47 protein-coding genes (1 of these 47 running past the window's edge) are annotated in these 57,671 nt (G+C 55.2%); 15 read left to right on the top strand and 32 right to left on the bottom strand.

Annotated elements, in window-relative coordinates; translation table 11 throughout:
- Positions 1–600, top strand: the 3' portion of a protein-coding gene (rcsB, locus tag BN2591_RS00330; protein WP_017458563.1) for a response regulator transcription factor RcsB. The gene continues 51 nt to the left of window position 1, outside the view; 600 of the gene's 651 nt are visible here — the last part of the coding sequence; its start codon lies beyond the left edge, outside the window; its stop codon occupies positions 598–600.
- A 32-nt stretch (positions 601–632) separates the two neighbouring features.
- Here rcsB and rcsC read toward each other — a convergent pair whose 3' ends face one another.
- Both rcsC and gyrA read right to left on the bottom strand, forming a co-directional pair.
- A complete protein-coding gene (gene rcsC / locus BN2591_RS00325; RefSeq protein WP_086868104.1) occupies positions 633–3,479 on the bottom strand; it encodes a two-component system sensor histidine kinase RcsC in 2,847 nt (948 codons plus the stop codon).
- Between the two features lie 114 nt (positions 3,480–3,593).
- Positions 3,594–6,236 carry a DNA topoisomerase (ATP-hydrolyzing) subunit A gene (gyrA, locus tag BN2591_RS00320; protein WP_086868102.1) on the bottom strand — a complete coding sequence of 881 codons (2,643 nt, stop codon included), beginning with the start codon at positions 6,234–6,236 and terminating at the stop codon, positions 3,594–3,596.
- 158 nt (positions 6,237–6,394) lie between these two features.
- On the opposite strand from gyrA, the gene ubiG reads away from it, so the two are divergent.
- The 4 genes from ubiG (at position 6,395) to yfaE (ending at position 11,191) form a co-directional block, all read left to right on the top strand.
- Positions 6,395–7,123: a bifunctional 2-polyprenyl-6-hydroxyphenol methylase/3-demethylubiquinol 3-O-methyltransferase UbiG gene (gene ubiG, locus BN2591_RS00315; protein ID WP_086868100.1), complete on the top strand. Its 729-nt coding sequence runs from the start codon at positions 6,395–6,397 to the stop codon at positions 7,121–7,123.
- Between the two features lie 345 nt (positions 7,124–7,468).
- Positions 7,469–9,754 carry a class 1a ribonucleoside-diphosphate reductase subunit alpha gene (gene nrdA, locus BN2591_RS00305; RefSeq protein WP_086868098.1) on the top strand — a complete coding sequence of 762 codons (2,286 nt, stop codon included), beginning with the start codon at positions 7,469–7,471 and terminating at the stop codon, positions 9,752–9,754.
- 52 nt (positions 9,755–9,806) lie between these two features.
- The gene (gene nrdB, locus BN2591_RS00300; RefSeq protein WP_017458568.1) at positions 9,807–10,937 is read left to right on the top strand and encodes a class Ia ribonucleoside-diphosphate reductase subunit beta; all 1,131 of its coding nucleotides are present in this window, start codon (positions 9,807–9,809) and stop codon (positions 10,935–10,937) included.
- The gene (gene yfaE, locus BN2591_RS00295) at positions 10,937–11,191 is read left to right on the top strand and encodes a class I ribonucleotide reductase maintenance protein YfaE (RefSeq protein WP_017458569.1); all 255 of its coding nucleotides are present in this window, start codon (positions 10,937–10,939) and stop codon (positions 11,189–11,191) included. The genes nrdB and yfaE overlap by 1 nt, the downstream gene beginning before the upstream one ends.
- Positions 11,192–11,219: 28 nt before the next feature.
- Here the strand turns inward: yfaE and glpQ are convergent, their stop codons facing one another.
- Together glpQ and glpT are read right to left on the bottom strand one after the other, a co-directional pair.
- A complete protein-coding gene (gene glpQ / locus BN2591_RS00290) occupies positions 11,220–12,284 on the bottom strand; it encodes a glycerophosphodiester phosphodiesterase (RefSeq protein ID WP_086868095.1) in 1,065 nt (354 codons plus the stop codon).
- A 12-nt stretch (positions 12,285–12,296) separates the two neighbouring features.
- Entirely contained in the window at positions 12,297–13,649 is a 1,353-nt protein-coding gene (glpT, locus tag BN2591_RS00285) for a glycerol-3-phosphate transporter (protein WP_086868093.1), read from the bottom strand.
- A 273-nt stretch (positions 13,650–13,922) separates the two neighbouring features.
- Between glpT and glpA the strand changes: the two genes are divergently transcribed.
- Genes glpA through glpC form a run of 3 tightly spaced genes read left to right on the top strand, consistent with a single transcriptional unit; the run spans position 13,923 to position 17,978 of the window.
- The gene (gene glpA, locus BN2591_RS00280) at positions 13,923–15,545 is read left to right on the top strand and encodes an anaerobic glycerol-3-phosphate dehydrogenase subunit A (RefSeq protein ID WP_086868091.1); all 1,623 of its coding nucleotides are present in this window, start codon (positions 13,923–13,925) and stop codon (positions 15,543–15,545) included.
- Entirely contained in the window at positions 15,535–16,791 is a 1,257-nt protein-coding gene (gene glpB / locus BN2591_RS00275) for a glycerol-3-phosphate dehydrogenase subunit GlpB (RefSeq protein WP_086868089.1), read from the top strand. The genes glpA and glpB overlap by 11 nt, the downstream gene beginning before the upstream one ends.
- On the top strand, positions 16,788–17,978 hold the full coding sequence (gene glpC / locus BN2591_RS00270; protein WP_086868087.1) for an anaerobic glycerol-3-phosphate dehydrogenase subunit GlpC: 1,191 nt from the start codon (positions 16,788–16,790) through the stop codon (positions 17,976–17,978). The genes glpB and glpC overlap by 4 nt, the downstream gene beginning before the upstream one ends.
- Before the next feature lie 23 nt (positions 17,979–18,001).
- On the opposite strand, the gene BN2591_RS00265 is transcribed toward glpC, so the two are convergent.
- Together BN2591_RS00265 and BN2591_RS00260 are read right to left on the bottom strand one after the other, a co-directional pair.
- Positions 18,002–19,201 (bottom strand): nicotinamide mononucleotide deamidase-related protein YfaY, encoded by a 1,200-nt coding sequence (locus tag BN2591_RS00265; RefSeq protein ID WP_086868085.1) that lies wholly within the window; start codon positions 19,199–19,201, stop codon positions 18,002–18,004.
- Positions 19,202–19,294: 93 nt separating this feature from the next.
- Entirely contained in the window at positions 19,295–19,837 is a 543-nt protein-coding gene (locus BN2591_RS00260) for a YfaZ family outer membrane protein (RefSeq protein ID WP_086868083.1), read from the bottom strand.
- A gap of 172 nt (positions 19,838–20,009) precedes the next feature.
- Between BN2591_RS00260 and nudI the strand changes: the two genes are divergently transcribed.
- The gene (gene nudI / locus BN2591_RS00255) at positions 20,010–20,435 is read left to right on the top strand and encodes a nucleoside triphosphatase NudI (RefSeq protein WP_086868081.1); all 426 of its coding nucleotides are present in this window, start codon (positions 20,010–20,012) and stop codon (positions 20,433–20,435) included.
- On the opposite strand, the gene menE is transcribed toward nudI, so the two are convergent.
- The 8 genes from menE to BN2591_RS00215 all read right to left on the bottom strand — a co-directional run bounded on the left by menE (position 20,432) and on the right by BN2591_RS00215 (position 28,327).
- The gene (menE, locus tag BN2591_RS00250) at positions 20,432–21,793 is read right to left on the bottom strand and encodes an o-succinylbenzoate--CoA ligase (protein ID WP_086868080.1); all 1,362 of its coding nucleotides are present in this window, start codon (positions 21,791–21,793) and stop codon (positions 20,432–20,434) included. The genes nudI and menE overlap by 4 nt on opposite strands.
- Positions 21,790–22,755 carry an o-succinylbenzoate synthase gene (gene menC / locus BN2591_RS00245; protein ID WP_086868078.1) on the bottom strand — a complete coding sequence of 322 codons (966 nt, stop codon included), beginning with the start codon at positions 22,753–22,755 and terminating at the stop codon, positions 21,790–21,792. Before menC ends, menE begins: the two co-directional genes overlap by 4 nt.
- Positions 22,755–23,612: a 1,4-dihydroxy-2-naphthoyl-CoA synthase gene (menB, locus tag BN2591_RS00240; RefSeq protein ID WP_086868076.1), complete on the bottom strand. Its 858-nt coding sequence runs from the start codon at positions 23,610–23,612 to the stop codon at positions 22,755–22,757. The genes menC and menB overlap by 1 nt, the downstream gene beginning before the upstream one ends.
- Positions 23,609–24,385 carry a 2-succinyl-6-hydroxy-2,4-cyclohexadiene-1-carboxylate synthase gene (gene menH / locus BN2591_RS00235; RefSeq protein WP_086868074.1) on the bottom strand — a complete coding sequence of 259 codons (777 nt, stop codon included), beginning with the start codon at positions 24,383–24,385 and terminating at the stop codon, positions 23,609–23,611. The genes menB and menH overlap by 4 nt, the downstream gene beginning before the upstream one ends.
- Complete coding sequence (gene menD / locus BN2591_RS00230) at positions 24,382–26,052, bottom strand: 2-succinyl-5-enolpyruvyl-6-hydroxy-3-cyclohexene-1-carboxylic-acid synthase (protein WP_086868072.1); 1,671 nt, start codon at positions 26,050–26,052, stop codon at positions 24,382–24,384. The genes menH and menD overlap by 4 nt, the downstream gene beginning before the upstream one ends.
- Positions 26,053–26,123: 71 nt before the next feature.
- Positions 26,124–27,419 (bottom strand): isochorismate synthase MenF, encoded by a 1,296-nt coding sequence (gene menF, locus BN2591_RS00225; RefSeq protein ID WP_086868069.1) that lies wholly within the window; start codon positions 27,417–27,419, stop codon positions 26,124–26,126.
- Between the two features lie 87 nt (positions 27,420–27,506).
- Entirely contained in the window at positions 27,507–27,812 is a 306-nt protein-coding gene (gene elaB / locus BN2591_RS00220; RefSeq protein WP_017458585.1) for a stress response protein ElaB, read from the bottom strand.
- A 53-nt stretch (positions 27,813–27,865) separates the two neighbouring features.
- Positions 27,866–28,327 (bottom strand): GNAT family N-acetyltransferase, encoded by a 462-nt coding sequence (locus BN2591_RS00215; protein WP_086868067.1) that lies wholly within the window; start codon positions 28,325–28,327, stop codon positions 27,866–27,868.
- Between the two features lie 62 nt (positions 28,328–28,389).
- On the opposite strand from BN2591_RS00215, the gene rbn reads away from it, so the two are divergent.
- On the top strand, positions 28,390–29,307 hold the full coding sequence (rbn, locus tag BN2591_RS00210; protein WP_086868065.1) for a ribonuclease BN: 918 nt from the start codon (positions 28,390–28,392) through the stop codon (positions 29,305–29,307).
- A gap of 77 nt (positions 29,308–29,384) precedes the next feature.
- Positions 29,385–30,410 (top strand): chemotaxis protein, encoded by a 1,026-nt coding sequence (locus BN2591_RS00205; protein WP_086868397.1) that lies wholly within the window; start codon positions 29,385–29,387, stop codon positions 30,408–30,410.
- Between the two features lie 75 nt (positions 30,411–30,485).
- Here BN2591_RS00205 and nuoN read toward each other — a convergent pair whose 3' ends face one another.
- From nuoN to lrhA, 14 genes are all read right to left on the bottom strand, one after another.
- Positions 30,486–31,943 carry an NADH-quinone oxidoreductase subunit NuoN gene (nuoN, locus tag BN2591_RS00200; protein ID WP_020454521.1) on the bottom strand — a complete coding sequence of 486 codons (1,458 nt, stop codon included), beginning with the start codon at positions 31,941–31,943 and terminating at the stop codon, positions 30,486–30,488.
- A 6-nt stretch (positions 31,944–31,949) separates the two neighbouring features.
- Positions 31,950–33,479, bottom strand: coding sequence for an NADH-quinone oxidoreductase subunit M (gene nuoM, locus BN2591_RS00195; protein WP_086868063.1), 1,530 nt, complete (start codon positions 33,477–33,479; stop codon positions 31,950–31,952).
- Positions 33,480–33,713: 234 nt separating this feature from the next.
- Entirely contained in the window at positions 33,714–35,555 is a 1,842-nt protein-coding gene (gene nuoL, locus BN2591_RS00190) for an NADH-quinone oxidoreductase subunit L (protein WP_086868061.1), read from the bottom strand.
- On the bottom strand, positions 35,552–35,854 hold the full coding sequence (gene nuoK, locus BN2591_RS00185; RefSeq protein WP_002463445.1) for an NADH-quinone oxidoreductase subunit NuoK: 303 nt from the start codon (positions 35,852–35,854) through the stop codon (positions 35,552–35,554). Before nuoK ends, nuoL begins: the two co-directional genes overlap by 4 nt.
- Positions 35,851–36,405 carry an NADH-quinone oxidoreductase subunit J gene (nuoJ, locus tag BN2591_RS00180; protein WP_017458592.1) on the bottom strand — a complete coding sequence of 185 codons (555 nt, stop codon included), beginning with the start codon at positions 36,403–36,405 and terminating at the stop codon, positions 35,851–35,853. The genes nuoK and nuoJ overlap by 4 nt, the downstream gene beginning before the upstream one ends.
- 11 nt (positions 36,406–36,416) lie before the next feature.
- Positions 36,417–36,959 (bottom strand): NADH-quinone oxidoreductase subunit NuoI, encoded by a 543-nt coding sequence (gene nuoI, locus BN2591_RS00175; protein ID WP_017458593.1) that lies wholly within the window; start codon positions 36,957–36,959, stop codon positions 36,417–36,419.
- 14 nt (positions 36,960–36,973) lie between these two features.
- Complete coding sequence (nuoH, locus tag BN2591_RS00170; protein ID WP_017458594.1) at positions 36,974–37,951, bottom strand: NADH-quinone oxidoreductase subunit NuoH; 978 nt, start codon at positions 37,949–37,951, stop codon at positions 36,974–36,976.
- Entirely contained in the window at positions 37,948–40,674 is a 2,727-nt protein-coding gene (gene nuoG, locus BN2591_RS00165; protein ID WP_141399341.1) for an NADH-quinone oxidoreductase subunit NuoG, read from the bottom strand. Before nuoG ends, nuoH begins: the two co-directional genes overlap by 4 nt.
- A gap of 90 nt (positions 40,675–40,764) precedes the next feature.
- Complete coding sequence (gene nuoF, locus BN2591_RS00160) at positions 40,765–42,102, bottom strand: NADH-quinone oxidoreductase subunit NuoF (RefSeq protein WP_086868056.1); 1,338 nt, start codon at positions 42,100–42,102, stop codon at positions 40,765–40,767.
- Positions 42,099–42,599 carry an NADH-quinone oxidoreductase subunit NuoE gene (gene nuoE / locus BN2591_RS00155; RefSeq protein WP_086868054.1) on the bottom strand — a complete coding sequence of 167 codons (501 nt, stop codon included), beginning with the start codon at positions 42,597–42,599 and terminating at the stop codon, positions 42,099–42,101. Before nuoE ends, nuoF begins: the two co-directional genes overlap by 4 nt.
- 2 nt (positions 42,600–42,601) lie before the next feature.
- Positions 42,602–44,404 (bottom strand): NADH-quinone oxidoreductase subunit C/D, encoded by a 1,803-nt coding sequence (gene nuoC / locus BN2591_RS00150; RefSeq protein ID WP_086868052.1) that lies wholly within the window; start codon positions 44,402–44,404, stop codon positions 42,602–42,604.
- Positions 44,405–44,493: 89 nt separating this feature from the next.
- Positions 44,494–45,168, bottom strand: a complete 675-nt coding sequence (gene nuoB / locus BN2591_RS00145; protein WP_007371088.1) for an NADH-quinone oxidoreductase subunit NuoB — start codon at positions 45,166–45,168, stop codon at positions 44,494–44,496.
- 15 nt (positions 45,169–45,183) lie between these two features.
- Entirely contained in the window at positions 45,184–45,627 is a 444-nt protein-coding gene (nuoA, locus tag BN2591_RS00140; RefSeq protein WP_017458599.1) for an NADH-quinone oxidoreductase subunit NuoA, read from the bottom strand.
- Positions 45,628–46,252: 625 nt separating this feature from the next.
- Positions 46,253–47,191, bottom strand: coding sequence for a transcriptional regulator LrhA (gene lrhA / locus BN2591_RS00135; protein ID WP_086868050.1), 939 nt, complete (start codon positions 47,189–47,191; stop codon positions 46,253–46,255).
- A 945-nt stretch (positions 47,192–48,136) separates the two neighbouring features.
- On the opposite strand from lrhA, the gene BN2591_RS00130 reads away from it, so the two are divergent.
- Both BN2591_RS00130 and yfbR read left to right on the top strand, forming a co-directional pair.
- The gene (locus BN2591_RS00130; protein ID WP_086868048.1) at positions 48,137–49,351 is read left to right on the top strand and encodes a pyridoxal phosphate-dependent aminotransferase; all 1,215 of its coding nucleotides are present in this window, start codon (positions 48,137–48,139) and stop codon (positions 49,349–49,351) included.
- 79 nt (positions 49,352–49,430) lie between these two features.
- Positions 49,431–50,030 (top strand): 5'-deoxynucleotidase, encoded by a 600-nt coding sequence (gene yfbR, locus BN2591_RS00125; RefSeq protein ID WP_086868046.1) that lies wholly within the window; start codon positions 49,431–49,433, stop codon positions 50,028–50,030.
- A gap of 32 nt (positions 50,031–50,062) precedes the next feature.
- On the opposite strand, the gene BN2591_RS00120 is transcribed toward yfbR, so the two are convergent.
- The 4 genes from BN2591_RS00120 to yfbV all read right to left on the bottom strand — a co-directional run bounded on the left by BN2591_RS00120 (position 50,063) and on the right by yfbV (position 53,764).
- Positions 50,063–51,895 (bottom strand): SLC13 family permease, encoded by a 1,833-nt coding sequence (locus BN2591_RS00120; protein WP_086868044.1) that lies wholly within the window; start codon positions 51,893–51,895, stop codon positions 50,063–50,065.
- A gap of 76 nt (positions 51,896–51,971) precedes the next feature.
- On the bottom strand, positions 51,972–52,631 hold the full coding sequence (locus BN2591_RS00115; RefSeq protein ID WP_086868042.1) for a sugar phosphatase: 660 nt from the start codon (positions 52,629–52,631) through the stop codon (positions 51,972–51,974).
- Positions 52,632–52,641: 10 nt separating this feature from the next.
- The gene (locus BN2591_RS00110; RefSeq protein ID WP_086868039.1) at positions 52,642–53,136 is read right to left on the bottom strand and encodes a YfbU family protein; all 495 of its coding nucleotides are present in this window, start codon (positions 53,134–53,136) and stop codon (positions 52,642–52,644) included.
- A gap of 172 nt (positions 53,137–53,308) precedes the next feature.
- Entirely contained in the window at positions 53,309–53,764 is a 456-nt protein-coding gene (yfbV, locus tag BN2591_RS00105; protein ID WP_086868037.1) for a terminus macrodomain insulation protein YfbV, read from the bottom strand.
- Positions 53,765–54,100: 336 nt separating this feature from the next.
- Here yfbV and ackA point away from each other — a divergent pair, with 336 nt between their 5' ends.
- Positions 54,101–55,303 carry an acetate kinase gene (gene ackA, locus BN2591_RS00100; protein WP_017458607.1) on the top strand — a complete coding sequence of 401 codons (1,203 nt, stop codon included), beginning with the start codon at positions 54,101–54,103 and terminating at the stop codon, positions 55,301–55,303.
- Between the two features lie 78 nt (positions 55,304–55,381).
- Positions 55,382–57,520, top strand: coding sequence for a phosphate acetyltransferase (gene pta / locus BN2591_RS00095; protein WP_086868035.1), 2,139 nt, complete (start codon positions 55,382–55,384; stop codon positions 57,518–57,520).
- The last annotated feature ends 151 nt before the right edge of the window (positions 57,521–57,671 follow it).

The following is a 57,671-nucleotide window of genomic DNA, read 5'->3' as shown; positions in this document are numbered from 1 at the left end:
GGTATTCGCAAGTCACTCGAACAAATCGAATGGGTAAACGTTGTCGGTGAATTTGAAGACTCTACAGCGCTGATTAACAACCTGCCGAAACTTGAGGCAAACGTATTGATAACCGACCTGTCAATGCCGGGCGATAAATACGGCGATGGCATCACGCTTATCAAATACATTAAACGTCACTTCCCGACGCTGTCGATTATTGTGCTTACCATGAACAATAACCCGGCAATCCTGAGCGCAGTGCTGGATCTGGATATTGAAGGTATCGTGCTGAAACAGGGCGCGCCGACAGACCTGCCAAAAGCGCTGGCGGCATTGCAAAAAGGGAAGAAATTCACCCCGGAAAGCGTCTCCCGCCTGCTGGAAAAAATCAGCGCTGGCGGTTACGGCGACAAACGTCTGTCACCAAAAGAGAGCGAAGTGCTGCGCCTGTTTGCCGAAGGTTTCCTGGTAACGGAAATCGCCAAAAAGCTGAACCGCAGTATCAAAACCATCAGTAGCCAGAAGAAATCAGCAATGATGAAACTGGGTGTCGATAACGATATCGCGCTGCTGAACTATCTCTCCTCCGTCACCCTGACGCAGACAGAAAAAGAGTAATCCTGTAACCCCGGCACTCGCCGGGGTTCTTTTTATACTCTGCTGTTTCGTACCCGCGCGGCATACGCCGCCAGCGTTTGCTTGAGAATATCCAGCGTTACCGGCTTCGACAGGCAGCTATCCATACCCGATTCCAGACAGCGTTGCTTCTCTTCCGCCAGCGCGTTAGCCGTCACACCAATCACCGGCAGCGTTAGCCCTAACTGACGAATACGTTGTGTCAGGCGATAACCGTCCATATTCGGCATGTTGACGTCGCTAAGCACAATATCGATAGAGTTTTTACTCAGAACATTCAGCGCATCCACACCGTCATTGGCCGTTTTACACTGATATCCCAGCGATCCCAGCTGATCGGCCAGCAGGCGGCGGTTAATCGGATGATCGTCCACCACCAGGATCATCATGTCATCGTTACGCGCCGCTTCCCGGGTCTCAGCCGGTAGCGCATTGCTCGCCTGCGGCTCGATAACCTGAACCCGGTAAATGCGCCCCAGCAGCGCCAGCAGATCGTGTGGTGACGCAACGCTGTGCAACCATTCGCCCGGCGCGCGCTCGACCGGAATACCGATATGGCGGCGGCAGAAAATAATGGCCGCGCGTCCGGTCCACGACGCGGAGAGTTCATCATCGGTGATCAACGTATCCTGGTTGCCCAGCGTGCGCCCGTCGTACTGCTTAACCTGAATACCGTTCCATTGCAGTAATGTCTGCAAATAACCCGACAGCCAGGCATTACGCACCGCCAGCCAACAGCAGGTTTCCGCCAGGCCATCCACATCTGCGCGCACCGGCGGTACGGCGCCGTACAGGGGAATACGGATGGTAAACTGACTACCCATGCCCGGTTCGGTATCAACGGAAATATCGCCATCCATCATGCTGATCAATTTTTCGCAAATCGCCAGCCCCAGTCCGGTTCCCTGGAAGTTACGCTGCACGCCCGTTCCCACCTGGAAGAAGGGATCGAACAGACGCACCACTTCTTTACCGGGGATCCCCACACCGGTATCACGTACGCGGATGCTGAGATAATCGGCGTCGCGATGCACATGCAGCACGATACAACCCATATCAGTGAACTTAATCGCGTTGCTGAGCAGGTTGGAAATCACCTGCTGTAAACGCATCGGGTCACCGTTGAGCGCCATCGGCACATCCGGTTCAATAAAGCAGTACAGCCCCAGTTGTTTACGCACCACCAGCGGTAAATAGTTGGCGGTGATATGGCTCATCACTTCGCGTGGGGAGAACTCACGCGGCTCGATTTTCAACTGTTCCGATTCAATTTTCGAGAAATCAAGGATATCGCTGATAATTTTCAGCAGCAGGCTCGACGAGTTATTCATTGCGGTGACCAGCCTGTCGACCCCTTTCGGAAGCTCTTTCGTTTGCAACAGATCGAGGTTGCCGATAATACCGTACAGCGGTGTGCGCAACTCATGGCTGACTGTCGCAAGGAACATCGATTTCGACTGGCTCGCCTGCTCCGCCGCTTGCGCCATCTCCTGCAACGACTCTTCCATCTTCACGCGGGCGGAAACATCCACCAGCACGCAAATCGCCACGTTTTCATTGCGATAACGTGAATGAACAAAGCTAATTTGCAGATTGGTATTATTGCTGGTCAGCACATCAACGAAATTGACCTGCTGACCACAGATAATTTGCGTAAGCCGCTGCCTGTCTTCATGCGTCAACATATTCAGATAGTTGTGCGCCAGCTCGTTACTGAGGATGTTTGTGCCGTCCTGAGTACGTAAAATGCAGATCCCCACCGGCGCGGAGGCGACAATTTTACGGTTGAACTGCTCATGTTCTTCCAGCCGCTGGGCATCATTTTCCGCCGGAATAAAAATCCGCCGCTCATACATGCGCGCAAGGGTAAAGAGCGCCACACCGACCAGCACATTCAGCAATACCGCGTTAAGGATCAGCATACGAATGCGTTCCAGCACCATGTCTACCGGTACGGAGTAGACCACGCTCAGCGATGACGGCGGCAGGCTCTTTTTCAGGATCAGTTCGCGAAAACCCGAGGTATAACCAAACCACGAACGTTCTTGCATCCAGCGCGGATCGACAACAATGCCGCTATCCTGGCCGGTAAGTGAAATCAGCGCATGCCCGTTGTCGTCCAGAATGGTCACACCCATTGGCAAGCTGCCCGGCGTAAAGAAGTTTTCCATGCGAATGGACTGTTCTGTACCCAGCAGCGCTTGCAGGCGGTTACCGAGGTAAACCGGCGTCAGCGCATAGAAGTAACCGATCCCCGGACGCGGCCCCTGGCTCATCCAGTAGACATTGTTGCTGCGCTCATCCTGCGGGGCATTGCGATATTTAACGATGCGTTCATGCAGACTTTTCAGCGTGTCATCGCGTTCAACGGGGAGATCGCGCAGGCCAAAATCGGCCATACAGAGATTGTCGCTACCGATCAAAAACACGCGGTTGAGATCGTAAGCGGCGGAGAAATTATCGCGCCAGTAGCGCATAAACCACGCCAGCGACTCCAGCGAGCCGCGCCAGGAGTTGCCCATGGCGGAGCAGTCAGAGTCCGGGAACAGCGGTAAAAATGTCGGGACATCGGTTTTGTCGTCGCGGTTGCGCGAAGTCAGAATACCGTTTTCCGCCGTCAGGCGGTTTTCGGCGATGTACTTCAGCTCTTTCATTACGTCAGACGTGCGCTGAATGTAACGCTGCGCCTGATCGGAACTGAGGTTAAATTCCTGACGAATTTCCGACTCTTTGTCATGCAAGGCGTTAACAATATAAAAGACAGAAAAAAAGGCAATCAACAGCCAAAGCAATAGCGCCAGCGCCCTGAAGAGATAGCGGGAAACTTTCAGGGTACTGCGAAAAGAGACGAGGTATTTCAACCTGGGGAAACTCCGCCACAAGGAAGTTAAAAAAGAGTGTGTTTAAGGTAGCGATAAATCGCAAAGGCCGCAACGGCAATGAAAAAGGGCCGGAAACCGGCCCCTTATAACGCATTACTCGGCGTCGTCGTCCGCCGCGTCGTCGTCGGTATCGGTATCAACTTCCGGCGCGATATCATCATCGCCTTCCGCCACGCTACCGTCGATGGAATCTAACTCTTCATCATCTACCGGCTCAGCAACACGCTGCAGACCCACTACGTTTTCATCTTCCGCGGTGCGGATCAGAATAACGCCTTGGGTGTTACGCCCTACTACGCTGATTTCCGAGACGCGTGTACGCACCAGCGTACCGGCATCGGTGATCATCATGATCTGGTCGCAATCATCAACCTGAACCGCGCCGACCACTGCGCCGTTACGCTCGGTGACTTTGATAGAGATAACGCCCTGGGTACCGCGTGATTTGGTTGGGTACTCGGTTTCCGCCGTACGTTTACCGTAACCGTTCTGCGTGACCGTCAGGATTGCGCCTTCGCCGCGCGGTACGATCAGCGAGACAACGCTGTCTTTTTCCGCAAGCTTGATGCCACGAACACCGGTCGCAGTACGACCCATTGCACGCACGGCACCTTCTTTAAAGCGCACCACTTTACCCGCCGCGGAGAAGAGCATCACTTCGTCGGTACCTGACGTCAGATCGACGCCAATCAATTCATCGCCTTCGTTCAGGTTGACGGCAATGATACCGGCAGAACGCGGACGGCTGAATTCGGTAAGCGCAGTTTTCTTCACGGTACCACTGGCGGTCGCCATAAAGACGTTCACGCCCTCTTCGTATTCACGCACCGGCAGGATAGCGGTGATACGCTCGTTCGGCTCCAGCGGCAGCAGGTTGACGATCGGGCGACCACGCGCGCCACGGCTTGCTTCCGGCAACTGATAAACCTTCATCCAGTACAAACGTCCACGGCTGGAGAAGCAGAGGATGGTGTCATGGGTGTTGGCCACCAGCAGGCGATCGATAAAGTCTTCTTCTTTAATACGCGCAGCCGATTTGCCTTTACCGCCACGGCGCTGGGCTTCGTAGTCGGTCAGCGGCTGATACTTCACATAGCCCTGGTGCGACAACGTAACCACCACATCTTCCTGATTGATCAGGTCTTCGATGTTGATATCGGCAGTATTCGCGGTAATTTCGGTACGACGCTCGTCGCCAAACTGTTCGCGAACCAGCTCAAGCTCTTCGCGGATCACTTCCATCAGGCGTTCAGCGCTGCCAAGGATATGCAGCAGCTCAGCAATCTGCTCCAGCAGCTCTTTGTACTCATCGAGCAGTTTTTCATGCTCAAGGCCGGTCAGTTTCTGCAAACGCAGATCCAGAATCGCCTGTGCCTGCTGTTCGGTCAGATAGTATTTGCCATCACGAATCCCAAACTCCGGCTCCAGCCACTCCGGACGCGCCGCGTCATCGCCCGCACGTTCCAGCATGGCAGAGACATTGCCCAGATCCCACGGCTGCGCGATCAGCCCTGCTTTCGCTTCAGCAGGCGTCGGCGCGCGGCGGATCAGCTCAATGATCGGGTCGATGTTCGCCAGCGCCACGGCCAGCGCTTCGAGGATATGTGCGCGGTCGCGAGCTTTACGCAGTTCGAAAATGGTACGACGCGTCACCACTTCACGGCGGTGGCGCACAAACGCGGCGAGAATTTCTTTCAGCGCCATGATCTTCGGCTGGCCATGGTGCAGAGCCACCATGTTGATACCGAAGGAAACCTGCAATTGCGTCTGGGAGTAGAGGTTGTTCAGAACCACTTCACCCACGGCGTCGCGTTTGATTTCGATAACGATGCGCATACCGTCTTTATCGGACTCGTCGCGCAGCGCGCTGATACCTTCAACGCGTTTATCTTTCACCAGCTCGGCAATCTTCTCGATCAGGCGCGCTTTGTTCACCTGATACGGAATTTCGTGCACGATAATAGTTTCGCGACCGCTTTTCGCGTCGGTTTCTACTTCCGCGCGTGCGCGAATGTAGATCTTGCCGCGACCGGTGCGATAGGCCTCTTCGATGCCACGGCGACCGTTGATGATCGCCGCAGTCGGAAAATCCGGCCCCGGAATATGCACCATCAGCTCTTCAATGCTGATGTCTTCGTTATCAATGTAGGCCAGGCAACCATTGATCACTTCCGTCAGGTTATGTGGCGGAATGTTGGTAGCCATACCGACGGCGATACCCGACGAACCGTTCACCAGCAGGTTCGGGATCTTGGTGGGCATCACATCAGGGATTTTTTCGGTGCCGTCGTAGTTATCGACGTAATCAACCGTCTCTTTTTCCAGATCGGCCATCAATTCATGGGCGATCTTCGCCAGGCGGATTTCCGTATAACGCATCGCCGCCGCAGAGTCGCCATCGATGGAACCGAAGTTCCCCTGACCATCGACCAGCATGTAACGCAGCGAAAACGGCTGCGCCATACGGACAATGGTGTCGTACACTGCGGAATCGCCATGGGGATGGTACTTACCGATTACGTCACCAACGACACGGGCAGATTTTTTGTAGGCTTTATTCCAGTCATTGCCCAATACGTTCATGGCGTAAAGTACGCGACGGTGAACCGGTTTCAGGCCATCTCGGACATCCGGAAGCGCACGGCCAACAATGACCGACATCGCATAGTCCAGATAGGAGCTCTTCAGCTCTTCCTCGATGTTAACCGGTGTAATTTCTCTCGCAAGGTCGCTCATCTAACCGCTATCCCTCTACTGTATCCCGGATTCAAAGGTCGCAAATTATAACACAACCGCTTTGATACAGGTAAACCTATAACACCCGTGCAAAGGTTTATTCATCCCGTTGGCCTGATATACTCACGGGTCTTATTGATAGAGGAGTTATTGCGCCCATGAATGCCGAAAAAACGCCGGCCGCTCAGAACGTTGATCATGCTGAAATCGCCAAATTTGAGGCAGTCGCCTCGCGCTGGTGGGATAAAGAAGGTGAGTTTAAACCCCTGCACCGCATCAACCCGCTGCGTCTGGGCTATATTGGCGAACATGCTGCCGGTCTGTTCGGTAAGAAAGTGCTCGATGTCGGTTGCGGCGGCGGGATTCTGGCGGAAAGCATGGCGCAAGAAGGCGCGGAGGTCACCGGGCTCGATATGGGCTTTGAACCACTCCAGGTAGCGCGTTTGCATGCGCTGGAATCTGGCGTTCAGGTCAATTACGTGCAGGAAACTGTGGAAGAGCATGCGGCAAAACACGCGCAGCAGTATGACGTCGTCACCTGCATGGAGATGCTGGAGCATGTTCCGGATCCGCAATCGGTGGTCAAAGCCTGCGCGCAGTTGGTCAAACCCGGCGGTCATGTCTTCTTCTCTACCATTAACCGCAACGGCAAAGCCTGGTTGATGGCGGTCGTCGGCGCGGAATATGTGCTGCGCATGGTGCCGAAAGGGACGCACGACGTGAAGAAATTTATTAAGCCAGCGGAGCTCTTAAACTGGGTTGACGGCACTGTGTTACAGGAGCGTCACATCACCGGGTTACATTACAACCCGTTGTTAAACCAGTTTACGTTAGGGCCGGGGGTAGATGTGAACTATATGTTACATACAATGGCAAAAAATGACTAAGGTCATCAGATAAAGTGATAGAAGATTGCGCAGCATCAAGTTGCGCAATTGCCTTTCTCGATGAAGAAATCAGCACTCGATCAAAAATTCATTTTTTTTTGCGGAATATTGACATCGCCGCCAGGCCTTACGATACGAGGACTTAGCGATTATCACCCTTTCGCAACCTCAATTTAACCTCAAAATCAACTCTTGTACTGAAAAGAATCCTTACTAGAATACTCACCATATAGCGTTTCTCTTATCGCAAACCCCCTATATGTAGTATTTATCCACAGAGTTAATCACAGCAACGAATTGTGGATAAATGGGGGGATATTTTCTATTTCACGGACAGGTAATCACATGAATCAGAGTCTGCTGGTGACAAAGCGTGATGGTGGCACTGAGCGCATCAATCTCGACAAAATTCATCGAGTACTGGATTGGGCGGCAGAGGGGCTAAGTAACGTATCGATCTCCCAGGTTGAGCTGCGCTCACATATTCAGTTCTACGATGGCATCAAAACGTCCGATATCCACGAGACCATCATTAAAGCCGCCGCGGATCTGATTTCCCGCGACGCGCCGGACTACCAGTACCTGGCCGCACGCCTGGCGATTTTCCACCTGCGTAAAAAAGCCTACGGCCAGTTCGAGCCGCCTGCGCTGTTTGACCACGTGAAGAAAATGATTGAGCTTGGCAAATACGATCATCATCTGCTGGAAGACTACACGGAAGAAGAGTTCAAGCAGATGGACGGTTTTATCGACCACTGGCGCGATATGAACTTCTCCTATGCGGCGGTGAAGCAACTGGAAGGCAAATACCTGGTGCAGAACCGCGTGACCGGCGAGATCTACGAGAGCGCGCAGTTCCTCTATATCCTGGTTGCCGCGTGCCTGTTCTCCAACTATCCGCGTGAAACCCGTCTGGATTACGTCAAGCGCTTCTACGACGCCGTTTCCACATTCAAAATTTCGCTGCCGACGCCGATCATGTCCGGCGTGCGTACGCCGACCCGTCAGTTCAGCTCCTGCGTACTGATCGAGTGTGGCGACAGCCTGGACTCCATCAACGCCACCTCCAGCGCGATTGTGAAGTACGTTTCCCAGCGCGCCGGTATCGGTATCAACGCCGGTCGCATTCGTGCGCTGGGTAGCCCGATCCGCGGCGGTGAAGCGTTCCACACCGGCTGTATCCCGTTCTATAAACACTTCCAGACGGCAGTGAAATCCTGCTCGCAGGGCGGTGTACGCGGCGGCGCGGCAACCCTGTTCTACCCGATGTGGCATCTGGAAGTTGAAAGCCTGCTGGTACTGAAAAACAACCGTGGCGTGGAAGGCAACCGCGTGCGTCACATGGACTACGGCGTACAGATCAACAAACTGATGTACACCCGTCTGCTGAAAGGGGAAGAGATCACCCTGTTCAGCCCGTCCGACGTGCCGGGGCTGTACGATGCGTTCTTCGCCGATCAGGATGAGTTCGAACGCCTGTACACCCAATATGAAAAAGACGACAGCATCCGTAAACAGCGCATCAAAGCGGTGGAGCTGTTCTCGTTGATGATGCAGGAACGCGCTTCTACTGGCCGTATCTACATTCAGAACGTCGATCACTGCAACACCCACAGCCCGTTTGACCCGATGGTGGCGCCGGTACGTCAGTCTAACCTGTGTCTGGAGATCGCCCTGCCGACCAAGCCGCTGGATGATGTCAACGACGAAAACGGTGAAATCGCGCTCTGTACGCTGTCTGCGTTTAACCTCGGCGCGATTAAAAACCTCGACGAGCTGGAAGAGCTGGCAACGCTTGCGGTACGTGCACTTGACGCGCTGCTGGATTACCAGGATTACCCGATTCTGGCCGCAAAACGTGGCGCGATGGGGCGCCGTACGCTGGGTATTGGCGTCATCAACTTTGCTTACTGGCTGGCGAAGAACGGCAAACGTTACTCTGATGGCAGCGCAAACAACCTGACGCACCAGACTTTCGAAGCGATTCAGTACTGGTTGCTGAAAGCCTCTAACGAGCTGGCGAAAGAGCAAGGCGCGTGCCCGTGGTTCAACGAAACCACCTACTCGCAGGGTATTTTGCCGATCGATACCTACAAGAAAGATCTCGACGGTATTACCAACGAGCCGCTGCATTACGACTGGGAAGCGTTGCGTGAATCGATCAAAACGCACGGCCTGCGTAACTCCACGCTCTCCGCGCTGATGCCGTCTGAAACCTCGTCGCAGATCTCCAACGCCACTAACGGTATTGAACCGCCGCGCGGCCATGTGAGCATCAAAGCGTCGAAAGATGGCATCCTGCGTCAGGTGGTGCCGGATTACGAAAAACTGAGTAATGCTTACGAGCTGCTGTGGGAAATGCCGAATAACGATGGCTATCTGCAACTGGTGGGCATCATGCAGAAATTTATCGATCAGTCGATTTCGGCTAACACCAACTATGACCCGTCACGCTTCCCGTCGGGCAAAGTGCCGATGCAACAGTTGTTGAAAGACTTGCTGACCGCCTACAAATTTGGTGTGAAAACGCTGTACTATCAAAACACCCGCGATGGCGCGGAAGATGCGCAGGATGACCTGGCACCTTCCATCCAGGACGATGGCTGCGAAAGCGGCGCATGTAAGATCTAACTAAGGGGCGGGGAAACCCGCCCTTTTTTTTCGCAAACAGGACTCACATTTCATGGCATACACCACTTTTTCACAGACGAAAAACGATCAGTTGCTGGAGCCGATGTTCTTCGGCCAGCCGGTTAACGTGGCGCGCTACGATCAGCAAAAATATGACATTTTCGAAAAGCTGATAGAGAAACAACTCTCCTTCTTCTGGCGTCCGGAAGAAGTTGACGTTTCCCGCGACCGTATCGATTTCCAGGCGCTGCCGGAACACGAAAAGCACATCTTCATCAGCAACCTGAAATACCAGACGCTGCTGGATTCGATTCAGGGTCGTAGCCCGAACGTTGCGTTGCTGCCGCTGATCTCCATCCCGGAACTGGAAACCTGGGTAGAAACCTGGGCGTTTTCAGAAACGATCCATTCACGCTCCTATACCCACATCATCCGCAACATCGTTAACGATCCGGCGGTGGTGTTTGACGATATCGTCACCAACGAGCAGATCCTCAAGCGCGCGGAAGGCATCTCGCACTTCTACGACGAGCTGATCGAAATGACCAGTTACTGGCATCTGCTGGGTGAAGGCACGCACAACGTCAACGGCAAAACCGTGACCGTCAGCCTGCGCGAGTTGAAAAAGAAACTTTACCTGTGTCTGATGAGCGTGAACGCGCTGGAAGCGATTCGCTTCTATGTCAGTTTCGCTTGCTCCTTCGCGTTCGCCGAGCGTGAACTGATGGAAGGCAACGCCAAAATCATTCGTCTGATTGCCCGTGACGAAGCGCTGCACCTGACCGGCACCCAGCATATGCTGAACCTGCTGCGTTCCGGCGCGGACGATCCGGAAATGGCCGAGATCGCCGAAGAGTGCAAACAAGAGTGCTATGACCTGTTCGTACAGGCGGCATTGCAGGAAAAAGAGTGGGCGGAATACCTGTTCCAGGGCGGTTCGATGATTGGCCTGAACAAAGACATTCTCTGCCAGTACGTTGAGTACATCACTAACATCCGCATGCAGGCAGTCGGTCTCGACTTACCGTTCCAGACCCGTTCGAACCCGATTCCGTGGATCAACACCTGGCTGGTTTCCGATAACGTCCAGGTCGCTCCGCAGGAAGTGGAAGTGAGTTCTTACCTGGTCGGCCAGATCGACTCTGAAGTCGACACCGACGATCTGAGTAGCTTCCAGCTCTGATGAGCCGTGTGACGCTTAGCCTTTCCGGCACGCACGTCCAGTGCCAGGATGAGCACCCTTCCCTGCTGGTGGCGCTCGAATCGCACCAGGTGGAAGTTGAGTACCAGTGCCGCGAAGGCTACTGCGGCTCCTGCCGCTGTCGCCTGGTGGCGGGCCAGGTTGACTGGATTGCCGAGCCGCTGGCCTTTATCAACGAAGGGGAAATTTTGCCCTGCTGCTGCCGGGCGAAAGGCGATATCGAAATCGAGATGTAAAAAAGGGCCTTCCCAGGCCCTTTTATTTTTACTTTTTATGCAGAAACTGCACCGCTTTATCCGGGAAGTCGGTAAACAACCCATCGACGCCCGCCTGCTGATACAACACCTTATAGAGCTGGTTCACATCGCTGGCGTACGGCGGAAGCTGATCCGCGCGTACGGTAAAAGGATGGACCTGCAATTGGCTGGCATGCGCCTCTTTCACCATTGCCGTAAGCTTGACATTACCCGGTTTTGAACCATCCGCCACAAGCATGTGGTAGTCCGGGCCGATACCGTCGGCATACCGGGCGATCTGCTTCATCGCGCCGGGTTTGAACATCCAGTCGTAACTGTAATTCACCCATTTGCCGTCCGGCTGCTGCTCCTGCGTTTCATTCCATTTGGTATAGGCAATCAGCTGCACCAGCCTGAGATCCATCCCCATCTTCGGTTCCAGCTCATTCTTAATGCGTTTGAGCTCATTGACGTCAAAACATTGCAGATACACATTGTCCTGCTTGCTGGTGTAACCGTACTTTTTCAGCACTTCCAGCGTCTTTGCGGCAATGTCTTTCCCTTCCTGATGGTGGAACCAGGGCGCTTTGATCTCCGGATAAATACCGATGTTTTTGCCAGTGGAGTGGTTCAACCCCTGCACAAACTCGATCTCCTCTTCAAACGTGTGAATGCGGAAATCGGATTTACCCATCGGGAAACGGCCCGGATAGACCTGCACTTTCTTGCCCTTTTCCAGCTCGAACCCTTCGGTAAACTTCAGCGAGCGGATCTCGTCGAGCGTAAAGTCGATGGCATAGTAGCGCCCGTCTTTACGCGCGCGCTGCGGGAAGCGCTCCGCGACATCCGTTACGCGGTCGAGATAGTGATCGTGCAAGACGACCAGCTGGTCGTCTTTGGTCATCACCAGATCTTGTTCAAGGAAATCCGCGCCCTGTGCATAGGCCATCGCTTTCGCCGGTAAGGTATGTTCCGGCAAATAACCGCTGGCGCCACGATGGGCGATAACGATTTTATCGGTGGCCAGCGCCTGGCTGGTTAACGCGCCTGCCAGCAGCAGGCTTGAGGTTATACGGGTGAAAGTGGTTTTCATCAGTGCTCCCTGTTAGCTGCGACGCGCCAGCACGTCGGCATGGTGACGTTTCTCGCCAATCATCACGATAACCAGCAGTAACACCGCCAGAATGCTGCCGCCAATCATCACCATAAAGCCACCATCCCAGCCGAAGAAATCAACGGTATAACCGACAATGGCGCTGGCGGCGACAGAACCACCAAGATAGCCAAACAAGCCGGTAAAACCCGCCGCCGTACCCGCCGCTTTTTTCGGTGCCAGCTCCAGCGCATGCAGACCAATCAACATCACCGGGCCATAAATCAGGAAGCCGATGACGATCATGCAGGCCATATCCACGCTCGGGTTACCCGCCGGATTCAGCCAGTAAACGATAGTCGCAATGGTCACCAGTGTCATAAAGAACACGCCCGTTGCGCCACGATTGCCGCGAAAGACTTTATCCGACATCCAGCCGCACAGCAGCGTGCCAGGGATGCCCGCATATTCATAGAAGAAATAGGCCCACGAGGATTTATCCAGCGCGAAGTGTTTCACCTCTTTCAGGTAGGTCGGCGACCAGTCGAGAATGCCGTAGCGCAGCAGGTAAACAAAAACGTTCGCTACCGCGATATACCACAGCAGTTTGTTCGGCAGGATGTACTGCATGAAAATCTGCTTTGCGGACAACTCTTCTTCGTGTTTGTCACTGTAATCATCCGGGTAGTCGTTTTTGTACTCTTCAATCGGCGGCAGACCGCAGGATTGAGGCGTATCGCGCATCAGTGCGAAGGCAAGAATCGCCACCAGAATCGCGCCAAACGCGGGCATATACAACGCCGCGTGCCAGTCGTTAAACCACGCCATCCCCAACAGGAACAGCAGCGGAGGGATGCCACCACCAACGTTATGCGCGCAGTTCCATACCGACACAATGCCGCCGCGTTCTTTTTGCGACCACCAGTGCACCATGGTGCGCCCACACGGCGGCCAGCCCATCCCCTGGAACCAGCCACACAGGAACAGCAGCACAAACATGATCATGATGCTTGAGGTTGCCCACGGCACGAAACCCATGACCAACATCACCGCCGCCGCCAGAATTAACCCGGCGGGCAGGAAAACGCGCGGATTCGAGCGATCAGACACCGAACCCATAATAAATTTCGAAAAGCCATAGGCAATGGAGATACCGGACAGCGCAAACCCCAGATCGCCACGGGAAAAGCCCTGTTCGACTAAATACGGCATTGCCAGCGCAAAGTTCTTACGCACCAGATAGTAGGCGGCATAACCGAAGAAGATCCCGAGGAAAATCTGCCAGCGCAACCGCCGGTACAACGGATCGATTTGCGCATCGGGCAGACGCGATTGATGGGGGGCAGGTCTAAAAATACTCAACATAGCGGCCTCCGTGGCGCGGTAAGACTCATATCTTTCATTAATGAGTGAAAACGAACATAACCAGAGTTATTCGCGGCGGATTGTAGTGAAAGTTTTAACCAGAGAGAATGAGTTGTCGCAGATGTTGTTACAGAAATATGACAAACATCTAACTTCACGCATGAAAGCGCGTTTCACTTTCGTTTTTTGCTCGAATATGCGCGATATCAAACAAACCACAATCATAGTATGGCTAAATGGTTGCTAAGGAACGTCGACCAGAAGGACGCGAACATGCGCAACTCCAGTGACTACGATGTGATTATTATCGGCGGCGGTGCGACCGGCGCAGGCATTGCTCGTGACTGCGCCCTGCGCGGCTTGCGCGTGGTGCTGCTTGAACGCCACGATATCGCCACCGGCGCGACCGGCCGTAACCATGGCCTGCTGCACAGCGGCGCGCGTTACGCGGTGACCGATAACGAATCAGCGCGTGAATGTATTGCCGAAAATCAGATCCTCAAACGTATCGCCCGCCACTGTATCGAACCGACAGACGGCCTGTTTATTACCCTGCCGGAAGATGACATGGTGTATCAAAGCCAGTTTATTGACGCCTGCCTGCAAGCGGGGATCCCGGCGCAGGCTATATCACCGCAGGAAGCGCTGCGCATGGAGCCCAGCGTCAACCCGGCGCTGATCGGCGCGGTACGCGTGCCGGACGGCACGGTGGACCCTTTCCGGCTCACCGCCAGCAATATGCTGGACGCCCGCGAGCACGGCGCAAAAATCCTCACCGGGCACGAAGTGTGCGGCCTGATCCGCCATGGCGACACGGTGAGCGGTGTGCGCCTTTATCACCCTGCCAGCGGTGAAACACAGGAGTTACATGCGCCTGTGGTAGTCAACGCCGCCGGGATTTGGGGCCAGCGTATCGCTGAATATGCCGATCTGAGCATCCGCATGTTCCCGGCGAAAGGCGCGTTGCTGATCCTCGATCACCGCATTAACCAGCACGTCATCAACCGCTGCCGCAAACCCGCCGATGCCGATATTCTGGTGCCAGGCGACACGATTTCCCTGATTGGCACCACCTCGACGCATATTGATTACGCCGATATCGATAACCTGCGCGTCACGCATGACGAAGTGGATATTCTGCTGCGTGAAGGGGAAAAACTGGCGCCGGTGATGGCGAAAACGCGCATCCTGCGTGCTTACGCCGGTGTGCGACCACTGGTCGCCAGCGATAATGACCCGAGTGGACGCAATGTTAGCCGGGGAATTGTGTTGCTGGACCACGCGCAGCGAGACGGGTTGGAAGGCTTTATCACTATAACTGGCGGCAAGCTGATGACTTATCGGTTAATGGCCGAATGGGCAACGGATGCCGTGTGTCGCAAGCTCAATCATCATGCTCCCTGTACCACCGCTACCGCGCCGCTGCCTGGCTCCCGCGAGCCGACTGAACAGGCGCTCAAAAAAATCATCTCTCTGCCGACGCCACTACGCGGTTCGGCGGTCTATCGCCACGGTGATCGCACGCCAGCCTGGCTTGGTAGCGACAGACATAACCGCAGTCTGGTTTGCGAATGTGAAGCCGTCACAGCCGGAGAAGTGCAGTACGCGGTCGAAAACCTCAATGTCCATTCGCTCCTTGATTTACGCCGCCGCACACGCGTCGGAATGGGCACTTGCCAGGGTGAACTTTGCGCCTGCCGTGCAGCCGGATTGCTTAACCGTCTGCATGTCACGACCGAAAGTGAATCTCTGCACCAACTGGCCGATTTTCTTAATGAGCGCTGGAAAGGCGTTAAACCCGTCGCCTGGGGCGATGCGCTACGGGAAAGTGAATTCACACGCTGGGTTTATCAGGGATTGTGTGGTCTGGAAAAGGAGGCGGAAGATGAGATTTGATACGGTTATTATCGGGGGCGGGCTGGCCGGTTTGGTGTGCGGGATACGTCTTGTGCAGAGCGGCCAGCGTTGCGCGATTGTCAGCCGTGGGCAGAGTGCTCTGAGCTTCTCCTCCGGCTCACTGGATTTACTTTCACATTTACCCGATGGTCAGCCCAGCGATACGTTTGATGGTGCCATCGCACACCTTCAACAGCACCATGCCTGTCACCCTTATGCCCGGCTCGGCGCAGACCGGGTTCGCCATTACGCACAACAGGCGCAGACGCTGCTGGCAGATTGCGGGCTGGCGTTGCAGGGCGATGTTGATACGCCGCACCAGCGCGTGACGCCGCTTGGCACATTCCGCACCGCCTGGCTTAGCCCACTGGAAGTGCCTGTTAAAACAGAAACTCACCAGCACACTGGCGTCGTTGGTATCAGCGGTTTTCTTGATTTCCAGCCGCAGCTTGCGGCAGGTGCGCTGCGTAAACGCGGGATTGACGCGCATGCAGAAGAGATAGATCTGCCGCTGCTGGATCGGCTGCGTGATAACCCCAGCGAATTTCGCGCGGTGAATATCGCCCGCCTGCTGGACGCGCCCGAGCACTACAACGCGCTATACGAAGCGCTGCTGCCGCTAAGCCAGCACTACGCGATGCTCTATCTGCCCGCCAGCTTTGGTCTGACGGACAACAGCGTCTTTACGCGCCTTAATCAGCAACTGGCCTGCCCGCTGCGTCTGTTGCCTACGCTGCCGCCTTCCGTACCGGGCATGCGCATGCAACAACTCCTGCAACAGGCGTTTATACGCAGCGGCGGTAACTGGATGCCCGGTGACGATGTACTGCGTGCCGATATCGCCGATCAGCGCGTAACGCAAGTGTGGACGCGTAAACATGAAGATATCCCGCTGCGGGCGCGCAATGTGGTGCTCGCCAGCGGCAGCTTTTTCAGTAACGGGCTGGTGGCCGGGCGCGATGGCGTGCGGGAAACGGTATTTGATCTCGATGTGCTGCAAAGTGCGCAGCGCCAGGAGTGGTATCGCGATGATGTGTTTGACAGCCAGCCCTGGCAGCAGTTTGGTGTGCAGACCGACGCGCAACTACATGGCCTGCGCCGGGGCAACGCCGTGAACAATCTCTATGTGATTGGTTCCGTGCTGGGCGGTTTTGATGCCATTGCCCAGGGGTGTGGCGGCGGCGTTTGCGTCGTTACCGCGCTGCATGCCGCACAGCAAATTAGCGCACAGGGAGGCGAACAATGAACAATACGCAATTTGAAAGCTGCATTAAATGCACCGTTTGCACCACCGCCTGCCCGGTCAGCCGCGTCAACCCCGCTTACCCTGGTCCGAAACAGGCAGGCCCTGATGGCGAGCGCCTGCGGTTAAAAGACGCCGCGCTGTATGATGATGCGCTGAAGTACTGCACCAACTGTAAACGCTGCGAAACCGCCTGCCCGTCCGGGGTGAAAATTGGCGATATTATTCAGCGCGCCCGTGCCCAGTACGCACCGAAAAAACTCTCCATACGCAACGCCATTCTCAGCCATACCGACCTGATGGGGACGCTATCGACACCGATGGCACCGCTGGTGAATGCGGCAACCTCCTTAAAACCCGTGCGCCAGTTACTGGATACCGCGTTAAAAATCGATCACCACCGCACGCTGCCAAAATATTCCAGCGGCACATTTCGCCGCTGGTATCGCAGCATTGCCGCACAGCAACAGGCGTTTGCGCAGCAGGTGGCGTTTTTCCACGGTTGCTATGTGAATTACAACCATCCGCAGTTGGGTAAAGATCTGATCCGCGTGCTGAACCATATGGGCGTCGGCGTACAGTTGTTGCAGCGGGAAAAGTGCTGCGGCGTACCGCTGATTGCGAATGGGTTTTTCGATAAAGCGAAAAAACAGGCGCAGTTTAACGTGCGCTCGCTGGAGCAGGCTATTGGCACGGAGGGTTTGCCGGTTATCGCCACCTCTTCCACCTGCGCGTTTACGTTGCGCGACGAATATCCTCACCTGCTGGATGTGGATAACAGCCATTTGCGCTCGCATATCGATTTAGCCACGCGCTGGATCTGGCGCATGCTCGACGAAGGACGCGCGTTGCCGTTGCAAGAAACGCCGCTGAAGGTGGTCTACCACACGCCGTGTCATATGGAAAAAATGGGCTGGACGCACTACACGCTGGAGCTGCTGCGGCGCATTCCTGGGCTTGAGTTGACGGTGCTGGATTCGCGCTGCTGCGGGATTGCCGGAACCTACGGCTTTAAAAGCGAAAACTACCCAACATCACAGGCGATTGGCGCGCCGTTGTTCGAGCAGATTGAAGCCAGCGGCGCGGATCTGGTGGTGACAGATTGTGAAACCTGCAAATGGCAAATTGAGATGTCCACCAGCAAACGCTGTGAACATCCCATTACGCTACTGGCAAACGCATTGGGGTAACGGCATGCCGTTACCCTGCACGATTATTCCACGGTCAGCGTTTCCACCACATTGATCCAGCCGTGATCGCTGGCAATGTCTTTGCCCGCCAGCCAGCGGCGCAGGATGTTCAGCGCCATCATGGCACACACCTCCTGGCGCACCACCAGCCCGTGGCGGTTGGTGTTGAATTTCACCCGCAGCGCGCGGGTGCCTTCCGGCGTCGCCAGCGCGAAGTTGAGATGATCCTCTTCAAGGCCGGTCACTGTCAGCGCCAGCCCGGCGAGATGGCGATTGCGCAGCTCGGTGGTCCAGCGGGCGCTTTGCGCCAGCGCTTCCGCCTGCGACGGCAGCACTTCACTGGCCAGCAGCGGCGCGCCGGCGCGGGAAAGCTGCAATGCCACCAGACCGCCGGTGAACTGCTCGCTCAGCGTCAGGCTGAGCTGGCGTTCCCGCAGGGTAGCGGCAAGCGCGGCTGGCAAACCTTCCGTGCCTTCAAAAATCAAACTCTCACCGGCAACACGTTTCACTTCCGGCCACAGGGCTTCCATCGCCGCGCGATGTTCTGCCGGGCCAGTCAGTTTTAATTCGATAATTGGCATGGAAGAGCGGTAGCCCATCACCACGCCTGGCGGCAGTTCGAGGTGTTGCAGGCTCTGCGCCAGATCGCTTTCGGAGCGACCAAAGGTGGTTAAGCGCAGGCAAACCGGCGGCTCCGGCAAGGTAAAGCGTTCGCGCAAACGCGGCAGAATTTCGCGCTCTACCATTACTTTAAATTCCGACGGTACGCCCGGCGTGAAGAACATCAGGCAACGGTTGAGCTGCAGGGCAAAACCACAGGCGGTACCGACCGGGTTATCCACCAGTTCGGCGCTGGCCGGGATCTCGGCCTGTTTGCGGTTACTCGGCGCCATCACGCGGCCACGTTCGGTAAAGAAACGTTCCATTTGTGCCAGCCACGCTTCGTGTAGCACCAGCGCTTCGCCTTTGGCGGTCGCCGCTGCCAGCGCGCTGAGATCGTCACTGGTCGGCCCCAGACCGCCATTCACAATCAGCACATCCGCGTGCTCGCTACGTTCACGCAGGATAGCGACCAAATCATCAAGGTTATCGCCCACGGTGTTACGACGCGTGAGGGGCAACCCCTGGTTAAAGAAAAAGTCAGCCAGCCAGGCCGCATTGGTATCTACAATCTGGCCATGCAGCACTTCATCGCCGGTCGATAACATCTCCACATTTAACATTGTTAGCTCCTGCAATCGAGGTTGAAACACTATAGCGCATGCGCAGAGGAAAAACGGAGACAAACAGGCGCGGACAGAGGCCGCGCCGGAGGATTAGAAACTGGCGCTGACGCCGACATACGGGCCATCGGCAACCGCGTTGTCACGACGGCCTTCTTTACCGGTCATGTCGATATAACGGTAACCGGCTTCCACCGTCAGCGGACGCATAATGGTGTAACGCGCACCAGCATTTGCTTCCTGGTACTCTTTCACGCCGCTGGAGAGTGAATCGGGCGAATAATAATACTCACCGAAGAGGCTAAAGCTGCTGGCAATTTTCCACTGTAACCCGCCACCGACAGCAACGGCATAACCTTCACTGCCCACATCCGGATTCAGATAAATACCTTTCCCGCCAACAGTCGCCAGGAACGGCCCCAACGGAATGTTGTAACCCAGCCCCAGACCAGCGATGTCGCCATCATCTTCGCTGTGCGCCCAGTTACCGCTTACCGCGATCCCGCTGGTTTCCGTTCCCAAACCGAAACCAAAGTTGGTGTAATCTTTCCCAATCTGGCCGTTCAGACTCACGGCCTGCGCCCCGGCAGAGACCAGCAACACGCTGGCTAAACCTAATAAAGCAACGTTCTTCATTTTTGATTTCCGCACATAACGGGCCTGATGCCCAAAAGCCTCTGATTATACGCCTATTTTTCTGTCAGCAGAATGAATAAAAAGAGGTGCAAACATAGATGGGGTCAATTTTTCCACGTAAGCGCTTACGTTAATATGGCGCGTTGTGTTTATCACTCTAAAGGAATTAACCATGCGACAACGGACGATTGTGTGCCCATTAATTCAAAATGACGGCGCGTATTTACTCTGCAAAATGGCTGACGATCGCGGTGTTTTCCCCGGTCAATGGGCATTGTCCGGTGGCGGTGTGGAGCCTGGCGAGCGGATTGAAGAGGCGCTGCGCCGGGAGATCCGCGAAGAGTTGGGCGACAAGCTGGAGCTGAGCGAAATCACGCCGTGGACGTTTCGCGATGATATCCGCGTGAAAACCTACGCCGACGGCAGCAAAGAGCAAATCTATATGATTTACCTGATTTTTGATTGCGTCAGCGCCAATCGCGAAGTCAGCATCAATGACGAATTCCAGGATTACGCGTGGGTAAACCCCGCCGATCTGCACCGCTACGATCTGAACGAGGCGACCCGCAACACGCTCACGCTAAAAGGGCTACTCTAACCTTGCCCGGCAACCCATTCCGCTACTGCTTTGCGTGAGATCTTAATGCCACCTGTTTTCAGCGCTGCGGGCAGCATCAGCCAGCGTACCGGCTGCTGGAAACGGGCCAGCTTATCAGCAGCCCACTGGCCCAGCGCATCGGCATTAACGTCACCGGCGCACTCCACCACCGCCACCGGGCGTTGACCAAACTCCGCGTCATCCACCGGGACCACCAGCACCTGCTGCACCTGTGGGTGGCGGGCAATAACGCGTTCAATTTCTTCTGGCTGAATGCCTTCCCCGCCGCTGAAAAAAAGATTGTCCAGACGACCGTGAATAGTCAGGCAGCCACCGTTCAGCTCACCGCGATCGCGCGTGGCAAACCAGCCTTCACTGTTTACCAGCGGGAGAAGTGCTCCGTTGCACCAGTAGCCCGACGCCATGCTGGCGGCACGCAGCCAAACCTCTTCACCAACAATTTTCACTTCACGCCCCGGCAGCGCGTAGCCGACATCGGGTTTGCCATCAGCCTCTTTCGCGCACACCGTCGACGCAAATTCGGTTAAGCCATACCCGCACCAGCTGCGGATCCCGCGCTCGCGAGCCTGCTGCGTGAGTTCAACGGGGATCGCCGCGCCACCCAGTAACACGGCTTTCAGCGAGACCGGTACATTATCATTCAACAAGCGCCAGAGCTGTGTCGGAACCAGCGAGGCGTGGCTGCACCCGGCCAGCGCCTGCTCCAGCGGCGCTTTTTGCCGCACGGTGATCCGCGCCCCGGCCAGCAGCCAGCGCCATAAAATCCCCTGCCCGGAAACATGAAACAGCGGCAACGAGAGCAGCCAGTCGTCTTTCGCGCTAAACGGGATCAGCGCCAGCACGCCCTGCGCACTGGCAAGATGCGCCGCGCAGGTATGCACGGCGGCTTTCGGCAGGCCGGTAGAACCGGAAGTCAGGGTCATTGACGCCAGCCGAAGTGGCTGCCAGTCAACGGCATAATCGCTGTCAGACTCGCTTAACGACAGCGATGTTAAACCGGCGTACGCTGCGTGCGACGCCAGGTCGAGCGCAAAACGCAGCGTCAACGGCGGTAACAGCGCCGCCAGTAGCGTGGCGGGCAACTGCGGGTTCAGGGGTAAAATCCGTGCGCCGCATTGCAACAGCGCCAGCCACGCCAGTAGCGTCTCCGGCTGGTTGCGCGCGCGTAACATAACGCCGTCACCCTCCTGCACGCCCTGGCGGGCAAAACCGCTGGCCAGCCTGTCAATACGCGCACAGAGCTCACGCCAGTTAAGGCTTTGTTGCTCAAGACGAATTGCCGCCTGCTCACCGCGGATCCCGCGCCAGTGACGCCAGGGCCAGTCGGGAAAAATCATAGCAATGGTTCCAGCGCATCAACCTGCAAGCAGGGTAAATCACTCTGTGGCCAGCGGCGCAGCAGCTGCGTTTGCATCAATTGCAGCGTATCAAGACCCGGCACCGTTCCCGGCGTCAGCCAGGCGGCGATACGCGCCAGTTGCGTTAGCCCGAGGCTCGATTCGATTGACGAACTGATAACGGTCGTCAGCCCCAGCGCTTTCGCCGCCGCAACCTGCTGTTGGACTTTCTGCAAACTGCCGGTCAGCATCGGTTTAATCACCACGGCACCGACGCCGGGCTGCCGCTCAAAACGAAAGTCTGCGTCACGCAGACTCTCATCCCAGGCAAGAGTAATGCCGGTCTCACGGGCAAACGCCAGCGAATCTTCGCGCGTTTTGCAGGGCTCTTCGAGAAACGCAATGCGCGAGCGATAAGCCGGATTGACATACCTGGCAAACTGTTGCGCTTTCAGCGGCGTCCAGGCGCGGTTGGCATCCAGGCGCAGATGGAGATCGGGGATCGACTCCAGCAGCAAGTTGACCACCATACCGTCGCGCACCGCTTCATACAGCCCCACTTTCACTTTCGCCAGCTTTTCTCCCGGCAGCGCAGCAAGCGCGGCGAACAACTCGTCCGGATCGCCGCTACACAGCATCGCGGCGCGGTAATCCGCCTCCTGCGGCAGTTCATCGCTCAGCTCTGCCAGCGCGCAACTCAAACCAAATGCCGCAGAAGGCTCGTCTGGCAGCGGTGGCTGTTCACCATCGCGCCAGCTACGCGCCCACGCCATCACAACAGGTTGAACGTCCTCCAGCGTTTCCAGGCTAAACCCCGGCAGAGGGGAAATCTCCCCCCAGCCTTCGCCCTCGCCCTCGGTGAGATGCACCAACAACCCGTCACGTGTTTTCAGGCGCCGCTCACGCAGCACCACACCCGCATCCAACGGGATTTGCCAGCGGTAAACCTGCGCCTGTCGCATTATGGATTCCGTTTGAATTTGCTGAAATCAGGCTGGCGTTTTTCGTTAAACGCGTTGCGGCCTTCCTGCCCTTCTTCGGTCATGTAGAACAGCATGGTAGCGTTACCCGCCAGCTCCTGCAGCCCCGCCTGACCATCACAGTCGGCGTTCAGCGCCGCTTTCAGGCAGCGCAGCGCCATCGGGCTGTTTTGCAGCATTTCGCGACACCAGCGCACGGTCTCTTTTTCAAGATCGGCAATCGGTACAACCGTGTTGACAAGCCCCATATCAAGCGCCTGTCTGGCATCGTACTGGCGACAGAGGAACCAGATTTCGCGCGCTTTTTTCTGACCCACGATGCGCGCCATGTAAGACGCCCCCCAGCCACCATCGAAGGAGCCGACTTTCGGGCCGGTCTGGCCGAAAATGGCGTTGTCCGCCGCAATGGTCAGATCGCACATCATGTGCAGCACGTGGCCGCCGCCGATGGAGTAACCCGCCACCATCGCCACCACCGGTTTCGGGCAGGTGCGGATCTGGCGCTGAAAATCCAGCACGTTGAGATGGTGCACGCCGGAGTCATCCTGGTAACCGCCGTAATCGCCGCGCACTTTTTGATCGCCGCCGGAACAGAAGGCTTTATCCCCTTCGCCGGTCAGAATGATCACGCCCACGCTGTCGTCATAACGGGCGTCAGCCATGGCCTGAATCATCTCTTTCACCGTCAGCGGACGGAACGCATTGCGCACCTGCGGGCGATTAATGGTGATTTTGGCAATACCATCGGCCGATTTCTGATAACGGATGTCGGTGTAACCTTCAGAACAGTCACGCCACTCAACCGGCGCATAAAGCATGTTTTCATCTGGGTGGATCATAGTGTGTCCTTTGTCTCAAGACGCAGAATACGCGCCAGGGCGGCAATAACGGCAGCGGGATTGTCCCGGTGCGCGTTGTGCCCGGCGGCAGGAATGGCGTGACAGTGGCGCGAGACTTGCGTCGCCAGCGCCTGAAACTTGCTGTCATGTTCACCGTATAAATAATGTACTGGCACAGAAAGTGCCCGTAGTGCGGCACGCAAATCGGGCTGGCAGGCAAGCGATGTCGCCTCCAGCATCGCCGCTAATGTTAACCCGTTGTTCTGGCTGCGAAGCGCCACCAGTTCGGCACGCGCGGTGTCGCTGAGCGTGGCAAAAACAGGTTGCCGATACCAGGCGTCAAATACCTCACTTAATGGCTGCTGGCGAAAACGCGTTGCCCATTGCTGATCATTATGCAGCCGCTGTGCGCGATCGTCAGCGGATGTCAGCCCCGGGTGGCCACCTTCAACCACCAGGCCGCACAACCCGGCAGGATGCTGGCAGGCGTGATACATCGCCACGCGACCACCGAGCGAATACCCCACCAGCCAGTAGCGGCGTATGTTGTAGCGCTCAAGGGTGGTGCGCAGCAGCGCGTCCAGTTCATCAAAGGAAGCCACGCCAATATGGGCTGAACCGCCATGTCCGGGCAGATCGAGGTACACGCGCGGGAAATCACTCAGCGCGTCGCCAACGTGCTGCCATTCGCGGTTATCGCCGGAAAAACCGTGCAGAAACACCAGCCGCGGTTGCGGCTGGTGTTCGCCAAAGGCAAGACCGTGCAGGATCACAGATGGCTTACCTGCGCCAGCAGCGTTTGTAACGTCTGCGCGCCGTCGGTTGCGTTCACCACCAGTTCAATCACCGTCGCGCCAGGCTTGCACCAGGCGCCTTCCAGCGCCTGCTCAAGCTCAGCCCAATTCTCCGGTTGATGGTAAGCCAGGCTAAACATCGCCGCCGCATGCGCAAAATGGACATTCTGCGGCATCAAATAAAACTGTTCGCGCTCGGCGGGCGGCGTGGGCAGTAACGAAAAAATTTGCCCGCCGTTGTTATTCACCACCAGCAGGACGAATGGCGCAGAAACCTGCCGCAGTAGCGCCAGCGCATTGAGATCGTACAACGCAGAGAGATCGCCAACAATCGCCAGCGTAGGCCGCGCGGTGGCGCGCTGAACGCCCGCCGCTGTTGAAAGCAAGCCGTCGATACCACTGGCGCCGCGATTGCTGTAAACCGGGTATCCCGCCGGGAGCTGCCCCAGCGCATCGACCAGCCGCACAACCAGGCTGTTGCCAAGAAAAAGCTGCCCCTGGGCTGGCAAATAATCCGCGATGCGGTGCGCCAGCTGCGCCTCGCCAAAAATATCACGCTTCGCATGAACGGTTTTCCAGGCCTGCGCCGACAGGCGTGGGATCGCCTCGCACCACGGCGCACGCGGCTCAGCCGGATGCTGCTCCAGCCAGTCGGCAACGCTGGAAACCAGCCGACGCCCGCGATGATGAGCCGGATCGAGCCGCCCTTGCAGGCGATCAATCAGCCAGTACTCTTCCGGTTCGCAGGTCGCCTGCCATTGCAACAGACGTTTGCCGGTCAGACTGCTACCAAACTGCAACACAATCTGCGCCTGATTCAGCTCCGCCACTGCCTGACCATTGCCGAGCCAGAGATCGGCACACGGCAGCGGTTGCCCGGTCTGCGAAAGCGCATCGCCAATCAGCGGCCAGCCGAGCGTTTTCGCCCATTCAGCAAGCAAACGGCCTTCATCCGCGCTCATGCGGCCTGCCACTATCACACCGCGTTTTTGTCGCCAGAAAAACCAGTCGCGCTGCGTTTCGCTTTTGACAATATTCGCTGCGCGCAGCCATGGTGTGTCCGCCTGCCACCAGTCACCCAGCGCCTGCTGCCAGGCAAGACCGGTATCATCCATTTCGCCGTACAGCGGCTCGGCAAACGGGCAGTTAATGTGTACCGCGCCGCCCTGTAACGACCCCAGCAGGTTATCAAGAGTGGAAACCAGCCAACGCGCCGGAATGTCCTGCGAAGGTCGCGGCAGCGCGAGAGATTCAGCAGGATGCGTGGCAAACATGCCCGGCTGGCGTATGGCCTGGTTGGCACCGCAGTCAATCAACTCTGGCGGTCGATCTGCCGTCAGCAGCACCAGTTTTTCACCGGTCAGCCCTGCTTCAATCAGCGCGGGATAAAGGTTCGCCACCGCCGTGCCGGATGTCACGATCACCGCCACCGGCTCATTGCTGGCCTTTGCCAGCCCCAGCGCAAGGTGGCCCAGGCCACGCTCATCAAAATGGGTGTGGTGGATAAAGGCGTGATTTTCCGCTGCGGCCAGCGTTAATGGGGTGGAACGGGATCCCGGGGCAATACACACATGCCTGACGCCGTGACGGGTAAGGGCTTCGAGGATCACCGCCGCCCAGCGTCGGTTAAATGAGCTTATCGACATGAATTTGTCCGGTATCAATATTACGGCGTAGTATAAATAATCAGGAACTATGTATTTTTGATATGAGTCGGTTATGCGTGACTAAGTTGTAATAATGATCGCAATCCCGCCGCTTTGTTCTCAATTTCCTGCCACTCTTGATCCGCGTCTGAACCGGAAACAATACCCGCCCCGGCGTAAAGACGTACGGTAGTGCCATCAATTTTTGCCGAACGCAAAGCAACGCAGAACTCGCTCTGTTGCCGCGAAAGATACCCCGCCGAACCGGCATACCACTCGCGCTGAAAAGGCTCATGACGCGTAATAAATGCCCGCGCTTCACGACGTGGCAATCCCGCAACTGCCGCTGTCGGCTGGAGCATTTGCAGGCAGAGCGCGTCATCCGGCGATTGCAGGTCAGTCCAGATACAGCGGCGAAGATGCTGCACTTTACGCAGCCGGACCACCTTCGGCGGCAGCACTTCCAGCGCACCGGTTTGCTGCTGTAAACGCTGGCAGATATCTTCCACCACCAGCATATTTTCACGCTGGTTTTTATCATCCGCCATTAACCAGTCGGCAAGCTGTTGCGCCTGCTGGTCATCGTCATGATTTGCAACCGTTCCGGCCAGCGCTTCCGTGCGTAAGGCACTGCCACGCCGACGCCACAACCGCTCCGGCGTTGAGCCTAAAAAGGCCGTCTGCGCATTAAACGCCATCATGAAATGAAAACAGTGATGATTGAGGCGACGGCTGGCAGCCATCAGCGCGGCGGCGTCCACCGCGCGGGCAAAATGGTAATCCGTTGCGCGGGCGAGCACGACTTTATCCAGCTCACCGCTTTCAAGCGTTTGCAAGGCCTGCGCAATCAGCGCGCGCCAGCCATCGCGCTCGGGGATGTGATGCTGCTCAAGGCACGTCTGCTGCATATTTTGCAGCGGTGTCGATTCAACCAGCGCGGAAAGCAACGCGAGCGCGCGCTGCGCGTCATCACGCAGGGAAGTCTCGCTGAAAAGGTACACGCGCAGAAAGGCGTGACCGGCTTCCCGTCGCCACTCCAGACGCGGTAAAAACAGTTCGCCCTGCGTGGGATCAAAGGCGTTAAGCCCCCAGACGCGGACATCTTCCGCGCATTGCTGTAAGAACTGTTGCGCCAGGGGTAAAGAAGAGAAACGGCGCAATGCGCCAAGCGCGGCGGCTTCGTCATCGCCGCTACGTTGCTGCCAGTAAAATTGCGGCCACATGCGCTGGCTGGCAAGCCAGGTCAGGGGATCAAAAGCGTCGTTTAACGGGAAAGGTGCATCAAAAAAGCAGAATCCTGACGAGCGGGGAATGTCGTCAGTCAGGCAGCGGTGTAAGTGTGAAAGCGCCGAGGAAATGGAGTACACGCGAGCCCCTCCCTGTTAAAAACCACATAGTATACGGGGTACTTAGCGTAATAACAGTACCCCCTTCCAGGGAGGGGAAGCGAAACGTTAGCGGCGGGCTAACAGCAGACCAAGCACCAGGCCAACTGCGGCACCGGCACCAATGCCCTGCCACGGTTTTTCATGCACATAGTCGTCTGCGCGGTAGACGGCTTTTTTGGCACGGTAGTAGTAGGTATCCGATGCGCTGCTGACGCGGTTTTTCACTTCATGCAGCGCCTGTTCGGCACGGGCCTTCAACTCAATGTACTTTTGATCTGCGGGGTCGCCCGATGAGCGGAGAATTTCTTCCAGCGTTTCGCTCAGCAGGGTCAGGTCGTCATCAATATGTGATTCATAAGAATGATATGCCATCTGTTATCTCCATGTTATGCACCTGTCCGCTAACTATAGACAACGCTCGCCGGTTACGCCTGGCGGATCTCGCGCGCCATCCCGATATGCGCGATACCATCTTCGTCATACACATCGGTAACGGGTTGAAAACCAAAATGCGCATAGAAGGATTGCAGATGCGCCTGCGCACCCAGGTAGAGCGCGTGCTGCGGCCAGTGTTGCTCGCAGGAAAGCACTGCGCGCTCCATCAACTGATAGCCCAGTTTTTCGCCGCGAACCTGCGCGCTGACAATCACCCGACCGATAGCAACGGGTGAGAAATCATCATCACTTTTCAGAATCCTCGCATACGCCACCAGTTCGTCGCCTTTCCAGCCGAGAATATGGCGGTTCTCGCCCACCAGGTCATCACCATCCACATCCAGATACGCGCAAGCCTGCTCAACCACAAACACTTCGCAGCGCAATTTCAGTAACGCATACAGCTCAGGAACGGTCAGTTCACCATGGTGCACATCCTGCCAGCGGATCATGTTGTTCTCCTCATTTATAGTGACCTCGTTATACTAGATTCTTTTTCATTCGGGCAAAGATTGTGGAACTGATTTTCTTAGGCACCTCTGCGGGCGTACCTACACGGGCGCGTAATGTCACGGCGATGCTGCTCAATTTACAACACCCAACCCGCGCCGGGCTTTGGCTGTTTGATTGCGGCGAAGGAACCCAGCACCAGATGCTGCGCACCGTCTTTCACCCTGGCAAACTCGATAAAATTTTTATTACTCATCTGCATGGCGATCATCTTTTCGGTCTGCCTGGGTTGCTATGCAGTCGCTCCATGGCCGGCAATGTTCAGCCGCTGCAGATTTACGGCCCGAAAGGGATCCGCGAGTTTGTGGAAACCACGCTGCGGCTTAGCGGTTCATGGACCGATTACCCGCTGACGATTGAGGAAGTGACGCCGGGGCTGGTAGTTGATGATGGTTTGCGCAAGGTGACCGCTTACCCTCTGTCGCACCCGGTGGAGTGCTACGGCTACCGTATTGAAGAACATGATAAACCCGGCGCGCTGAATGCGGCGGCGTTAAAAGCACAAGGCATCCCGGCAGGGCCGCTGTTCCAGCAATTAAAAGAGGGGAAAACCGTCACGTTGCCTGACGGGCGCATCATTAATGGCGCGGATTATCTTGCCCCGGCAGAAAGTGGGAAAAAAGTGGCGATTTTTGGCGACACCGCGCCCTGCCAGGCCGCACTGGAACTGGCGCAAGGCGTTGATTTGCTGGTGCATGAAGCCACGCTTGAGCAGGCAATGGAGGAAAAAGCGAACAGCCGGGGGCACAGCTCAACCCGCCAGGCGGCACAGCTCGCCGCCGATGCCGGTGCAAAAAAACTGGTGATTACCCATCTCAGTTCACGTTATGACGAACAGGGCGGCCAGGCGATGCTCGCCGAGTGTAAAACGTACTTTTCGCAAACGACATTGGCTGAGGATTTTGCGGTAGTTCACATTTGATTTTAATTTAGGCACTCTATTTTTTCTCCACCATGCCGATAATAGATATACGCAGGCATTTCCTATTTGAGGGCATGATGGACAATTTCCAGAAAGACATCGATGACAGGGCGAATCTTACTCTGTCGAACCGGTTTGAGCTGTTGCTGTTTCGCCTTGGCACATCGTTAGATGCCACCAAATCCGAGTTATTTGGCATCAACGTGTTTAAGCTACGCGAAATCGTACCGATGCCCACCTTTACCCGTCCCGCAGGGATGAAAGCTCCGCTGATGGGGATGGTCAACATTCGCGATCAGGTGATCCCGGTGATTGATCTCGCCGCCGTAGCGGGTTGTAAGCCTGCAAGCGGCCTGAACATCCTACTGATTACGGAATATGCCCGTAGCGTGCAGGCGTTTGCCGTTGAGTCCGTGGAAAATATTATTCGCCTGGACTGGAAACAGGTGCACACGGCCGAAAAAGCGATCAATGGTCGCTATATCACCAGTATTGCCTGCCTGGATGACGACAAGGATACCAACAACCTGGCAATGGTGCTGGATGTTGAGCAGATCCTGTATGACATCGTGCCTGCGGATCATGACGTTCACGGTGAGCATGTACCGGACAAGAAATTCAATCTGAAGCCGGGTTCTGTTGCCATTGTGGCGGAAGATTCCAAAGTGGCGCGCGCCATGCTGGAAAAAGGGCTTAACGCCATGCAGATCCCCAGTGATATGCATATCACCGGTAAAGATGCGTGGGAGAAAATCCAGAAACTGGCGCAACAGGCCGATGCGGAAGGCATTCCAATCAGCGATAAGATCTCAATGGTGTTGACCGACCTTGAGATGCCGGAGATGGACGGGTTTACCTTAACGCGTCTGATCAAAACCGATCCGCGTCTGAAAAACATCCCGGTGGTGATCCACTCGTCGCTTTCCGGTAGCGCCAACGAAGATCACGTACGTAAGGTGCAGGCAGACGGTTACGTGGCGAAGTTCGAGATTAACGAACTCTCGTCCGTGATTCAGGAAGTGCTGGATCGCGCGGCGAATAATATTCGCGGCCCGCTGATTAGCCACCATCAGATAACATCTACCCCGCTGCTGGCGAAGTAATCGTTCCACGCTTATTTAAGTTAGCCCATAAAAAAACCGCCGATACCGGCGGTTTTTCTTTACCTGTTTCCAGGCTTACATCATCGGCATCGCCAGTTGAACGATGCTGATCAGCGGCTGCGGATAGATACCTAACAGCAGCACCAGCAACGCGGAGATAAGTACCACAATCCCGCCTGCGCTATAAGCCCAGTTAGACGGTGCATCGCGGTTCAACTGTTGCGGCGCGTTCAGGTAGAGACTCACCGCTACGCGCAGGTAGTAGTACAAACCAATCGCCGAGCCAAGCACCACCGCGGCCGTCAGCCACCACAGATGCGCTTCAACACCGACCGCCAGAATGTAGAACTTACCGATAAAGCCCAGCGTCATCGGGATCCCCGCCAGCGACAGCATCATCACCGTCATTACCGCAGACAGGATTGGACGGTGCCAGAACAGGCCACGATAAGAGTAAAGCGATTCGGCATCCGGGCCACGATACGGGCTGGACATCAGGCTGACCACACCGAACGCGCCAAGGCTGCTGAACAGATAACCGGCCAGGTAAACACCGACGGTTTCCATCGACATCTGGCCGCCCTGCAGCGCAATCAGCGCCACCAGCAGATAACCCAGGTGCGAAATAGAAGAGAAGCCCAGCAGACGTTTAATGTTGGTCTGGCTCAGCGCCATCAGGTTACCGAAGATGATGGAAACGAAGGCGATGATACCCAGAACCACGCGAACCGCTTCACTTTCACCCACCGGGGCGTAGAGGAACAGACGCATCACCACGCCAAAAATGGCGATTTTGCTGGCGGTAGCCAGGAAAGTGGATACCGGTGCAGGCGCCCCCTGGTAAACGTCCGGCGTCCACAGATGGAACGGCACCAGCGAGAGTTTAAAGCCAAGCCCGACAATCATCATGCCCAGCCCCGCCAGCAGCAGCGGTTCATGCAGCATGCCTTCGCCCAGGCTTTTACCGATCGCGACAAACGACAGGTTACCGGTTTGCGCATAAACCAGCGCAATACCGAACAGCAGGAACGAGGAGGCGGCAGCGGACAAAATGGTGTATTTGATACTGGCTTCCAGCGAGCGTTTCTGGCGGAAGGCGTAGCCCACCAGCCCGAACAGCGGCAGAGAGATCAGCTCAATACCGAGGAACAGCGCCGCCATGTGATTCGCGTTCGCCAGCAAAATGCCGCCGAGTGCGGCAATCAGTACCAGCAGATAAAACTCTTCTTTGTTATCGCTGTACCCTTCCAGCCACGGATAGGCAAAGGTGCAGGTGGCGAGGCTCGCCAGCAGTACCAGCCCGGTGTAAAGCATGGCGTAGCCATCGACACGCATCAGCGGGGTGACATCCATCGCCCCCGCCTGGCCGACGAACCACAAAGAGAGCAGCGCGACGTTCAGGCCAATGACCGACAGCGTGGCATTGAGAAAATGGTTGCGTCGCCACGCAATGGAGAGCATCACAACCACCACCGTCAATCCGACGATTAGCAGCGGCAGCAGCGCAATCAGGTGTTGTGGAGTTATCGTCATGGCGATTTACGGCCTTGTAGTAGTAACAGAATTAACAAACCACTGCTGGATATTGCCCATCGCGGCGTGCGATGTATCCAGAATCGGCTGCGGATAGAAGCCAAGCAGTACCAGAAGCACAACCAGGATCAGAATCATAAACAGCTCGCGCAGCGACAGACCGCGCAGTTCCTGATTAGCGAGTTCGCTTTTCGCCTTGCCGAAGTAAGCACGATGCAGCATCGCCAGCGAGTAGACCGACGCGAACACCAGGCCGAAGGTAGAAATCACCGTGATCGCCGGCACAACCTGATAGCTGCCGAACAGGATCATGAATTCACCCACGAAGTTACCGGTACCCGGCATCCCAAGCGTAGCGACGGCAAAGAACATTGACAGCGCTGGCAGCCACTTAATTTTGCTCCACAAGCCGCCCATCATACGCATATCGCGCGTATGCAGACGTTCGTATAGCTGGCCGCACAGAATAAACAGACCCGCAGCGGAAAGACCGTGGGCAATCATCTGAATCACCGCGCCCTGGTAAGCAAGCTGGCTGCCGGTGTAGATAGCAATCAGTACAAAGCCCATGTGAGACACAGAGGTGTACGCGATCAGACGTTTGATATCGGTCTGGGTGAAGGCCATCCACGCGCCGTAGAAAATACCGATCACGCCAAGCCACATGGCGATAGGTGCAAACTCTGCCGACGCGTTCGGGAACAGCGGCAGCGAGAAGCGCAGCAGACCGTACGCAGCGGTTTTCAGCAAGATCCCCGCGAGGTCAACAGAACCGGCGGTCGGTGCCTGCGAGTGCGCGTCTGGCAGCCAGCCGTGCAGCGGCACCACCGGCATTTTTACCGCAAAGGCGATGAAGAAGCCGAGCATCAGCAGATATTCGACATTGCCGGACATTGGCGTCTTCAGCAGATCTTCGTAAGCGAAAGTCCATACCCCGGTCGCGTTGTAGTGCACCAGCACCAGCGCCAGGATGGCGATCAGCATGACCAGACCGCTTGCCTGGGTATAAATGAAGAACTTGGTCGCAGCGGTAATACGCGTCTTCCCGTCGGAGGCTTTATGGCCCCACAGCGCGATCAGGAAGTACATCGGCACCAACATCATTTCCCAGAAGAAGAAGAACAGGAACATGTCGATGGCAAGGAACACGCCGATAACGCCGCCGAGGATCCACATCAGGTTCAGGTGGAAGAAGCCCTGATATTTCTCGATTTCACGCCAGGAGCAGAGCACCGCCAGCACGCCGAGGAAGCCGGTCAGCACCACCATCAGCAGCGACAAACCATCCATCGCCAGATGAATGCTAATGCCAAACCGTGGGATCCAGTCATGCTTGAACGTTTCCTGCCACTGCGGAAGGCCGGTGACTTGCGTCAGAGAATAGCCGCCCTGCAACCAGAGTTGCAGAGAAAGCGCCAGCGTCAGTCCCATGGTGATCAGCGCGATCCAGCGCGGCACCTTCACGCCGAAGCGCTCGGTCTGCCAGCAGAGGAAGCCGCCGATAAAGGGAATCAGAATTAGCCAGGGTAGTAACATGGCGATTTTTGTTCCTTGTTTAAGTCCGTCTCAGGCTATCTTGCTCGTCATAGCGAACCCCGGCTGTGCTCGCAATCCTCACGTACATCTGTACGCTCCGGTTGCTCTGCGCAGGCGGTGTCCACTCTGACTTCGCCGATAACGCCTGTCCATTCGGACCAGATTTTCAACGAATTTCTAAAAATTCTCTTTCCGTTTGCAGGCCGGATAAGCGCACTCAGCCAGCCAACAAACTCAGCGCAATACCATCAACAGCGCCAGCACGACAACCGCGCCAATGCTCATGGATGCCACATACCAGCGCAGGTAACCGTTCTCGCTAAACAGCAGACCTTTGCCTGCGAAGCGGGAAAGGATCGCCGGGATGTTCATCAGCGCATTCAGCGGATCGCTCTTCAGCAACCATGCAATACCGAGGTATGGCTTCACAAAGACGCGATCGTAAAGCCAGTCGAAGCCCCAGGCATTGAACCACCAGGTACCGAAGAAACGCCCCGTTGCGCTGTTGGCAATTGAATGCACCAGTGTGCGGTTACCCAGCCACAGCCATGCTGCCAGCAGGATACCGATAATCGCTACCGCACCGGATGCCACTTCCAGCATCACGACGCTGCTGTGCGCAAGCTCGGTGGTTTCCGGCAACACGCCTTTCAGCGGCGGCACGATCATCGCGCCAACAAAGGTAGACAGCACCAGCAGCACGATCAGCGGCAGATGATGGGTAATCCCCTTCCCTGCATGCGCGTGGATTTGTTCTTTTCCGTGGAAAACAATGAAAATCAGACGGAAGGTATAGAGCGATGTCATAAAGGCACCGACCAGGCCTGCAATCATCAGATTGATATGACCATTCGCTACCGCACCGGCAAGGATTTCGTCTTTACTGAAGAAGCCTGCGGTGATCATCGGCAACGCTGACAGCGCCGCGCCACCGACCAGGAAGCAAGCGTACACCAGCGGAATCGACTTACGCAGGCCACCCATTTTGAAGATGTTCTGCTCGTGATGACACGCGAGGATCACTGAACCGGAGGAGAGGAACAGCAGCGCTTTAAAGAACGCGTGCGTCATCAGGTGGAAAATCGCCGCATCCCAGGCTTGTACACCAAGCGCCAGGAACATGTAACCAATCTGGCTCATGGTGGAGTAAGCGAGCACACGTTTGATATCGGTTTGCACCAGCGCGGCGAAACCTGCCATCAGTAGCGTTACGGCACCTACAATACCCACCAGATGCAGCACTTCCGGTGTTAACAGGAACAAACCGTGCGTACGTGCAATCAGGTAGACACCGGCGGTAACCATCGTCGCCGCGTGGATCAGCGCAGAAACCGGGGTCGGGCCAGCCATCGCGTCCGCAAGCCAGGTCTGCAACGGCAACTGCGCGGATTTACCGACCGCACCGCCCAGCAGCATCAGCGTCGCCCACATCAGCATGTTATTGCCGTTGGCGAAGTGCTGCGGTGCCAGTTCAACCATTTCGCGGAAGTTCAGCGTGCCCAGTTCGTTGTAAAGAATGAACAGTGCGAAAGCGAGGAACACGTCACCCACGCGGGTGACGACGAACGCTTTCATCGCCGCGGCGCCATTCTTCGGATCGGTGTAGTAGAAACCAATCAGCAGATAGGAGCAGAGGCCCACGCCTTCCCAGCCGAGGTACATCAGCAGCAAGTTATCCGCCAGCACCAGTACCACCATGCTGGCGATAAACAGGTTGGTATAGGCAAAGAAGCGGGAGTACCCTTCTTCACCACGCATATACCATGAGGCGAACATGTGGATCAGGAAGCCGACACCGGTGACCACGGAAAGCATGGTCAAAGAGAGGCCGTCCAGCACCAGATTGAAGCCGATGTTGAAATCACCGACCGCCATCCACGTCCACAGCGGTTTTGCGAAAGGTTGTTGACCGTGATTAAAGAAATCAACGCCCGCATACGCGGTCACCAGCGCAGCCAGACCAATCGACCCGACACCTACGGTTGCGGAAACATTTTCCGACCAGCGGCCACGGGAAAACGCCAGCAGCACAAAGCCAATAAAAGGAAAAATAATGGTTAAGGCGAGCATGTTCATCCACGCATCTCACTTACTGAATCGATATTCAGATTCTGGCGGCGACGATGGAGTTGCAGCAGCAACGCCAGGCCAATGCTCGCTTCGGCAGCCGCGAGGCTAATGGCGAGAATGTACATCACCTGTCCGTCGGTCTGACCCCAGTAGCTACCCGCGACCACAAAGGCCAGCGCAGCGGCGTTAATCATGATTTCCAGCCCAATCAGCATAAACAGCAGGTTGCGGCGGATAACCAGACCGGTCAGCCCCAAAACAAACAAAATCGCAGCGAGGATCAATCCATGTTGCAACGGGATCATGCGTGCTCCTCCGTTTTTCTTTTCGCGCGGTCTTCCGTGCGATTACTCAGCACTTCGCCAGGTCTGTCTTCGCGTCCCAGATGGAAAGCGACAACCAGCCCCGCCAGCAGCAGCATCGAAGCCAGTTCCACCGCCAGGACGTAAGGACCAAACAGCGTAATGCCAACTGCTTTCGCACCAATCGCCGTCCCCTCGATGCCCTGATCGTTGACGCCCAGGATGGCGTAAATCATCACTACCAGCAGCACTGCGGAGAGCAGCGCCGGGCCAATCCAGATTTGCGGCGACAGCCAGTTGCGCTCCTGCTCGACCACGGTATTGCCGAGGTTCAGCATCATCACCACAAACACAAACAGCACCATGATGGCCCCGGCGTAGACGATGATCTCCAGCGCCCCGGCGAAGTAGGCGCCGAGCGAAAAGAAGACCCCGGCAATCGCCAGCAGAGACACAATCAGATACAGCAACGCGTGTACCGGATTGGTATGCGTAATCACGCGTACCGTCGTCAGGATGGCGACCAGGCCACAGATATAAAAAGCGAACTCCATTGCCCCTCTCCTTACGGTAACAGGCCCTTGACGTCGATAGGCTTGGCTTCGTTTTCCGCTTCACCTTTATCTTTGCCGTCGATTGCCATACCTGCCATCCGGTAGAAGTTATATTCCGGGTATTTGCCCGGACCGGAGATCAGCAGATCCTCTTTTTCGTACACCAAATCCTGACGTTTGTATTCGCCCATCTCGAAATCCGGGGTGAGCTGAATCGCCGTTGTCGGGCACGCTTCTTCGCACAGACCACAGAAAATGCAGCGTGAGAAGTTGATACGGAAAAATTCCGGATACCAGCGTCCGTCCTGCATCTCCGCTTTTTGCAGCGAGATACAACCGACAGGGCAGGCTACCGCACACAGGTTACAGGCAACGCAGCGCTCGGAACCATCCGGGTCGCGCGTCAGCACGATACGGCCACGGTAGCGCGGTGGCAGATAGACCGGCTCTTCCGGGTACATACGCGTTTCACGTTTGGCGAACGCATGCAGGCCAATCATCCAGATACTACGAACCTGGGTGCCGAAGCCCACGAGTAATTCTTTTAAAGTCATGGTCTTTTCACCCCTTATTGCGCTTGCCAGAGAATGACAGCCGCCGTTCCCAGCAAGTTAATCAGCGTCAATGGCAGGCAGACTTTCCAGCCGAAGGACATCACCTGGTCATAACGCGGACGCGGCAGCGCGGCGCGGATCAAAATGAACATCATCATAAAGAACGCAGTTTTCAGCGCGAACCAGATGAATGGCGGTAACAACGGCCCCTGCCAGCCACCGAAGAACAGCGTGACCATCAGCGCGGAAATGGTGACGATGCCGATGTACTCCCCAACAAAGAACAGACCGAACTTCATACCGGAATATTCGATGTGGTAACCATCCGCCAGCTCCTGTTCCGCTTCCGGCTGGTCAAACGGGTGACGGTGACACACCGCAACACCCGCGATAGCGAAAGTCACAAAGCCAAAGAACTGCGGGATAACGTTCCACAAACCGGCCTGGTTGTTAACGATGTCGGTCATGTTGAATGAACCGGCCTGCGCCACCACCCCCATCAGGGAAAGCCCGAGGAACACTTCATAGCTCAGGGTTTGCGCGGAGGCACGCATCGCACCGAGCAACGAGTATTTGTTGTTGCTCGACCAGCCTGCGAACAGCACTGCGTAAACTGCCAGACCCGCCATCATCAGGAAGAACAGGATGCCGATATTGAGGTCGGCCACCACCCAGGTGGGGCTGACCGGCACAATGGCGAACGCTAACAGCAGCGAAGTAAAGGCAATCATTGGCGCAAGAGTAAAAATCACGCGATCCGAAAAGCGCGGGATCCAGTCCTCTTTAAAGAACATCTTGATCATGTCCGCCACCAGCTGGAGTGAACCACCCCAGCCTACGCGGTTCGGCCCATAACGGTTCTGGAACAGACCGAGCAGACGACGTTCACCAAAGCTCATGAACGCACCGCAGGTGACCACCACCAGCAGAATGACGACCGCTTTCAGAATGCTTAACAGAATGTCGATAACATCCGGTGTTAACCAGCTCATGCTTGCGCCTCCTGCAGATTTTCAAGACGTGCCCCGGCCAGTACCGGCGCGATGCCCGGCATCCCCATCGGCAGACCAACCTGCCCTGCCGTCAGACCTTCAGAAACCTGCAACGGCAGGCTGATAGTCTGCCCTTCGTAAGTGAAGGAGATATGCGCGCCCGCGTTCACGCCAAGCTTCGCGGCATCTGCCGGATTCAGCTTGATGTAGGGTTGCGGCATACGGCTCTGGAACACCGGAGAACGCTGCGACAGTTCGTCACTGCCAAACAGGTGATAGTAAGGCGCGATACGCCATTTACCGTCCTGCACTTCGAACGCGCCCGGTACGGTAGTGAAGTAATCAAGCCCGCTTTCAGACGCTTCGATCAGGCGTACGCCCGGATCGCCGTGACGCAGGTGACCACCCACTTCGTCCTGGAATTTGTTCCAGGCCTGCGGGGAGTTCCAGCCCGGCGCCCATGCAAACGGAATTTGCGAACGTGGCGCAGACGGCTGGTTGTTCCCTTCCATAGAGAAAGCGAACATGGTGTCTTTGTCCTGCGGCTGACGCGGTTCGTGCACGCTGATATTGGCGCGCATCGCGGTGCGTCCACTGTAGCGGTGCGGTTCACGCGCCAGTTTCTGACCACGAATGCGGAAGCTGGCATCCGGCGCGGCATCTTTAATACCGGCCAGTTGCGGCAGGGCTTCAACCGCCGCGTCGATCACATGATCAAGCTGCGTCCAGTCCACTTCGCGGTTTTGCACAGTGCTGTGCAGCGAGTGCAGCCAGCGCCAGCTTTCCAGCATCAGCGTTTTGCTGTCGTAATAGGTCGGGTCGTAAACCTGGAAGAAGCGCTGCGCGCGGCCTTCGTTGTTGATAACCGTACCGTCGCTTTCAGCGAAGCTGGCGGCGGAGAGCACCAGATGGGCGCTGTCCATAATGGCGGTGCGCTGATGATCAACCACCAGTACCAGCGGCGCTTTTGCCAGCGCCGCGTCAACGCGGGCAGCAGAAGCGTGACGGTGCAGATCGTTTTCCAGCACAACAACGGCGTCAGCGCTGCCGCTTTCCAGCTCAGCCAGCGCGTCGTCGAGGCTACCGCCGCCGATAAGCCCCAGCCCCATGCTGTTTACCGAACGGGCAATCATAGTGATGCCGACATCGGAACCACGGCCTTTCAGCGCTTTCGCGACGTTTGCCGCCGCCTGAATCACCGCCGTGCTACCGGCGTTCGTGCCGGAGATAATCAGCGGTTTTTTCGCCCCGGCCAGCGCCTGAACAATCACATCCACTTTGCTTTTCAGGTCGTTGCTCAGACCGTCTACCGCAGGGGACGCGTCGTCCAGCGCATGCGCGATGGCGAAACCTAAGCGAGCCTGGTCTTCTACCGGTGCGCAGTAGGTCCACGCCGCGATATCGTCCAGACGGGTACTGTCGACGTTGGTGACGAACAGCGGATGTTTAGCACGCTGACCAATGTTCATGATCGCCGCGATCTGCCAGTCGGCTACTTTTTGCGCCGCCGCCATTTCACGTGCTTTGCCTTTCACCGCCTGACGCACCGCCAGCGCGACGCGCGCGCCGGTCTGGGTGATGTCTTCACCGAGGATCAACACCGCATCGTAGGATTCAATTTCACGCAGTGCCGGTGTACGGATGCCGCCTTCACGCAGCACTTTCAGCGCCAGCTCAAGACGTTCCTGCTCACCTTTGGCAATGCCGGTATAGAAGTTTTCCGCACCGACCAGTTCACGCAGCGCGAAGTTGCTCTCTACGCTTGCGCGCGGGGAACCGATACCGATCACTTTCTTCGACTGACGCAGAATGTCCGCGGCGCCCTGCATCGCCTGCTCGGCGTTAAGGGTGATCAGATCGTCACCACGCCGTTGAACCGGCTGGCGCGGTCTGTCTTTCAGGTTGACGTAGCCATAGCCGAAACGACCACGGTCGCAGAGGAAGTAGTGGTTAACCGTGCCGTTGTAGCGGTTTTCGATGCGGCGCAGTTCGCCATAACGTTCGCCAGGGCTGGTGTTACAGCCGATGGAGCACTGCTGGCAGATGCTCGGCGCGAACTGCATGTCCCACTTACGGTTATAACGTTCGGAGTGGGTTTTATCGGTGAATACGCCGGTTGGGCAGATTTCCACCAGGTTACCGGAGAATTCGCTTTCCAGCACGCCATCTTCCGGGCGACCGAAGTAGACGTTGTCATGGGCGCCATACACGCCGAGATCCGTGCCGTCCGCATAGTCTTTGTAGTAACGCACGCAGCGGTAACAGGCGATACAGCGGTTCATTTCGTGAGAGATGAACGGGCCGAGATCCTGATTACGGTGCGTACGTTTGGTGAAACGATAGCGGCGGAAGCTGTGACCGGTCATTACGGTCATATCCTGCAGGTGGCAGTTGCCCCCTTCTTCACAGACCGGGCAGTCGTGCGGGTGGTTGGTCATCAGCCACTCGACCACGCTTTCACGGAACTGCTTCGCTTCGTCGTCATCAATAGAGATAAAAGTACCGTCGGATGCCGGTGTCATACAGGACATCACCAGGCGGCCACGCGTGTCTTCCGCGTTTTGATATTGCTTCACCGCACACTGGCGGCACGCACCCACGCTCCCCAGCGCCGGATGCCAGCAAAAATAGGGAATATCAAGGCCTAAAGAGAGACATGCCTCAAGAAGGTTGTCTGCTCCATTTACCTCGTATTCTTTGCCGTCTACATGAATAGTAGCCATTAGCATGCTTCCAGTTGTCTCAGTCAGCGACTAAGAGTTAATCAAAATTCTGTTCGCGTTCCCCTCATCAGCCTGATGAGGGGAGAACCATTACCAGCGCGCTTTCAGCAAGTTTGGCTGGATACCGCCAATTGCATGGGTATTGCTGAATTGCTGTTTAATGCCCGCTTCGAACTCTTCGCGGAAATATTTAATCGCGCTCTGTAACGGTTCAACCGCACCTGGCGCATGCGCGCAGAAGGTTTTACCCGGCCCGAGTTGTCGACACAGTTGCTCAAGTGTCTCGATATCGCCAGGCTGGCCTTCACCGCGCTCCAGCGCACGCAGGATTTTCACGCTCCATGGCAGACCATCGCGACATGGCGTACACCAGCCGCAGGACTCGCGCGCGAAGAACTCTTCCAGGTTGCGCACCAGCGGCACCATGCCAATTTCATGGTCAACGGCCATCGCCAGCGCCGTACCCAGACGGCTGCCCGCTTTACCGATGCTTTCAAACTCCATCGGCAAGTCGAGGTGCGCTTCGGTCAGGAAGTCAGTACCCGCCCCGCCCGGCTGCCAGGCTTTAAATTTCAGGCCATCACGCATACCGCCTGCGTAATCCTCAAGGATTTCACGCGCGGTCGTACCAAACGGCAGCTCCCACAGACCCGGATTCTTCACGCGCCCGGAGAAGCCCATCAGTTTGGTGCCCGCATCTTTGCTGGTCGAAATGTTCTGATACCACTCAACGCCGTTCGCCAGAATAGCCGGGACGTTACACAGGGTTTCGACGTTGTTAACGCAGGTTGGTTTGCCCCATACGCCAGAGCTTGCCGGGAATGGCGGTTTGGAACGCGGGTTGGCACGGCGGCCTTCCAGCGAGTTAATCAGCGCCGTTTCTTCACCGCAGATATAACGTCCTGCACCGGTATGCACGAACAGTTCGAAGTCGAAACCGCTGCCAAGAATGTTCTTGCCGAGCAAACCGGCTTCGGTGGCTTCAGCAATCGCGCGGCGCAGATGCACCGCCGCTTCAATATATTCACCGCGCAGGAAGATGTAGCCACGGTAGGCTTTCAGCGCGAACGCCGAAATCAGCATCCCTTCCACCAGCAGGTGCGGCAGTTGCTCCATCAGCAGGCGGTCTTTATAGGTGCCCGGCTCCATTTCATCTGCGTTACACAACAGGTAACGGATGTTCATGGATTCGTCTTTCGGCATCAGGCTCCACTTCAGACCAGTGGAGAAGCCCGCGCCGCCGCGACCTTTCAGACCAGAATCCTTAACCGCATTGACAATCTCATCCGGCGCCATACCGGTCAGCGCTTTGCGCGCACCGGCGTACCCGTTTTTGCTCTGGTACTCTTCGAGCCAGACCGGCTGTTTGTCATCGCGCAGACGCCAGGTCAGCGGATGCGTTTCAGGAGTACGGATAACTGTTTTCATTTATACCGCTCCAGTAGTTCAGGGATCCCTTCCGGCGTCAGATGACTGTGGGTATCTTCATCAATCATCATATTCGGGCCTTTATCGCAGTTGCCCAGACAGCAGGTCGGCAGCAGCGTAAAACGACCATCGAAGGTCGTCTGGCCGGGTTTGATCTTCAGGTGGCTTTCAATCGCCGACTGAATGCCCTGATAGCCGGTGATGTGGCACACCACGCTGTCGCAATAGCGAATAACATGGCGACCAACCGGCTGGCGGAAGATCTGGCTGTAGAATGTCGCCACGCCTTCGACGTCGCTCGCCGGGATGCCCAGTACATCAGCAATGGCGTAAATCGCGCCGTCCGGCACCCAACCACGCTGCTTCTGAACTATCTTCAGCGCTTCAATGGACGCCGCACGCGGGTCTTCGTAGTGGTGCTTCTCGTGCTCAATTGCCTCACGCTCTGCCGCACTCAGCTCAAAAGCCTCGGTTTGTGGTTGTTGATTCTCGTGCATAATTAGCGATCCACATCTGACATAACAAAATCGATACTACCCAGATAGACAATCAAGTCTGATACCAGGCTGCCGCGGATGGCCGACGGGATTTGCTGCAAGTGCGCAAAGCTCGGGGTACGAACGCGGGTGCGGTAGCTCATGGTGCTGCCGTCGCTGGTCAGGTAGTAACTGTTAATACCCTTGGTTGCCTCAATCATCTGGAAGGATTCGTTGGCCGGCATTACCGGGCCCCACGACACTTGCAGGAAGTGAGTAATCAGGGTTTCGATATGTTGCAGCGTGCGCTCTTTCGGCGGCGGCGTAGTCAGCGGGTGATCCGCTTTGAACGGGCCTTCCGGCATGTTATTGAGGCACTGCTCAAGAATGCGCAGGCTCTGGCGCAGCTCTTCAACTTTCAGCATCACGCGGGTGTAACAGTCGCTTACGCCACCACCAACCGGGATTTCAAAGTCGAAGTTCTCGTAACCGGAGTACGGGCGCGCTTTACGCACGTCAAAATTGATGCCGGTCGCACGCAGGCCTGCACCGGTCGTGCCCCACTCCAGCGCTTCTTTTGCGTTGTAAGCGGCAACCCCCTGCGAGCGGCCTTTCAGAATGGTGTTACGCAGCGCCGCTTTCTCGTAAGAGGCCAGGCGTTTTGGCATCCAGTCGAGGAATTCGCGCAGCAGACGATCCCAACCACGCGGCAGATCGTGCGCCACGCCGCCAATGCGGAACCAGGCCGGGTGCATACGGAAACCGGTGATCGCTTCGACCAGATCGTAGATTTTCTGACGATCGGTAAAGGCGAAGAACACCGGCGTCATTGCGCCCACGTCCTGGATAAAGGTCGAGATATAGAGCAGGTGGCTGTTGATGCGGAACAGTTCAGACAGCATCACGCGGATCACGTTGACGCGATCCGGCACGGTGATACCGGCCAGTTTTTCTACCGCCAGCACGTAAGGCATTTCGTTGACGCAACCGCCGAGATACTCGATACGGTCGGTGTAAGGAATATAGCTGTGCCAAGACTGGCGCTCACCCATTTTTTCCGCGCCGCGATGGTGATAACCGATATCCGGCACACAGTCGACGATCTCTTCGCCGTCCAGTTGCAGAATGATACGGAACGCACCGTGCGCAGAGGGGTGGTTCGGACCGAGGTTGAGGAACATAAAGTCCTCGTTTTCGGTGCCGCGTTTCATGCCCCAGTCTTCCGGCTTGAAGGTCAACGCTTCCATTTCCAGATCCTGTTTGGCTTTAGTCAGCTCAAACGGATCGAATTCTGTGGCGCGCGCCGGGTAATCTTTACGCAGCGGGTGACCCGTCCAGGTTTGCGGCATCATGATGCGCGTCAGGTGCGGGTGACCATTAAAGGTAACGCCAAACATCTCCCAGGTTTCACGCTCATACCAGTTGGCGTTCGGGAAAAGTTTGGTCAGCGTCGGCACATGCAGATCGTTTTCAGCCAGCGCCACTTTCAGCATGATGTCGCGGTTGCGATCGATGGAAATGAAGTGGTAGAAAACGGAAAAATCCGCGGCGGGCAAACCGGCGCGGTGTGAGCGTAGACGTTCATCCATGCCGTGCAAATCAAACAGCATGACGTACGGTTTCGGTAATTTCTTTAAGAAATCGACCACTTCCAGCAACTGCTCACGCTTAACCCAAACTACGGGTACCCCGGTGCGGGTCGCCTGAACGGTAAAGGCATCCGGCCCAAAACGGTTGCGCAATTCGCCAATGACCGGATCATCCAGATGATCCCGGGTCTGCCATGCGGCTTCTTGCGCAGTTAAATCGGTCATATTGTTCACCATTGCAAAGGGTCCGTGGTGACTGTTGGGTATGGCTTCGCGTTATTGGATTATTGAAATGCGAAGTTTCTTCCATTACCCACAGGCGCAAATTAAATCTCGTCCGGCGTACGCAGATTGGTCACGGCGATACGCTCGCCACGTTTACGGTCGCGTTCCGACTGCATATTGGCGCGATAAACGCCCTGATCGCCAACCACCCATGAGAGCGGACGACGCTCCTTGCCAATCGACTCCTGCAGCAGCATCAGCGCCTGCATATAGGCTTCAGGACGCGGCGGGCAGCCAGGGATGTAAACATCCACCGGGATAAATTTGTCGACGCCTTGCACGACTGAGTAGATGTCGTACATACCGCCAGAGTTCGCACAGGCCCCCATGGAGATAACCCACTTAGGTTCCAGCATCTGGTCGTAAAGGCGCTGAATGACCGGCGCCATTTTGGTAAAGCATGTGCCCGCAACCACCATCAGGTCTGCCTGACGAGGAGAAGCACGCAGCACTTCCGCACCAAAACGCGCAACGTCGTGCACGGCCGTAAAGGATGTCACCATCTCTACGTAACAGCACGACAGGCCAAAGTTATATGGCCAAATTGAGTTTTTACGTCCCCAGTTCACCATATCGTGCAGGGCATTCTCGAGCTTGCCCATATAAACGCTACGGTTAATTTCTTGTTCCAGGGGGTCGGTTACGATCTCCTGTTTCTGCAGGGGGTAACGGTCGTTCTCACCGTTAGGATCTATGCGGGTGAGCGTATAATCCATCTTATTGCCTCGCGGTTAGCGTTGACTGTCAGTGTAGCTGTTAGTCTCTGGGTTGATTTGCTCACGGCGCGAACGCACGGGCGTCCAATCCAGCGCGCCAATACGCACCAGATAAACCAGACCAGCCAGCAGCACTAATATAAAAATTGCGGCTTCGACAAACCCGACCCAACCACTCTCGCGAATGGAGGTTGACCATGCGTATAAATAGAGCGCTTCCACATCGAAGATGACGAAGAACATGGCCACCAGGTAGAACTTGGCGGATAGACGTAAGCGTGCGGAACCGACGGAGTCGATACCCGATTCGAAAGGAACGTTTTTGTGCCTCGCGCGTGCGCGACCGCCCAAAAACCGACCGCCGATCAGCATCAGGCAACACAGGCCAATGGCGACAATAAGAAAGATAGCGAATGCCCAGTGATGAGCGATGATTTCAGTGGATGTTGACATACGCATTGCTTAACTCAAAAGGTAGCGTTATTACCTCTGCTCTTGCTGGCAGATGACGCCACATCGATTCACGGGGAGGAATAAAAAACCACACATTAACTGTGTAAAAGGCGAAAACAGCTAAACGATGTGGGTTTTTACTCCTTTCTATAACCTTTTGTCAACTTTAACAAAGGTTTCCTCACATTAGTTTACATCGGCAGCAATTCATTAACATTTAGTGCCGTTTTCTTGAACGGCTTCAAACATTCACAAGAAATATCCTGGTGTTGAATCGTGTCCGTAGCGAGGTTTTACACTAATTACCCGCTTATTTTGACAGGATTTTGGCCGGATTCCTCCCCCTCAACGGGAGTATTTTCTTGATCTGAGACACGCTTTTGTTAATTCATTCAGTGAAACAGCAACAATCCGCCTTGATTTTTAACATGACCAGCAGGCATGAAAGACTATAGTTGAAAAAAGGAGATCGTGCTGTGAGTGATATTAAATTATTGAAAGAAAGAATAATTTTCAGGCAGGATGTTTCTGTAATTCATAATCTGTGCGCAAAATGAACCGATAACCGCTTTTTTGCCGCCAGCGGTTCATTTTTGCACTTACATTTTGTTACCAGATTTGGCAGAGAATGTTAGCTAAAATCCCCTTCTATAACCAGCGGATCGCCTCCTCCTTCAGGAGTACCGCCGCTGTAATGCCATGGGTTTTGATAATGTTCCATGGCCTGGAAAATCACCTGTGCCAGCTCATTACGACTTTGCGGATTATAACAAAGCAGATATTCCGTATCCGGTAACAGCGGCAGCCCTTCGGCTCTGCCCAGCACGCGCAAATCAGGGCTCATCATCTCGACCGGCCGCGCGGTCACCCCCAATCCGGCTTTTACGGCTGCTTTTACCGCCGACAGAGACGAAGCGACATAAGCCATACGCCATGGAATATCCGCATCATTCAGCGAATTGATGACCATATCGCGAAATGGGCTCGGCTCATCCAGTAAGACCAGTGGTATCGCCTCACTTTTCTGTAACACGTATTCAGCCGAGCAGTACCAGTGCGTTGGCGATGTGCGCAACGTCAGGCAATCGTATTGCGCGGAACGGTGAGTCGTCACCACGAGATCAACATCGTGCTCTTGTTCATGTTCGTCAGAAAACGGGTTACGCTTCACTCGCACATCAAGAGCCAGCTTCGGGTATACCGAGCTAATACGATTAAGCAAAAACGGTAAAATCGTGTCTGCGGACTCATCAGAAGCGCCAATAGTTAAGACGCCCTGAAGATTGCTAAACATTAACGACGTACATGCTTCGTCATTGAAACGTAAGATCTTTCGCGCATATCCCAGTAACTGAATACCATGTTCAGTTAAGAGCTTATTGCGACCATGACGGGCAAATAATTCTTTTCCCACTAATTGTTCAAGCCGCTGCATTTGCTGACTTACGGCGGACTGTGTGCGACAAACTGCAGCAGCGGCCGCAGCAAAAGTGTTTAGATCGGCGACCGCAACGAAAGTTCTCAGCAGATCGAGGTCGAGATTCAATATCGGACGATTTGCATTTATCATAATTTTTCACTTACGGGTCGTTCGCGCGGAGTGACCCGGGTTTATGCTGTGCTCGTAAGATTAAGTAATTCCATTTAAAAAGTGCATCCAGCAGGATCATAACCAGGTAAAGCTGGCAGTCTTCAGGTGTTTATAGTTCGCTGTCTAGCGCAAGCTGAACTCAATGGCTTTATTTCGCCTTCTGCCATTCCTTTTAGATATATAAAAGATGCCAAAGCGCGTTATTCCTTTTAAGAAAAACATGTTTGTGCAACGTTCATAGGCTATACATAGCACTGCGCCATATAGAACCAGCCTATATAACTGGTCAGAATTAAAAGCGAGTAATAACAATCAACTACAATTAAGAAATAAACCTTAACTAAAGCAAGGCCTTTGGTCTCAGTTCCATTTCTTGCCCCACGAGTTTAACCTAAAACCTTTATATTTATAAGCATTATTGCGAATAATCTTAAGCAAACAAATGGCGTCCACCACACCATCATCTTATTAATATTAGTGATAGTCATCGTTCCCATTCTCAATATTAAATCGCTATTAATTAAGTGAAGAACTAACTATTAATAATGCTTAACATTGCGTTTACAGCCAACTCAACTCTTCGCCTGGCCAAATGAGGCAGTAATCCAGCGCGCGGGTTTTATGCAGAGAACGAATTCTACCGTAGCCCAAGCGCCTCAAACCGCGACTAAACGAACGCCTTTAGACAGTAAAAAATTTCACAATTAAAATAAATATCAGCACCAAAAACCAAAAAATAAAACAAAAACAGAAAAAGAAAAAACAAAAAGCCTAATTAATAGTTAAAAAATCGTTAACCATCAGAGACATTAAGACAAAATCTTCTCCTGTTAACCCTTCAAAATGGGCGGACGGGGGAGTACATTGTTCCGTGCTCACTTCCACGGCAGGCAGTGGCTATTCCAGCTAAAAGGTCAAAGATTCATGTCCTCCATCGAAAAATCCAGCAAATTAGATAACGTCTGTTACGACATCCGTGGCCCGGTTCTGAAAGAAGCAAAACGTCTTGAAGAAGAAGGCAACAAGGTCCTCAAACTCAACATCGGCAACCCAGCCCCTTTCGGCTTCGAGGCACCGGATGAAATTCTGGTTGATGTGATCCGTAACCTGCCGAGCGCGCAAGGTTACTGCGACTCAAAAGGGCTCTATTCCGCGCGCAAAGCCATCATGCAGCACTATCAGGCTCGCGGCATGCGCGAAGTGACTGTGGAAGACATCTATATTGGCAACGGTGTTTCCGAGTTGATCGTGCAGTCGATGCAGGCGTTGCTGAATAGCGGTGACGAAATGCTGGTGCCCGCACCGGATTACCCGCTGTGGACCGCTGCAGTTTCGCTCTCTGGCGGGAAAGCGGTGCACTATTTATGCGATGAGTCGGCAGGCTGGTTCCCCGATCTCGACGATATTCGCGCCAAAATTACGCCGCGTACGCGCGGGATTGTCATTATCAACCCGAACAACCCGACCGGCGCGGTTTACTCAAAAGAGCTGCTGCTGGAAATCGTTGAGATCGCGCGTCAGCACAACCTCATCATCTTTGCTGATGAAATCTACGACAAAATTCTTTACGACGAAGCGCAGCATCACTCCATTGCCGCACTCGCGCCGGATCTGTTCACCATCACCTTTAACGGGCTGTCGAAAACCTACCGGGTCGCGGGTTTCCGCCAGGGCTGGATGGTGTTGAGTGGGCCGAAAAAGCACGCGAAAGGCTATATTGAAGGGCTGGAGATGCTGGCATCGATGCGCCTGTGCGCCAACGTTCCGGCACAACACGCGATTCAGACCGCGCTCGGTGGCTACCAGAGCATTAGTGAATTTATTGTGCCTGGCGGGCGTCTGTATGAGCAGCGTAACCGCGCGTGGGAGTTGATCAACGAGATCCCGGGCGTTTCCTGCGTGAAACCAAGCGGTGCGTTGTATATGTTCCCGAAAATCGACGCTAAACGCTTCAATATTCACGACGATCAAAAAATGGTACTCGACTTCCTGTTGCAGGAAAAAGTACTGCTGGTACAAGGATCTGCGTTTAACTGGCCCTGGCCGGATCACGTACGCATTGTGACGCTGCCGCGTGAAGACGATCTGGAAATGGCGATTACCCGTTTTGGTCGTTTCCTCTCGGGTTACCACCAGTAAGGATGCCGGGGGAGGATTTGCATCTTCCCCCACTCTCTGCGCACAATGGCTCAGGTCGCAGTCACAGACAAGGTTAACCATGAGTCAGAGCCACTTTTTCGCCCATCTTTCCCGCCTTAAACTCATCAATCGCTGGCCGCTGATGCGCAATGTGCGCACGGAGAATGTCTCCGAACATAGCTTACAAGTTGCGATGGTCGCCCACGCGCTGGCGGCAATTAAAAACCGTAAATTCGCGGGCCAGGTCAATGCTGAACGCATTGCGCTGCTGGCGATGTACCACGATGCATCAGAAGTGCTGACCGGTGATTTGCCTACGCCGGTAAAATATTTCAACTCGCAAATCGCTCAGGAATATAAAGCCATCGAGAAGATCGCCCAGCAGAAGTTGGTCGAGATGGTACCGGAAGAACTGCGTGATATTTTTGCGCCGCTGATCGATGAATATCACTACACGGCAGAAGAAAAATCGATTGTGAAACAGGCAGATGCCCTGTGCGCTTATCTGAAGTGTCTGGAAGAGCTCTCCGCTGGCAACAACGAATTCTTGCTGGCTAAATCACGGCTGGAAAAAACGCTTGATGCGCGCCGCAGCCCGGAAATGGATTACTTTATGCAGGTATTTGTACCGAGCTTCCATTTGTCGCTGGATGAAATCAGCCAGGATTCGCCGCTGTAACTGAACATGCCGGGCCAACAAACCCGGCCATATCAGAACGGAAACAGCACCGGGATTAATAGTGCGCAGACCACCATCACCAGCAACGTGAACGGCACGCCGATTTTTACAAAATCACTGAACTGGTAGTTACCCGGTCCTAAAACCAGTGTATTCACCGGTGAGGAAACGGGTGTCATAAACGCGGCCGAGGCCGCCATCGCGACAACCATTGCGAACGGATAAGGCGAAACGCCCATTGATTTCGCTGCCGCCAGGGCAATCGGTGCCATCAATACCGCCGTTGCGGTGTTAGAGATAAATAAGCCAATCGTGGCGCACATCACGAACAGACATATCAGCATCAGATGCGGGCCATAGCCGCCGCCTAAGTCCATCAACCCTTTCACCACCAGATCCACACCGCCGGTTTTTTGCAACGCCAGCGCGAACGGCATCATACCGACAATCAAAATAATGCTCGGCCAGTGGATCGCTTTATACGCACTTTCTGCATCAATACAGCGAAACTTGCCCATCAACATACACGCGATGATCGCGGCCACCGGATTGGGAATTTCATCCGTCAGCATCAACGCAACCATCAATACCAGGCAGAAAATAGCGTGTGCCGCCTGGCTGTGCGCCGGAGACGCGGCACTCTCTTCCACCGGTAAGTTGAGCACCACAAAGTCGCGCCCGTGCGAACCAAGCTGGCTGATAAGTTTCCAGTTTCCGACCACCAGAAAAACATCGCCCAGTTGCAATGTTTCATCCGTCACCGCGCCTTCCAGCGCCTCGCCGTTGCGTTTCAGACCAACAACGTTAAGGCCGTAGCGGGTGCGAAAACCGATTTCGCGCACTGTTTTGCCAATCAGTTCCGAATCGGGGATCAGCGACACCTCCGCCATTCCGACATCCAGCGCCTGGTCGGAAAAATACTCACCGCGCAGGATCATCGGCTCAAGCAGTTGTTCAGCGCAAAACTGGCGTAAATCGACTTCGGCGGCAGACATGTCAATCAGCAGCACATCGCGGGCACGAAATTCGGATACCCCATTAACGTTAACAATGACACGCCGGAAATGCCGCCAGCGCTCAACACCGATAATGTTGGCGCCATAGCGCTCACGCAGTTGTAAATCATCCAGCCGCTGCCCAATCATTGGCGAACCGGGGCGGATCGCCAGACGGCGCGCCCGACCGGCAAGACGATACTCCTTAATAAGATCGCGAAAACTGCGGCGTTTCCAGCTTTCACGCGCGGCATCGTCACTCTCCCCTTTCAACGTGAAACGCATCAACAGCATATAAATAATGCCAAGCAGTAGGATCACCAGCCCCAAAGGGGTCACGCTAAAAAAGCTGAAGCCGTCAAAGCCTTCGCGTAGCAATTCGCTATTAACAACAAGGTTTGGCGGCGTCGCTACCAACGTCATCATGCCGCTAATAAGGCCGGCGAAACTGAGCGGCATCATCAGCCGTGACGGCGAAATCTGCATGCGCATTGACACGCTAAGCACCACCGGGATGAAGATTGCCACCACGCCGGTCGAACTCATAAATGCCCCAAGCCCGGCAACGGTGACCATCAACAACACCAGCATTTTGGTTTCGCTGCTGCCCGCCATGTTGACCAGCCACGCCCCCATGTTTGTCGCCACCCCGGTGCGCACCAGGCCGTCGCCGATGATAAACAGGGCGGCAATTAACACGACGTTCGGGTCGCTAAAACCGGAAAACGCTTCGGAAAGCGTCAGCGTTCCACTAAGAACAAAGGCAACAATGACAAACAGGGCTACAGCATCCATGCGCACTTTGCCCGTCGCGAAAAGCACCACCGCGATGCCCAGCAGACACAGTACCCAGATAAGTTCACCGTTCACAACGTATCCTTGTCAGTTGATAGTGGAGAAATAGTGCCATAAAAAAACCCCACAAAAGTGGGGTTACATCATGGGATCAAACCTTTAGCGTGACATTCACCCGCCCGTCCGGCTGTTTTGCGACATCAAGCGCTTCAAGCGTGGTGAGTCGGAAATCCACCTCGTCAAGCCGGGGCGCATCCGCAGGAACATTGACCGCAATCACATGGCAACCTGCGGCAAGGCCGGAAAGGAGACCCGCCGGCGCATCTTCCACCACTACGCACTCGCGCGGTGAAAGCCCCAACAGCTGTGCGCCGAGGAGATAAGCATCAGGCTCAGGTTTACCGCGTGTAACCTGCTCGGCGGTGACGAACACTTTCGGTGTCGGCAACCCGGTTGCACGATGTCGCGCATGAGCGACAGGCACAGACCCGGAGGTAACAATAGCCCACGGAATCGCTGACTCATCTAAATGCTGAAGCAGCGCAATCGCGCCAGGCAGCGCGGTAATGCCATCGGTGTCAGCCGCTTCAACCTGTTCAAGCCAGGTAAATTCAGCCGCAATCTCTGCTTCAGACTTGCCCGGTAAAAAATGCCGCAGCGAGGTAATCGCCTGTTTGCCGTGGATAAAATTCAGTACTTCATCATGCGCGATACCAAATCGATCAGCCCAGTTACACCATGCCCGCTCCACAGCGGGCAGCGAATTCACCAGGGTGCCATCCAGGTCAAACAGAAATCCTTTACACTGCACACTCACCTCCTCAGGCGTTGATAATCTGATTAATTTCGTTGCTGCTCAGGTGGTACTGACGCGGGCAGGAGTGCCACACGCTCAGCATGCGCTGATATTTTTCCCACATTGGGGTTTGCGCGTTAAAGCCGTGGGTTCCGGCGTCGAAATGGGTATAGCGGCCTTCGATATTGACCATAAAACGCACGTAGCCGAGATAACGCGCTTCCGTTGCGGCGTCAAAGCCAAGGAAAGTCACCCGGCGTTCATCAATGGTGCTGGTATCTTTTAGGTTGGTCCAGGAGACATGCAGTGCGTGGTACATCTCCATGATGTCGATAACAGTACGACAGGTCTCTTCTTTCAACTCGCCGAATTCACGATCCAACTCACGCATTTGCAGGCCATATCCACGCTCAATAATGGTTTGCAAACGGCGATAGCGCTCTGCATTAGCCGGATCCATCATGGTCATCATTTTGTACTGGTTGGATAAGATCAGACGTTGGGCATTGGTCATTTCCATCTTTCGACTCCTGTGGCACATCGGCGCATTAAAAAAGATGCCTTGAGTTTACCTGCTGAAAAAGACGGCTTTCTTGATTTGCCGGGGGTGTTGGGTAGAACAGAATGAAAAATAAAAAAGAAGACATCGCAAAAATGCCTTCTTTTATAGAGATTGCGAAACTTGTTCAAACTCACAAATCATCAAGGAATGTTTTATCGAGCTGTTTAAAAGCACGTTTAAGCGTGTCGGCCAGCGCTTGATAATCAGGCTTACCCTCTACAGGTGCTAACGCCTGACCCGCTTCTTGCAACTTGCCGCGCACTTCATAAAACCAGTGCAGAATCGACGGCGGTAGCGGCGTCACAGAACGCTTACCCAGCCACCATAGCCCCTGCATCGGCAGGCTCAGCGCAAACAGCGCGGTAGCCACCGCCGGTCCAAGCTGGCCGCCGAGCGCGATTTGCCAGCAGAGAGTAAACACGGCCACGGGCGGCATAAAGCGCGTGGCATAGCGCATTGCGCGGATCACACGGTTTTCAACGAACATCGGAGCGAGGCGTTTTTCCATAGGCCAGGTCTTCGCATAGTGCTGACCCCGACGAAACAAACTAAAAAAATTGACGGGTCGATTCTCTGAAGTGGACATGGGTTACCTCAACTTCACATATAAAAATTAAAAAATTTGTGCAAAACAACAACTGTGAATGACAACGTTAAAATTTTTTGTCAATCCCACATGGTATCAGGTATCCTGTGGCGGCCTTGACCGGTTCATTAGACGAATATCTTTAAATCGTCAAATTTAAGCTCATTATGCCACTGCCTGAAATTTGCGCAAAATAGCTTAAAATTTTATGTATTCTTCTCATCATGCCAGAAAGTAAACCCGGCATGATGTTAATCATAATTGTCAGTATCCATCTGCGCTACGCTGTGCGACTCACTGACCTTTTTTAGCCACGTATCATAAATAGGTACTTCCATGTCGAGTAAGTTAGTACTGGTTCTGAACTGCGGTAGCTCCTCACTGAAATTCGCAATCATCGATGCAGTTAATGGTGACGAGTACCTCTCTGGTTTAGCCGAATGTTTCCACCTTCCAGAAGCGCGCATCAAGTGGAAAATTGATGGCGGTAAACAAGAAGCGGCTTTAGGTGCAGGTGCCGCTCACAGCGAAGCGCTGAACTTTATCGTTAACACTATTCTGGCACAAAAACCAGAACTGTCCGCACAGCTGACCGCAATCGGTCACCGCATCGTGCATGGTGGCGAAAAATACACCAGCTCTGTGGTTATCGACGAATCCGTTATTCAGGGCATCAAAGATGCAGCCTCTTTCGCACCGCTGCACAACCCGGCTCACCTGATTGGTATCGCCGAAGCGCTGAAATCCTTCCCGAACCTGAAAGACAAAAACGTGGCTGTGTTCGACACTGCGTTCCACACCACGATGCCGGAAGAGTCCTACCTGTATGCGCTGCCGTACAAACTGTACAAAGAGCATGGCGTTCGTCGCTATGGCGCACACGGCACCAGCCACTTCTATGTGACTCAGGAAGCAGCCAAAGTCCTGAACAAACCGGTTGAAGAGCTGAACATCATCACCTGCCACCTGGGTAACGGTGGTTCTGTATCCGCTATCCGTAACGGTAAATGCGTTGACACTTCCATGGGTCTGACCCCGCTGGAAGGCCTGGTAATGGGTACCCGTTCTGGTGATATCGATCCGGCTATCATTTTCCACCTGCATGACACCCTGGGCATGAGCGTTGAAGCGATCAACAAAATGCTGACCAAAGAGTCCGGTCTGCTGGGCCTGACCGAAGTCACCAGCGACTGCCGTTATGTAGAAGATAACTACAAAGATAAAGAAGACGCGAAACGCGCAATGGACGTTTACTGCCACCGTCTGGCGAAATACATCGGCTCTTACACTGCGCTGATGGAAGGTCGTCTGGACGCGGTTGTCTTCACCGGTGGTATCGGTGAAAACGCCGCCATGGTACGTGAACTGTCTCTGGGCAAACTGGGCGTTCTCGGCTTTGAAGTTGATCACGAACGTAACCTGGCTGCCCGTTTTGGTAAGTCTGGCTTTATCAACAAAGAAGGCACCCGCCCGGCTGTCGTTATCCCGACAAACGAAGAGCTGGTCATCGCGCAAGACGCGAGCCGCCTGACTGCCTGATTCCACACACCGCCAGCCCCCGCTGGCGGTGCTGTTTTGTAACCCGTCTTACAAGACGGTAACGAAAGAGGATTAACCGTGTCCCGTATTATTATGCTGATCCCTACCGGAACCAGCGTCGGCCTGACCAGCGTCAGCCTTGGCGTTATCCGTGCTATGGAACGCAAAGGCGTTCGTCTGAGCGTCTTTAAACCGATCGCCCAGCCGCGCGCCGGTGGCGATGCGCCGGACCAGACCACCACAATCGTGCGTGCCAACTCTGGTCTGACTGCAGCAGAACCGCTGAAAATGAGCCACGTTGAGTCGCTGCTCTCCAGCAACCAGAAAGACGTGCTGATGGAAGAGATCATCGCCCGTTACCACGAAAGCAGCAAAGACGCTGAAGTGGTGCTGGTTGAAGGCCTGGTTCCGACGCGTAAACATCAGTTCGCGCAGTCGCTGAACTTTGAAATCGCGAAAACGCTGAACGCAGAAATCGTGTTTGTTATGTCCCAGGGCACCGACACGCCGGAGCAGTTGAAAGAGCGTATCGAACTGACCCGCAACAGCTTCGGCGGCGCGAAAAATACCAACATCACCGGCGTTATTGTTAACAAACTGAACGCTCCGGTTGATGAACAAGGTCGTACCCGCCCTGACTTGTCTGAAATTTTCGATGACTCGTCTAAAGCGAAAGTTATTCATATCGACCCGGCTAAACTGCAAGAAGCCAGCCCGCTGCCGGTGCTGGGCGCAGTGCCGTGGAGCTTCGATCTGATTGCCACCCGCGCAATCGACATGGCTCGCCACCTGAATGCAACCATTGTTAACGAAGGCGATATCAAAACCCGCCGTGTGAAATCGGTGACCTTCTGTGCGCGCAGCATTCCGCACATGCTGGAACACTTCCGCCCGGGTTCACTGCTGGTGACTTCCGCAGACCGTCCGGACGTGCTGGTTGCCGCTTGCCTCGCGGCGATGAACGGCGTGGAGATCGGTGCGCTGCTGCTGACTGGCGGCTACGAAATGGACGCCAGCGTGCGCAAACTGTGCGAACGTGCATTCGCCACCGGCCTGCCGGTATTTATGGTGAATACCAACACCTGGCAGACCTCCCTGAGCCTGCAGAGCTTCAACCTGGAAGTTCCGGTTGATGATAACGAGCGTATCGAAAACGTTCAGGAATATGTGGCTGGCTACATCAATGCCCAGTGGATCGATTCTCTGACCGCGACTTCCGAGCGCAGCCGTCGTCTCTCTCCGCCGGCCTTCCGTTACCAGTTAACTGAGCTGGCGCGCAAAGCGGGTAAACGCGTTGTTCTGCCGGAAGGCGACGAACCGCGTACCGTGAAAGCTGCTGCTATTTGTGCTGAACGTGGTATCGCGACCTGTATCCTGCTGGGTAATCCGGACGAGATCAACCGCGTCGCTGCTGCACAAGGCGTTGAGCTGGGCACCGGCATTGAAATCGTCGATCCGGACGTAGTGCGTGAAAGCTATGTTGCGCGCCTGGTTGAACTGCGTAAGAGCAAGGGCATGACCGAAGCCGTCGCCCGCGAACAACTGGAAGACAACGTGGTTCTCGGCACGCTGATGCTGGAACAGGACGAAGTAGACGGTCTGGTTTCCGGTGCTGTGCACACCACCGCGAACACCATTCGTCCGCCGCTGCAGTTGATCAAAACCGCACCGGGTAGCTCACTGGTTTCCTCCGTGTTCTTTATGCTGCTGCCGGAACAGGTTTATGTGTACGGTGACTGCGCCATCAACCCGGATCCGACCGCTGAACAACTGGCAGAAATCGCGATTCAGTCTGCGGATTCCGCCATCGCGTTCGGTATCGAACCGCGTGTGGCAATGCTCTCCTACTCCACCGGTAACTCCGGCGCGGGTAGCGATGTAGAGAAAGTGCGTGAAGCGACTCGTCTGGCGCAGGAAAAACGTCCTGATCTGGTTATCGACGGTCCGCTGCAGTACGACGCTGCGGTAATGGCTGATGTTGCGAAATCCAAAGCGCCGAACTCTCCGGTTGCAGGTCGCGCTACCGTGTTCATCTTCCCGGATCTGAACACCGGTAACACCACCTACAAAGCGGTGCAGCGTTCTGCCGACCTGATCTCCATCGGGCCGATGCTGCAGGGTATGCGCAAACCGGTTAACGACCTGTCCCGTGGCGCGCTGGTAGACGATATCGTCTATACCATCGCACTGACCGCGATCCAGGCATCCCAGCAGTAATTTGCTTTAACCGGCAATAAATATCCTCCGGCATAGCCGGAGGTTTTTCAGATGCGCCTGTAAGGCTCTGTTACCAGCCGCGCCCTAACAGGCGCATACGATCTGACATTTGCATCAAACTTCTTTACTTACGGCCCGTAAACGGGCTGCC

Origin of the sequence: Kosakonia pseudosacchari (genome assembly GCF_900184035.1) — a bacterium.
In the GTDB taxonomy this organism is placed as follows: domain Bacteria; phylum Pseudomonadota; class Gammaproteobacteria; order Enterobacterales; family Enterobacteriaceae; genus Kosakonia; species Kosakonia pseudosacchari.
Note: the sequence above shows the minus strand (reverse complement) of the source record. Positions and strands in the feature narration are given on the sequence as shown.

Excerpts from the sequence above, each read along its gene's own strand:
- nuoI (WP_017458593.1), bottom strand. The coding sequence starts at position 36,959 with ATGACTTTAAAAGAATTACTCGTGGGCTTCGGCACCCAGGTTCGTAGT.
- BN2591_RS00130 (WP_086868048.1), top strand. The coding sequence starts at position 48,137 with ATGTCCTCCATCGAAAAATCCAGCAAATTAGATAACGTCTGTTACGAC.
- BN2591_RS00265 (WP_086868085.1), bottom strand. The coding sequence starts at position 19,201 with ATGTTAAATGTGGAGATGTTATCGACCGGCGATGAAGTGCTGCATGGC.
- yfaE (WP_017458569.1), top strand. The coding sequence starts at position 10,937 with ATGAGCCGTGTGACGCTTAGCCTTTCCGGCACGCACGTCCAGTGCCAG.
- nuoA (WP_017458599.1), bottom strand. The coding sequence starts at position 45,627 with ATGCGTATGTCAACATCCACTGAAATCATCGCTCATCACTGGGCATTC.
- nuoC (WP_086868052.1), bottom strand. The coding sequence starts at position 44,404 with ATGGTGAACAATATGACCGATTTAACTGCGCAAGAAGCCGCATGGCAG.
- gyrA (WP_086868102.1), bottom strand. The coding sequence starts at position 6,236 with ATGAGCGACCTTGCGAGAGAAATTACACCGGTTAACATCGAGGAAGAG.
- nuoM (WP_086868063.1), bottom strand. The coding sequence starts at position 33,479 with ATGTTACTACCCTGGCTAATTCTGATTCCCTTTATCGGCGGCTTCCTC.
- lrhA (WP_086868050.1), bottom strand. The coding sequence starts at position 47,191 with ATGATAAATGCAAATCGTCCGATATTGAATCTCGACCTCGATCTGCTG.
- nuoK (WP_002463445.1), bottom strand. The coding sequence starts at position 35,854 with ATGATCCCGTTGCAACATGGATTGATCCTCGCTGCGATTTTGTTTGTT.
- nuoG (WP_141399341.1), bottom strand. The coding sequence starts at position 40,674 with ATGGCTACTATTCATGTAGACGGCAAAGAATACGAGGTAAATGGAGCA.
- nuoB (WP_007371088.1), bottom strand. The coding sequence starts at position 45,168 with ATGGATTATACGCTCACCCGCATAGATCCTAACGGTGAGAACGACCGT.
- menD (WP_086868072.1), bottom strand. The coding sequence starts at position 26,052 with ATGTCGATAAGCTCATTTAACCGACGCTGGGCGGCGGTGATCCTCGAA.
- BN2591_RS00260 (WP_086868083.1), bottom strand. The coding sequence starts at position 19,837 with ATGAAGAACGTTGCTTTATTAGGTTTAGCCAGCGTGTTGCTGGTCTCT.
- nudI (WP_086868081.1), top strand. The coding sequence starts at position 20,010 with ATGCGACAACGGACGATTGTGTGCCCATTAATTCAAAATGACGGCGCG.
- nrdB (WP_017458568.1), top strand. The coding sequence starts at position 9,807 with ATGGCATACACCACTTTTTCACAGACGAAAAACGATCAGTTGCTGGAG.
- nuoE (WP_086868054.1), bottom strand. The coding sequence starts at position 42,599 with ATGCACGAGAATCAACAACCACAAACCGAGGCTTTTGAGCTGAGTGCG.
- nuoN (WP_020454521.1), bottom strand. The coding sequence starts at position 31,943 with ATGACGATAACTCCACAACACCTGATTGCGCTGCTGCCGCTGCTAATC.
- menC (WP_086868078.1), bottom strand. The coding sequence starts at position 22,755 with ATGCGACAGGCGCAGGTTTACCGCTGGCAAATCCCGTTGGATGCGGGT.
- yfbR (WP_086868046.1), top strand. The coding sequence starts at position 49,431 with ATGAGTCAGAGCCACTTTTTCGCCCATCTTTCCCGCCTTAAACTCATC.
- nuoJ (WP_017458592.1), bottom strand. The coding sequence starts at position 36,405 with ATGGAGTTCGCTTTTTATATCTGTGGCCTGGTCGCCATCCTGACGACG.
- glpT (WP_086868093.1), bottom strand. The coding sequence starts at position 13,649 with ATGTTGAGTATTTTTAGACCTGCCCCCCATCAATCGCGTCTGCCCGAT.
- nrdA (WP_086868098.1), top strand. The coding sequence starts at position 7,469 with ATGAATCAGAGTCTGCTGGTGACAAAGCGTGATGGTGGCACTGAGCGC.
- glpA (WP_086868091.1), top strand. The coding sequence starts at position 13,923 with ATGCGCAACTCCAGTGACTACGATGTGATTATTATCGGCGGCGGTGCG.
- glpB (WP_086868089.1), top strand. The coding sequence starts at position 15,535 with ATGAGATTTGATACGGTTATTATCGGGGGCGGGCTGGCCGGTTTGGTG.
- BN2591_RS00110 (WP_086868039.1), bottom strand. The coding sequence starts at position 53,136 with ATGGAAATGACCAATGCCCAACGTCTGATCTTATCCAACCAGTACAAA.
- ubiG (WP_086868100.1), top strand. The coding sequence starts at position 6,395 with ATGAATGCCGAAAAAACGCCGGCCGCTCAGAACGTTGATCATGCTGAA.
- glpC (WP_086868087.1), top strand. The coding sequence starts at position 16,788 with ATGAACAATACGCAATTTGAAAGCTGCATTAAATGCACCGTTTGCACC.
- elaB (WP_017458585.1), bottom strand. The coding sequence starts at position 27,812 with ATGGCATATCATTCTTATGAATCACATATTGATGACGACCTGACCCTG.
- nuoH (WP_017458594.1), bottom strand. The coding sequence starts at position 37,951 with ATGAGCTGGTTAACACCGGATGTTATCGACATTCTGTTAAGCATTCTG.
- menB (WP_086868076.1), bottom strand. The coding sequence starts at position 23,612 with ATGATCCACCCAGATGAAAACATGCTTTATGCGCCGGTTGAGTGGCGT.
- glpQ (WP_086868095.1), bottom strand. The coding sequence starts at position 12,284 with ATGAAAACCACTTTCACCCGTATAACCTCAAGCCTGCTGCTGGCAGGC.
- BN2591_RS00205 (WP_086868397.1), top strand. The coding sequence starts at position 29,385 with ATGGACAATTTCCAGAAAGACATCGATGACAGGGCGAATCTTACTCTG.
- menE (WP_086868080.1), bottom strand. The coding sequence starts at position 21,793 with ATGATTTTTCCCGACTGGCCCTGGCGTCACTGGCGCGGGATCCGCGGT.
- ackA (WP_017458607.1), top strand. The coding sequence starts at position 54,101 with ATGTCGAGTAAGTTAGTACTGGTTCTGAACTGCGGTAGCTCCTCACTG.
- yfbV (WP_086868037.1), bottom strand. The coding sequence starts at position 53,764 with ATGTCCACTTCAGAGAATCGACCCGTCAATTTTTTTAGTTTGTTTCGT.
- nuoF (WP_086868056.1), bottom strand. The coding sequence starts at position 42,102 with ATGAAAACAGTTATCCGTACTCCTGAAACGCATCCGCTGACCTGGCGT.
- nuoL (WP_086868061.1), bottom strand. The coding sequence starts at position 35,555 with ATGAACATGCTCGCCTTAACCATTATTTTTCCTTTTATTGGCTTTGTG.
- BN2591_RS00215 (WP_086868067.1), bottom strand. The coding sequence starts at position 28,327 with ATGATCCGCTGGCAGGATGTGCACCATGGTGAACTGACCGTTCCTGAG.